Below are 55,355 nucleotides of genomic sequence, written 5' to 3'. Positions count from 1 at the left end.
GGAGGCCGTGCCGGTCGGCGCATCGCGCACGTTCCTGCACCTCACGTATTCGTACGGCTTCGGCACGGTCGGCCGCATGGCGATGAAGACCTACCTCGCGACGGTCGGAAGCGACAAGGTCGGGTTCACGGTCGCCAGCGGCGCATCGGCCGCGCAGCCGCAATATATCGGCGGCGTGCGCGGATTGCTGGAGCGCAACACGATGCGTTACTACCTCGCGATCGACACGTATCTCGCGACGCTCGACAAGCCGCTCGACCAGCGCCTCGCACGCTGGTTCGACGCGACCGAGCAGTATCCGCAGCAACTGCACGAAGTCGAGCGGGGGGCGTATCTGCAGATGAAAGCGCAGGAGGTGCAGCGGCAGCAGGCGGCGCGATGACGCCACCTGCTGCCGGCTGCTCGGCGTCGATCAGTTCGACGCGCCGCCGACCGTGCGAATGCTGTGCCACTGTCCCTGTTCGACGCGGAACAGCGTGTAGGGCGGTTTGATCAGGTCGCCGCGCTCGTCGAACGAGATCTTCCCGGTCACACCGGTGACCGACACGCCCGGCAGGCTCGCGACGATCTTGCCGCGGTCGACCGAATCGGCCTTGTGGATCGCCGCGATCATCGCGAGCGCCGCGTCGTACGCGAACGGCGCATACAGCTCGACGTCCTGGTTGAAGCGCGCCTTGTAGCGCTGCGCGAATGCGATGGCGGACGGCAGCTTGTCGAGCGCTGGCCCCGGCTCGAGATCCTGCGTGCCTTCGCCCGCGTTGCCGGCGATCTTCAGGAACGCATTGCTCTTCAGCGCACCGGCGCCGAACAGCTGCGCGCGGATGCCGAGCGAGCGCATCTGCTTGACGAGCATCGCGCCCTGTTCGTCGAGGCCGCCGAAGAACAGCAGGTCGACGTTGTTGCTCTTCATCGTCGTCAGGATGCCGCGGAAATCGACCGCCTTGTCGTTCGTGTATTCACGGCCGACGATGGTGCCGTGCGCATCCTTCACGCCTTTCTCGAATGCATCCGCGAGCCCCTGGCCGAATGCGGTGCGGTCGTCGATGATACCGATCCGCTTCGCCTTCAGCTGCTCGACCGCGAAGCGTCCGGCGACCACGCCGCCGACGCCGTCGTGCCCCATCGTGCGGAACACGTTCTTGAAGCCCTGCATCGTCAGTTGCGGATTGGTGGAGCCGGGCGTGATCATCGCGACGTTCGCCTGCCTGTAGACGGCCGACGCGGGGATGCTGCAGCCCGAGTTGTAGTGGCCGATCACGCCGACCACGCCGTCGTCGACGAGTTTCTGCCCGACCTGGATCGCGATGCGCGGATCGGCCTGGTCGTCCTGTACGTCGAGCACGAAGCGCACGGGCTTGCCGCCGATGGTCGGATGCTTCGCGTTCTCCTCGTCGAGCGCGAGCTGCGCGCCGTATTGCAGGTCCTTGCCGACGCGCGCGACCGGCCCCGTCAGTGGGCCGGCGAAGCCGATCTTGACGGTTTCCGGGTCCGCGCCGTACGCGGATGCGGCTGCGGCCGTGCCGAGCGAGCAGACGGCCAGCCATGCCAGCCAGTTACGACGTTTCATGATGCCTCCTTGCAGTGGTGGAAGTCGCGGCGCGCGTCAGAATCGCGCGGCCCGGTATGGAGTCAGATCCAGCGGCGGCGCGCGTTGCGCGACGAGATCGGCGACGATCCGCCCGGTGATGCCGGCGAGCGTGACGCCGAGATGCTGGTGGCCGAATGCGTGAATCACACGCTCGCTGCGCCGCGCGCGGCCGATCACGGGCACGCCGTCCGGCAGCGTGGGCCGAAAGCCGAGCCAGCTGCGCGTCGGCGCGCCGAGCGACGGCAGCGCCTCGCGCGCGGAACGCGTGAGCAGCGCGATCAGCGAACGGTTCATGCCGGCGTCGAAGCCACCGAGCTCGACGGTGCCGGCCGCGCGCAATCCTTCGTCGAGCGGCGTCATGTAGAACCCGCGCTCGGCCCAGCCGACCGGCCGCGTGACGATCTGCTCGTGCGCGGCGAACTGCACGTGGTAGCCGCGCTCGGTATCGAGCGGCACGGTGTCGCCGCACGCGGCGGCGAATGCGCGCGAGCGGGCGCCGGCGGCAATCACCACATGATCGAAGCGGCGCGCGGCGCCGCCCGCATGCAGGTTCACGCCGTCGCCGACGGGCTCGATCCGGTCGACCTGCGCACGTTCGAGCGTCGCGCCGCCGGTTGCCAGATGCGCGAACAGTTCGCCGAGAAACCCGCACGGATCGGAGAAATGCCAGCTCCCGTGGAACAGCACGCCGCGCGTGAAGATCGGCGCGAGCGCGGGCTCGAGCCGGCGGATCGCGTCCGCGTCGAGCGTATCGAACGGCACGCCGAGCCGGCGCCGCAACGCGAGCGACGGTTGCGCGGCGTCGAACGACGCCTGCCGTGCATACAGGTACAGGCATTCGCGCGGCCGCACGAATGCCGCGAGCCGCGACGGGGCGAGCAGCGGCGCATAGCCGTCGGCGGCGCGCGACAGCAGCGCGGCCAGCGCGCTCGCGCTGCGCGCGTGATGCGCCGGCGTCGACGCGACGAGGAACCGCGCGAGCCACGGCGCGCCGCGCAGCAGGTAGGGCCAGCGGATGCGCAGCGGGCTGTCGGCGGCGAACAGGAAGTGCGGCATGTCGCGGAACACGGACGGGCCGTTGACGGGCACGCAGCCATACGGCGCGAACGTCGCGGCGTTGCCGAACGACGCGCCATGGCCGACGCCGGCCGGGTCGAACAGCGTGACGCGATGCCCGTCGCGCTGCAGCCATGCCGCCGCGCCGAGCCCGATGAAGCCTGCACCCACGATGGCGATGTTCGCCATGACGCCTCTCCTTCGGCACACCTGGTTCACACAAAGATGGGATTAAGAATCACACAGTAATTTTTTGTGTGCAATCAAAAATCGATTGTGTGGTGCTAACGTTTACCCGATTGGAACTGGCTGATTCAACAGACTTTTCGGCAGACGTTTGACCGGACGGGGATGTCATATACAATCGCTGGACAGGTTTAGACGGCAGACAAACGCTTTTTGTGTGGGCACAGGCGATACATGGCAGCAGACAAACTTTCCGGAGAGCGCGACGACGGTGCGCCGACGCAGGCGAAGCGGCCGACTTATGTCGAGGTATCGAGCTCGATCGAGGCGGAAATCCGCAACGGCATGTACCCGCCGGGCAGCCGGCTGCCGCCGCAGCGCCAGCTCGCGACCGAGCTCGGCATCAACGTGTCGACCGTGTCGCGTGCATACAAGGAGCTGCAGCTGCGCGGCCTCGTGATCGGCAGCAAGCGGCGCGGGTCGCTCGTCACCGGCGGCGCGATGCCGAGCATTGAGCCGGCCCGTGCGTCGCTCGCGGCGGGCAACGGGGTGATTGACCTGACGGTGAACCGGCCGGCGACCGGCGAATTCCTGGCGAGCCTCGCGCAGACGTTCGGTACGCTGCCAGCCGATCCGCGTTTTGCATCGCTGCAGGAATACCAGCCGCCGCAGGGCCCCGACTGGGCGCGTGCGGCGGGCGCGCAATGGCTTGCCGCGCCCGGCTTCACGCCGTCCCCCGACCAGGTGGTCGTCACGAGCGGCGCGCAGCACGGGCTCTATGCGGTGCTCAACAGCCTGATCGGCACCGACGGCGTGATCGTCGCCGACCGGCTCACGTATTACGGCCTGAAGGCGCTCGCGCCGGTGTTCCAGTTCGAGATCGTCAGCGCGCCGGCGGACGACGACGGCTTGCTGCCCGACGAGATCGAGCGGATCTGCCAGCGCATGCCCGTCAAGGCGATCTTCGTCGTGCCGAACCTGCAGAACCCGACCGTGACGACGATGAGCCTCGCGCGCCGCATGGCGCTCGTCGACATCGCGCGCCGCCATCACGTGACGATCATCGAGGACGACGTGTACGGGCCGCTCGTGCGCGACCGGCTGCCGGCGATCGCGGGGTTGTGTCCCGAGCTCACGTTCCATATCGGCGCGACGTCGAAGATCCTCGCGCCCGGGCTGCGCCTCGGCTACCTGAGCTGTCCGCGCGACAGCGTCGCGCTGTGCGCGGAAGCGGTGCGGACCACCGCGTGGATGCCCGCGCCGATGTCGATGCTGATCGCGACGGTGTGGATCGAGAACGGCACCGCCGAGCGGATCACGAGCGCGCAGCTGGCGGAGATCCGCGCGCGCGTCGATCTTGCGCGCGAACTGCTGCCGGCCGGTCACCTGAAGTCGGATCCCGCGTGCATGTTCGTGTGGCTGCGCCTGCCGCCGCCGTGGCGGGCCGACGACTTCGCCGCGAACGCGAAGGCGCGCGGCGTGATCGTGATGCCGTCGTCGACGTTCGCGGTCGATCGCGCGGAAATCGAGCACGGCGTGCGCATCAACCTCGCTTGCCCGGCGACGCGCGACGAGCTCGTGAACGGGCTGCGGATTCTGGCCGGCACGCTGAAGGACCGACCGCGCGCGCTGTTCGGTTCGATCTGACGCGCGCCGCTCACGCCGGCAACCCCGCGATGGCGTCGACGATCCGCTGCAGCAGCGCCTCGTCGCAAGGCCACCACGGTGCCGCGTGCAACGGCTGCTGCTGCCGGTTTGCTGCCGGTATCGGGCAGGTCGACGTCGATCCTCACACCGGGCGCCGGCACGCAGCCTGAGCGCCTTGCGTCACGGGACGGAGCCGCATCTCGCCCCGGCCCCTTCATCCTCAAGACTCGCTGACCGCACGTGCGGCACGCCGCATCGTTCCGGTGCCATGTTCATGGCGGCACGGCATGGCCGGCCGGCGCCGACAGCGCTGCGCGTCGGATGGTTTTGCCTCCCGATCACCGTTCACCGCGCCAATTCCTAAGACGTACAGTTCGCTCGAAATCGCAAATTCGCGCCGAACTGTACTCTTGTGTGCGTATTCGATGTGTGTACCCCTCGCCAACTGTTCTGCTCTTAAGATTCCATCATCAAGTGCACAGTGCCGCAGGCCCAGACGTCACGGGCCTCCCGGCGCATTTTCAAAAGCGAGCCACTGCGATGGAAAAGGCAAAACCGGAGGGAGCAATCAGGCCGAACGACAGCCCGATCGGCGGGCAGCACACGCGCGGATCGGACGCGCACGGGACGGCGGCGCGCATGCGCAGGCCGGCGGGGAGCATGCGATGAAGCTCTACGAAAAACTCGCGGACGACATCGAGCGCCTGATCCGCCAGGGCGTGTACCGGCACGGCGACCGGATTCCGTCGGTGCGGCAGGCGAGCCAGCAGCACCGGATCAGCATCACGACCGTGCTGCATGCGTATCTGCTGCTCGAAAGCCGCGGGCTGCTGGAAAGCCGCCCGCAGTCGGGTTACTTCGTGAACCTGCGTCGCGACGACAATCACGCGCCGGTGCGCGAGCTGAGGCCGTCGAAGCCGATCGCGATCTCGTCGTCGGTCGACATGAGCCGGCTCGTGCTGTCGACGCTGCGCTCGATCGGCACGGACGATGCCGTGCCGCTCGGCTCGCCGTACCCGGACCCGAGCCTGTTTCCGTTCGAGAAGCTGAACCGGTATGCGTATGCGGCCGGCCGCGACAAGTCGCTGTGGGGCGTGACGGACGGGCTGCCGCCGGGCCATCCGCGCCTGATCCGGCAGATCGCGCGGCGCTACCTCGAGAACGGCATGTCGGTCGATCCGAACGAGATCATCGTGACGGTCGGCGCGACGGAGGCGATGAACCTGTGCCTGCAGGCGGTCGCGAAACCGGGCGACACGATCGCGGTGGAGTCGCCGACGTTCTACGCGATGCTGCACGCGATCGAGCGGATGGGGATGAAGGCGATCGAGGTCGCGACGCATCCGGAGTACGGAATCGACATCGCGGCGCTGGCGGCGATCGCGAAGTCGCAGCCGATCGCCGCATGCATGGTGATGCCGAACTTCCAGAATCCGCTCGGTTTCCAGATGCCCGACGAGCGCAAGCGCGAACTGGTTGAATTCGCAACGAAGGTCGACATGCCGATCATCGAGAACGGCGTGTACAACGAACTGTATTTCGGCGAATCGCATCCGAGCGCGCTGAAGTCCTACGATCGCAACGGGATCGTGCTGCATTGTGCGTCGTTCTCTAAGAGCCTCACGGCCGCCTACCGGATCGGCTGGGCATTGCCGGGCCGGTATCGCGATCAGGTCGAGAAGCTGAAGTTCCTGAACACGCTGGCGACGCCGTCGCTGCCGCAGCTTGCGATCGCCGAGTTTCTCGAACGCGACGGTTACGAGCATCACCTGCGGCGTTTGCGCAAGGCGTATGCGCAGCAGGCGAACCTGATGCGTGCGATGGTGTCGCGGTTCTTCCCGGAGGGCACGCGCATCTCGAGCCCGGCGGGTGGCTACGTGTTGTGGGTCGAGTTGCCGGCGCAGGTCGATGCGATGCGTTTGTACCAGCTCGCGCTGGAGCAGGGGATCACGATCGGCCCCGGCTACATGTTCTCGATCACCGACAACTACCGGAACTTCATCCGGCTGAACTACAGCAGCCCGTGGTCGCCGGAGATCGAGCAGGCGGTGATCGCGGTGGGGAAGCTGGCGGCGTCGTGCATGAAGTGAAGCGAAGGCCGGTGCGCGTCGCCTGCCCCGGCCTGTTCGATGCCGATATCCGGGCTGAACCGCGGGCCCGACCGTGGGCGCGTGGCGATCAACCGGCCTTCGTGCGCAGGAACGCCGACACGCGCGCGAGCCCTTGCTCGAGCACCGTCCGGCTGTCGGCGTAGCCGATCCGCACATAGCCTTCCATGTCGAGCGCGCTGCCCGGCGTGAACATCACGCCGGTTGCCTCGATCAGCGCCGTGTGACGCTGGACAGGAGCGCGTCGATCAGCGACTGCCGCGCGCAACGGCGAGCATCACCCCGAAGCCGACGAGCAGGACGCCAAAGGTGCGGTCGATCCAGTGACGTAAGGACAGCAAACGGTCACGGACCGCCTCGGCCGAGAAACAGACGGCCACCAGACTGAACCAGCCCGCGTGCGCCAGCGCGATGAACAGGCCGTAGCCGATCTGCACGAACAATGGCGTGTCGGGGCGGACGGCCTGCATGAACAGGCTGACGATGAACACGGTGGTTTTCGGATTCAGCGCGTTGGTCAGGAAACCGGTGCGCAGCGCCGCGCGATCCGACAGCGGCGCGGCCTGCGTCGCGGGCCGACCGTCAGCGGGTTTGGCCGCGAGCATCTTCGCGCCGAGGTAGATCAGGTAGATCGCGCCGACGAGCTTGACGGCATCGAAAAGCCACAGGGATTGACGGATCAGCAGGCCCACGCCGAGCAGCGTGTAGCTCACGTGTACCGTCACGCCCAGTCCGATCCCCCACGCGGTGAGCAAGCCCGACCGGCGCGACAGCATCAGGCTGTTGCGCGTGACCATCGCGAAATCCGGCCCGGGGCTGATGACGGCCAGCAGAGTAATGGTGACTATGACTATCCATTCCGTCATTGCATCGTCCTTTTGAAGTTCATCGTGATGCGTCAATATTATGGATCAACGTTCATCAGGAAAAACGATGATTTCTGACCAGAGTGGTGAGTCTGACTCACATGAAATTCGCGCCAATCTACCGTCGTTGATGGCCCTGCGCTGCTTCGAAGCGGCGGCGCGCCATGAGCATTTCAGCCGTGCCGCCGATGAACTGCATTTGACGCACGGCGCCGTCAGTCGCGCGGTGCGTCTGCTCGAAGACGATCTGGGGGTGGCGTTGTTCGAGCGGCGCAGTCGTCGTGTCTTTCTGACCGATGCGGGCCGCAAGCTGGCGCAGGCCGTCCACGACGGTCTGCATCTGATCAGACAGGCCGCGCATGAATTGCGGACCGAGGCGGCCCGTGCGCAGCGTTGGGTGCTGTCGTGCGAGCCCACGCTGCTGATGCGCTGGCTGATTCCGCGTTGGCCGGACTTCCAGGCGACTCATCCGGGCATCGATATCCATTTCGCCGCGGCGGGCGGCCCGTTCTCGTTCGACCACGGTATCGACATGGCGATCCGCCGCAACGACTTTGCGTGGCCCGACGGTTATCACGCCGAGAAGCTGTTCACGGAAAGCGTCGGTCCAGTGTGCCGGCCGGATAACGTAGAGACGTGGTTTTCCGGCAGTCGCGACGGTCGCGCGTTGAAGCGGGGCGCGCCACGACTGCATACCCGGACGCGGCCGGACGCATGGAAGGAATGGGCGGTGGCCGCGCATCAGCCGGCGGGTGGCGGACGCGGGCAGGTGTTCGACCATTTCTATTTCAGCCTTCAGGCGGCTGTTGCGGGGCTGGGTGTCGCGATCGGTCCGTGGCATCTCGTGCGCGACGACCTCGAAAGCGGTGTCCTGGTCGCGCCGATGGGTTTCGTCGAAGACGGCTCGCATTATTGTCTGCTGACGCCGGAGCCTGTGAAGGACGGCAGCGCGCAGTCGGATCTGCTCGACTGGTTGAGGACGATGGCCTGACGTGTGAGCCGGATCGTTGCGCGATGCCGGCGACACAAAAAAAGGTTCATCGCGGATTACCGGGGAACGCGGCGCGGATCTTGAGGAAGAAGTATTCCTCGTCGCGGTATCCGTAGACCCGACGCTTGATGACCTTGATGGTGTTGTTGATGCCTTCGACGACGCTGGTATTGAGCGGATGGCGGCAGCGAGTCACGATTCCGTGCCAGTAGCCCTGCAAGCGCTCGGCGAACTTTTGCAGGGCGGCGATCCCGCTTTGTTGAGCCTGCTCGAACCATTGTTCCCAAGCCTTTTGTGCCCAGGCTGGCTTTCGGTAGAACCAGAGCCGCTTGAGTTCGTCGCGTAACACGTAGACGCATAACAGCGACTGATTGGCCGCCAGCAATTCCTTCAGGTGCACGGCTTGATCCGGCTTGAGGTTGTGGCGATTACGCAGCAACAACCAGCGGCTGGACTTCAGAACCTTGCGGGCCGGCTTGTCATGTCGGAGTTGATTGGCCTGGTCCACTCGCACCCGATCGATCACTTCGCGGCCGTACTTGGCCACGACGTGGTACAGATCGAAGACGATTTCCGCCTGCGGACACTGTTCCCTGATTTCCACCTCATAGGCCGTGGTCATGTCGATCGCCACCGCTTCGATACGCTTGGCAACGCCTTCGGGAAGCTGCTCGAAGAAGGCACGGGCAGTCTCGCGTGAGCGTCCCTGTCCGATCCAGAGCACCTGCCGGCTCATCGGCTCGACCACTACCGTGGCGTAGCGATGCCCTTTATGCAGCGCGAATTCGTCCATCGCCAGATAGCGGATCGTTGACCAGTCGGGCTCGCTCACGCGCGCCCGCAGGCGCATCTTGTCGATCGATTTGACCGTGTGCCAGCCCAGGTCGTAGAAGGCCGCCACCGCCTGCACGCTGGCCGCTTGCAGCAGCTTCTCGCAGGCCTTGGCGAAGCGCTCCGTCACTCGCTGGTAGCGGCCCAGCCACGCCAGCTTCTCCAGTCGCGGGCCGCCGCAGCTCTCGCACCAGACCCGACGACGGGGAACGTGCAGCACCACCCGGTACTCGAACAGCGGCAGGTCACGCACCCGGCGAACCGTTGTTTCGTGGATCTGTTGGCAGCGTGCCCCACATTGCTCGCAGTACATGATCTTGCTGACCGGCTTTAAATACAGCGACAGCGTGCGGCCTTCGCCTTCCGGCCATTCCACACGCTCCAGCCGGTAACCCGTCCAGCAGCCCAGTGCCTGCAGTGCCTTGCGATCGAGCAATTGCTTCTCCTGACGTCCTTAAAGTCAGGCGTCAGGTTACGCAATCGCCTTCAAACCCTCCACGGTTTCCTACGATGAACCCAAAAAAAATGGTTCATCGCGGATTTCCGGGGGAACACCGGGGAGGAGCGTCGGCGTTCGGCCATGAAGCGCCGTTCGCCTGCATGCACATTCGGACACTCGAGCGACCGCTCCAGTCGGCAAACGGCCGTTCCGATGAGAATGATTCAGATTCCGTCATCTGCCAAAGCGCTCCTGACCTGCACTCAGGGTGTTCAGAACCCGGTGAATTCTCAACCCGACGGATTGGTGCTGCGGCGACATGCTACGATCAACGCGATCCGACTTTCATCCCGACGCACAATGACGACAATGTATGAATTGCTCGGTGTGTGCGAGAACGCGACCAACGAGGAAATCAAGCGAGGCTACCGAAAGGCGGCGATGAAAGCGCATCCCGACCGCAACGTCGGGTGCGAAGCGGACGCGCATGCGCGATTTCAGGAGATAAAGGAGGCATACGCGATTCTCTCGGACCCGGAGCTGCGCCGCGTCTATGACACCGCTTACGCAGAGGAAATGCTCCGTCACGCACGGCTTCGCGAAGAAGAGGAGCGCTTGAACGCGGAGCGCGAAGCGGAATATGCGCGGTTCGTGGCATGTGCGATGCGCTTCGCCGAGCAAGGGCACAACCGCGACGTCGTGTTCGGTGTTCTGCTCGGCCGTGATTGCGATGTTCAACTCGCCGAGCGCATTGCCGGCAGCGTGGTCGAGTTGCATGCGTCGCGCCAGCCGGGCGCCTCGCGGGACGGGGAGCGTGATGAGCAGATGCCGCAATGCGACGAGAGGGCGACACAGGCGGCATCGGCGCAGGCGCCAAAGAGCGACGCGCGAAGGAGTGGCGAACACGCGCATACGGACTTTTTCAGCGCTCTCTGGCACGGCGTGTTCGGGCTGCGCCGGTGAGCCTTGGTGTGTGACCAGTTCTGCGAACGCAGAACTCGACCGCGATCGGTGCCATCTTCGGGGGCGGTTTTTTGATCGACTGCTTCATGAATTGACGGCTAATTGGGCAGTATTCGGCCATCAAGCGCCCTTCACTTGGAACGCAGCCCAGTCATTCCGGCGTCGGCTGTGCCTTGGAAACGGCCAGTCAGTCCGCTGATCTGATAGAAATTTTGAGGGTGCGGTGTGCAGCTCCGTCTGTTCGATCCCGTCGCAGTAGGTGCGGTGCCTTCCTAAGCTTGTGCCTGCCCGCCACCTCCATCTAACCTGCGCGCCATGCCAGGCAAGGGTGCGCAACCAGGCAGGACGCATTGCTTCGTCTGCAGAACGGGCCGCCTAGTGGAACGGTTACAAGATAAGTATTGACGCTGGCACCACCCGGCGGGTACCGTTTCGTTCGAAGTTCAAGAAGTTCGATTGCTGTTCATCAATTGCTCGCTCCTCAGCGGTATTCGTTGTCCTCTCCCTCCTTGAAGCTTCACACACTCTTTAACAGAGTAAATCTTCGTATTTTTCCTCAAGGATTCTTCATGGATACCGGCACCGTTAAGTGGTTCAACGACAGCAAAGGCTTTGGCTTCATCACCCCGGACAAGGGCGGCGACGACCTGTTCGCTCACTTTTCCGAAATCAGGGGCGACGGCTTCAAGACGCTGGCTGAAAATCAGAAGGTGAGCTTCGAAACGAAGCAAGGCCCGAAGGGACTGCAAGCGGCTAACATCAAGCCGCTGTAAAGTTGAAGGGTCCGGCCTCCCGCGACGGATGCCGGGTTGCAGCGACACCCTCGCGGAGCTTTGCCTCCCTCAGTTGGCGCGATCGGTCCTGGTTGGCATCTGTTTATTGAGCAGCTTGCCGAGCGCCATACGCCTCGTCGCACCTCATTCTCCCCTCAGGTTTCAACGCCATTTTTCGCTTTTCGACTGCTTCAGAATTCGGCTCGAATGGCTTTGAATCGGCGCACCCGTGCACTTTTCGCACGGCATGCGCGCACTCAAATATCATTAAAATTAAAATGCAGAACAAACAAATTCAACAATACAACGGCTATGCCGTCCAACCTTCGGCGCATTGTTTGCCCGACGGTAGCTTTTCATCCAACCTGCTGCTCGAACGCATCGATAGTGCGCGAGCCGAAGGCCGCTACTGGTTCTATTCGCTCGATTACTTCAAGAGTGAAGATCAGGCGTTGCAGCACTCGACCCACTGGGCACGCAACTGGGTCGACACGCGCGGTTAAAGACGACGCCACGGCTCGAAACTCACAACGCATCTGAGGCACCCGGGTAGATGCAACAAGCGCGCCCAAACATCACGCGGGATCCCGAACTGCGCATCGCCGGCACGCATGGCTGACAACACCCCTTCCTTCTGGCCCCGCCGATAGTGGCGGGGCAGATGGCGGCCTTCGGTTACAATACGGGACTAGTTCGCTTCGCACAGCATCGAAAAGACGCGTGTTGGTTGGTCGCGTATCTTCCTTTGATTGGTAGTCCAGTGAGGCCAGCGGTAACAGTGCTCGCTGGACTGTACGCCCCAACTCGCATCAGACCGGTATTGCGAGCCGCTGTGTCTGACCAATCCCCTCGCGTACCTACCTGTGCCACGACGCTGCGTGCACATCCACATCACCATTGGCCATTGCTGCCGGATGTCAACAAAGGAAAAAATTGACTACCGTAATTCTGAAACCCGACGAGCCCGTGGAAGTTGCATTACGCCGTTTCCGTCGCGCTATCGAGCGCACCGGCTTAATTCCAGAGCTTCGTGCCCGGACAGCCTATGAAAAACCTACGGCAGAACGGAAACGCAAAAAGGCTGCTGCAGTGGCACGCGTGCGCAAGCAGATCAAACGGTCGTTGCCGCCGAAAAAGCGGTACTGACCGGGAACTGCCGGGCAGCCATGCTGAAGCGGCCGTCTAGTGCCCAGCCGAGCGTCTCGCGTAACCTCCGCATTGGGGGAACAGGCAACCAGGGCCCTTGCGACGTCACAGAGTAGTTAACAATCGCAGTTGGTGCTCGGTCTCATTTCCTTGAACCAGGGTGTAGAAACACGGGCACTGACGTTCGGTCATTGAGAAGCCTTCGATTTCGGCGAAGCTATCCCAAAGCACGTCCTCGATGGACGTCAGCTTGCCGCGCGCCTTGGCGAACGCGCACAATTGGCGACTCGCTTCGCGGCGAAGCAACCGGCGATCAGCATTCAAGACGTAGGGCGCGCAACCAGTTCGAATAACCAGATAATGAGGCACGGAATGTCGGTCGATTCTCATTTGCTGCTCCGGCTTCGTCCGGCCTTCATCGTATGAGCGGCTTGTTCTGACCGTTTCCGACTGCCGTTCGATCTGATTGAGCGTCCGCCCGAAACGAATTGTCGCGTGGGCGGGGGGGCAGCGCCGATATCGGGCCGTGCTTGCTGTATCCCCTACAGGCCGTATCGACACAGCGACGATCCGTGTCTTCTGTGCGTTACGTCATTGCCGACGTGGCCCCGGACCGCAGCCACTTCGCGCTGGCGTTGCCGCGCAACGGCAGTTGCCTTCTTACGCTTGCGTTCGGCCGTCGGTTTTTCATAAGCCATCCGCGCTCGCAGTTCCTTCACCAAACCGGTATTTTCAATGGCCGCTGCGGAAGCGGCGCAGCGCGACTTCGAGCGGTTCATTTAGCTTGGGAGTTGGTCGTCAAATCAATCCTTGCGCTCGCCTCGAACGACGTAGTCGGCCTCAGATACGAACGTGTGGAGGATTTTCGTCGCTGTTGGTGCGTGAGCTAGTTACAAGTCGGCAACGGATGCGCCATTCACTTTTCCGTCGATGATTTCTCTGCCTCGCTGATAGGCGGTCCTTCTGGCTACTCCGAAGTCGGAGACGGCGTCCTCCAACTGGAGCCGAAACACACGGCTACCGTGTGGCCCGACCCCGGCTCGACAAATGCGTACCGCAACGTCATAGCCTTCCGCGTACCTGGAATGCGCATCAAAACGGGTGAACGGGCGCGAAAATACCAACGGATAAAGTTCGAACCCCTTGTAGATGCTCGGTTGTAGAGTCGACATGACAATTTTCTCCGACAAGGGGATACCTGACTATACACGCCTTTTGTCGCGCGAAAAGACCGACGCATCGACGACGCTAGGACCCTTGTGCCCAGTCATTTGAACGGCTGATTGTCCCTAGAAGCTGCCCTTGAGCGGGCCGCTGAGCGAGTGGCAGAGATGGGTCGGCTCCGGCCAACCGAGTCGGTCGGTAGCCGGCCAATTGCGGACGCCGGCCGGTTCCCTCGCATAGGCATTCGAATGTCGCGCGCGCCGAGAAGGCGGACTTTCGCGCGAACGCCGTATCCGGATACTGTTGGCATTTCCAGATCGGTCCCAGGCAGAGTCAATGGCCGGCCCGAGTCGCCATAATGTCTGTGCGCCACGGTGCGGAATGATCACGCACTCACTGAACCTGAATGCGCGAACATGGCGGACGCATGTTCTGGATGAGCTGTCAATTCGTCACCGGCGTGGCGCCTGCCCAATTTCCGTCATTTCGGTCCCAAGGGGGCACGCCACCGAACGCATCGACCAGGTAATCGATCATGACGCGCACTCTGGCACTCAGATGCCGACGGCTCGGATACAGCGCGAGTATGTCGATATCCGGCAAGCGGTACTCAGGCAACACATGAACGAGCCGACCTTCGCGGAGATCGTTGCCGATCAGGAAAGTGGGCTGCCAGATCAAGCCGTGTCCGGCGAGGGCGGCTGTGCGTGCCGTATCGCCGTTGTTGGTATGCATGTGACAGTCGACCTTCACCGAGTGAAGCTTGCCGCGCGCGTCGATCAGTTGCCAGTCGTCGCCCGTGGCCGCATACGTATAGCCGATACAGCGGTGCCCGACCAGGTCCGCTGGACCTGCCGGAACGCCGAAACGAGCCAGATAGGCCGGCGACGCACACAGGATGTTTTGCGACGTCGCCAGTTTGCGGGCCGCATGACTGGTCGAACCGGCGCGTGAGATACGAATGGCGAGATCGTAGCCTTCATCCACGATATCGACGACGCGGTCGATCAGGCCAACGTCGAGCTCGATTCCCGGGTATTTCCGCATGAACTCAGGCCACAACGGCGCCAGATACAAAATGCCGAAGCTTACGGGGGCATTGATGCGTAGCCGTCCGCGCGGCTCGACTGACGCCGATGACACCAGACCCTCGGTCTCGGCAACGTCGTCGAGGATCGACTTGCAACGGGCGTAAAGCGTCTCGCCGCCCTCGGTAAGAGAAAGCGTGCGCGACGAGCGATTCAACAAGCGCGTGCCGAGATGTGCCTCCAGTTCATTCACATAACGGGTGACATTAGCGGGCGACTTGCCGAGCGCGTCCGCGGCGCGCGCGAAGCCGCCCCGGCTCACCACCGTCACGAAAACCTCGAAGGCGCGCAGGCGATCCATCAAACACCTCGGTTCATTCACAAAAGCTGAATGATAGAACCATATTTTCTACCTTTCTACTATCAGAACTGAAGCCTATATTGCTTTCCACGGGCCAACGCATAGGGCACTGGCCGATGAAGTCCATCAGGAGATTGACAATGCAACGCTTGACAGACAAGGTCGCGATCGTCACGGGTGCCAGCGCAGGAATTGGCCGTGCGACTGCAAAGCTGTTCGCGAAGGAAGGCGCCAAGGTGGTCCTCGCGGCGCGGCGCGCGGCGGAACTTGAAACGCTCGCTGCGGAGATCGTCAGCGAAGGCGGCGAAGCCGCATATCTGGCGGGTGACGTGCAATCGGAGGACTTCGCGAAGGCGCTGGTCGCGCTCGCGGTGAGCCGCTTCGGCCGCCTGGACATTGCCTACAACAACGCCGGTACGCTCGGCGAGATGGGGCCGAGCACCGGTATTTCCGAAGCAGGCTGGAATGCCGCGCTGTCGACCAACCTGACGAGCGCCTTCCTTGGCGCGAAACATCAGATTCCGGAAATGGTGAAGCAAGGCGGCGGATCGATCATCTTCACGTCGACGTTCGTCGGTTACTCGTTCGCGTTTCCCGGCACCGCGGCCTACGCGGCGAGCAAGGCCGGCCTGATCGGCTTGACGCAGGCACTGGCTGCCGAATATGGCGCGCAAGGCGTGCGCGTGAACGCGGTGTTGCCGGGCGCCGTCGACACGGACATGTATCGCGGTATGAACGACACCCACGAATCGCAGGCCTTCGTCACGGGCCTGCATGCGCTCAAGCGCGTTGCAAAGCCGGAGGAACTTGCCCGGTCGGTGCTCTATCTCGCGTCAAACGATTCGTCATTTGTGACCGGTACGGCATCACTCGTCGACGGTGGCGCGTCCATTACCCGGACGTGATCTCTCTCCGCAGTCGGCATCTGATTCATACGAGGCGATGCCGCCAGTTTTACTCCACTCATGCAAAAAGGAAACGACTCGTGAACCTGAATCTGCAAGGCAAACTCGCATTGGTAAGCGGCAGCACCGCAGGCATTGGCTTCGCTATCGCCAGCACGTTGGCGCGGGAGGGCGCGCGCGTGATCGTGAATGGCCGCTCGCAGTCATCGGTGAATGACGTGGTCGCACAGCTAAAAGCCGAGACGGGCAGCGATGTATCGGGTTTTGCAGGCGATCTTGGCACAGCTGCGGCGGCCGATGAACTCGCAACGCGCTATCCGGACGTCGAAATCCTCGTCAACAACCTCGGTATCTTCGAGCCTAAACCGTTCGAGGAGATCCCCGATGCCGACTGGTCGCGTTTCTTCGACGTCAACGTGTTGAGCGGTGTACGCCTCGCTCGCCTGTTTCTGCCCGCGATGAAGCGTGCCAACTGGGGGCGCATTATTTTCATTTCGAGCGAAAGCGGCGTGCAGATTCCAGCCGAAATGATCCACTATGGGATGACGAAAGCCGCGCAGATTGCCGTGTCGCGCGGGCTCGCCGAAGCCGTTGCCGGCACTGGCATTACAGTCAATAGCGTGCTGCCGGGGCCGACGAAATCGCGTGGCGTGGGCGAGTTCGTGGAGGCTCTTGCAAGCGCCGACGGCAAATCGTTTGAAGCGTTCGAACAGGAGTTCTTCGAGAGGGTCCGCCCCACATCGCTCATCAAGCGATTCGGTTCGCCGCAGGAGGTTGCGTCGCTCGTGGCCTATATCGCCAGTCCGCTTTCATCGGCCACAACGGGAGCCGCGTTGCGAGCCGATGGGGGCGTTATAAAGAGCGCCTTTTAAAACCCCGGCCGACAGCAGCACGGTCACATCGGGACATTGACCGAGACAACTTTGGAAACCTCGGCCCAATGCACCCGCGGGCCGCTATACCCCACGAAACGGCCATTGATGCCACGCGATCGTGAACGGCCGTTGCGGCAAGCGACGTCCACGGAAATTCACGAAGAACCAAAAAAAATGGCGCCGCAGGCATTCAGCCTGCGGCGCCATTGCGTGTCGCCACGACGGGTACGACCCGCCGCGGCTCGACCGCATGCTTAGATCTGCACGGTGTCGGCGACTGCCTTGAAGTCTTCGATCTGGTCGAAGTTCATGTACTTGTAGATCTTGTCGCCATTGGCATTGAGCACGCCCATGTCGGCCATGTACTCGTCCTTGGTCGGGATCTTGCCCAGACGCGAGCAGATCGCCGCCAGTTCCGCCGAGCCGAGGTACACGTTCGTGTTCTTGCCCAGGCGGTTCGGGAAGTTGCGGGTCGACGTCGACATCACCGTCGCGCCTTCGCGCACCTGTGCCTGGTTGCCCATGCACAGCGAGCAGCCCGGCATTTCGGTGCGGGCGCCGGCCGTGCCGAACACGCCGTAGTGACCTTCTTCCGTCAGCTGCTTCTGGTCCATCTTGGTCGGCGGCGCGACCCACAGCTTGACCGGAATGTCGCGCTTGCCTTCCAGCAGCTTCGACGCGGCACGGAAGTGACCGATGTTGGTCATGCACGAGCCGATGAACACTTCGTCGATCGTGGCGCCGGCGACGTCGGACAGCGTCTTCACGTCGTCCGGGTCGTTCGGGCACGCAACGATCGGCTCGTGGATGTCGGCCAGGTCGATCTCGATGACGGCCGCGTATTCGGCATCGGCATCCGGCGACAGCAGTTGCGGGTCGGCCAGCCACTGCTCCATCGCCGCGATACGGCGCTGCAGGCTGCGCGGATCCTGATAGCCCTGCGCGATCATCCACTTCAGCAGCGTGATGTTGCTGTTCAGGTACTCGATGATCGGTTCCTTGTTCAGGTGCACCGTGCAACCGGCTGCCGAACGCTCGGCCGACGCATCCGACAGTTCGAACGCTTGCTCGACCTTCAGGTCGGGCAGGCCTTCGATTTCGAGGATGCGGCCCGAGAAGATGTTCTTCTTGCCTTGCTTGGCGACCGTCAGCATGCCCTGCTTGATCGCGTACAGCGGAATCGCGTTGACCAGGTCACGCAGCGTGACGCCCGGCTGCATCGTGCCCTTGAAGCGGACCAGCACCGATTCCGGCATGTCCAGCGGCATCGTGCCGGTGGCGGCCGCGAACGCGACCAGGCCCGAGCCTGCCGGGAAGCTGATGCCGATCGGGAAGCGCGTGTGCGAGTCGCCGCCGGTGCCGACGGTGTCGGGCAGCAGCATGCGGTTCAGCCACGAGTGGATCACGCCGTCGCCCGGACGCAGCGCGATGCCGCCACGGGTGCTGATGAAGTTCGGCAGCGTCTGGTGCGTCTTCACGTCGACCGGCTTCGGATAGGCGGCGGTGTGGCAGAACGACTGCATCACGAGATCGGCCGAGAAGCCGAGGCACGCCAGATCCTTCAGTTCGTCGCGGGTCATCGGGCCCGTGGTGTCCTGCGAGCCGACCGAGGTCATCTTCGGTTCGCAGTACGTGCCCGGACGCACGCCCTGGCCTTCCGGCAGACCGCATGCGCGGCCGACCATCTTCTGCGCGAGCGAGAAGCCCTTGCCGCTGTCGGCTGGCTGGTGCGGAAGGCGGAACAGCGTCGACGGCGCGAGGCCCAGCGCTTCACGCGCCTTCGCGGTCAGGCCGCGGCCGATGATCAGCGGAATGCGGCCGCCGGCGCGCACTTCGTCGAACAGCACGTCGGACTTGACCTGGAATTCGGCGATCACGTTGCCGTCCTTCAGCGCCTTGCCGTCGTACGGGCGCAGTTCGACCACGTCGCCCATTTCCATTTGCGACACGTCGAGCTCGATCGGCAGCGCGCCGGCATCTTCCATCGTGTTGTAGAAGATCGGGGCGATCTTGCCGCCGAGGCACACGCCACCGAAGCGCTTGTTCGGAACGAACGGGATGTCTTCGCCGGTGAACCACAGCACCGAGTTGGTGGCCGACTTGCGCGAGGAGCCGGTGCCGACCACGTCGCCCACGTAGGCGACCAGGTGGCCCTTTTCCTTCAGCGATTCGATGAACTTGACCGGGCCGCGTTTGCCGTCTTCTTCCGGCGTGATGCCGGGGCGCGCGTTCTTCAGCATCGCGAGCGCGTGCATCGGGATGTCCGGGCGGGTGGTGGCGTCCGGCGCTGGCGACAGGTCGTCGGTGTTGGTTTCGCCCGTGACCTTGAACACGGTGATGGTCAGGCTTTCCGGCACTTCCGGACGGCTCGTGAACCATTCGGCGTCGGCCCAGCTCTGCAGCACGGCCTTCGCGTGCGCGTTGCCCTTGTCGGCGAGTTCCTTCACGTCATGGAACTGGTCGAACATCAGCAGGGTTTTCTTCAGCGCGTCGGCCGCGACGGCCGCGACGGCTTCGTCGGACAGCAGCTCGATCAGCGGCTGGATGTTGTAGCCGCCCAGCATCGTGCCGAGCAGTTCGGTCGCGCGTTCGCGCGAGATCAGCGGGCAGGCCGTCTCGCCCTTCGCGACGGCGGCCAGGAAGCCGGCCTTCACGCGGGCGGCTTCGTCGACGCCGGCGGGGACGCGGTAGGTGATCAGGTCGAGCAGCGTCTGCTCTTCGCCTGCGGGCGGGTTCGCCAGCAGTTCCACCAGTTCGGCGGTTTGCTGAGCCGTCAGCGGCAGGGGGGGAATACCGAGCGCGGCGCGGGCGGCCACGTGAGCACGAAAGTTTTCAAGCATGGGGGGACCTGCTGAGATTGCGTTTCAGGGGAAGGGCTTTCCAGGCACGCCGAGGCTGCTGTTCCGGACACTGCTTCACTGCTTGGACGGGATTCTAATCGCAATATAGTGAAGCGTCAAATGTCTTATGTCTTATATAAGAGTTGCCGATCCGGCATGGGATGGCCGGTTGCGCGGCGCGGCGCGATCGGCGGGCTGAACACGATGGCGTGTGCGGGAGCCTCGGCGCCGTGGGCTGCGCGGGCATGCTGGCAACTGCGGGTGGAGGCGGGAAGATGGCACGGCAAGCTGCCGGGCCCGGGACCCGCGGCGCCCGTCGACGTCGCGCGGGCCCCGCAGGGTACGGATTCCACCATGCGGAAAGGCGGGCGCGGGTCCTCGATGGCCTGCGCATCCTGTCCGGTGCGCTCGCGATCGCGAGCGGCGGGCGGTTCATGCGGTCAGGGGAGCGAACCGCGTGATCGATGGGCGCGGGCGTGTTCGGTGCCCGCGACGGGGGCGACGGAACGGTCTAATACCCCCGGAAAGCCCGTCACTCCGGAATGGACGGCGCATCGGTGCCGACTTTCATCTCCACGAGGCTGTGACGCAGCGCATCCACGTTTTCCGCACCGTTCAGTGTGCTGAACCGATGTTGCGCTTCACGCCACAGCGGTGCGGCACGTTCGAACAGGCTGGTTCCTTCCGGCGTGAGTTCGACGATGCGGATACGACCGTCTTCCGGGGACGGCCGCATCGTGACGAAGCCGTCCCGTTCCAGCACACCGATCATCTTTCCCATCGCCGTGCGCTCGATGTCGAGACGCTCGGCCAGCACGTTGACCGACGCGCTCTCACGCTCGTTCAACGTCGCGAGGATCAGGAACTGCGTGATGCGCAGGCCGGACGGCTGGAGATGCGCGTCGTAAAGACGCGAGATCTGACGGGCGGCCTTCCTCACCGTAAAGCAATTGCATTGATCCACACCGATGGGTTGGCTTTTCGCCCGCATTTCTCTTCTCCTTGACGTCGGCCGATTGCCGGGTTCAAGCGCATTGTCACGCAAAAGCGCCGCGGTACTTCTCGATGAAGGCCGGCACCGACAGCGCGGGGGTACCCGTGATCTTCTCGACGACGTCGTTGGTGCCCCGGAAGATGCCTTCCCGATAGTGCTGGGCGACTTCGACGAGGTGCTGCACGAGGAACGGAGGGAACTTGTACAGTTGCTCCATCTTTTCCTTGAATGCCTCGATCGAAGTCGGCGCATATTCGATCTCGACGCCGAGCACTTCGCTCATCAGCGCGGCGATCTCCGTGTGGTTCAGTTCCACCGGGCCGTGAAGCGTGTAGGTCTGGCCGCCGTGGCCGGCCGGGTTCGCCAGCAGGTGTGCGATGACCCGGCCCTGATCGTCCGCGCTGATCGGCGCGTGGCGTCCGTCCTCGAACGGAAACGTGATCTTCCTCGTGGCCCGGATTTCCTTTGCGAAGTGCGGATACACGAGCCAGTCCGCGAAGAAGGTGGGGCGCAGGTGCGTCGTCGGGACGCCCGACCAGTCGAACACGCGCTCGGACACCCAGTGGTCCTGCGCCGCGTGGCTGGTCGATTCCCGCCGTGCCGAAATCTGCGACATGTTGACGATCGCGCCGACGCCGGCTTCCTTCGCGGCCTGCGCGAAATAGGCCGCGGCGCCGAGAATGCCCGGTGCGATCGGATGCAGGAAGTAGGCGGCGCTGACGCTTTCCATCGCGGCGCGAATCGCGTCGATGTCGGTGAAATCGCCGACGGCGATGTCGACGCCGCGCGCGCGCAGGGCGGCTGCGCGGTCATCGTCCGTGCGCACGTAGGCGCGGACGCGCTTGCCCATCTGCAGCAGTTCGTCGATGGCTGCGCCGCCGGTGCGGCCGGTTGCGCCGCTGACAAGAATCGATGTGTCGTTCATGGCTGAATCCCTTTGTGAAATTGAGAGCATATGCTCCTGTCAATCAATATAGGAGCATATGCTCTCATGTGCAAGTTTTTAATTCGGGGCGGCACCAGTACGGCGATGGTCGAAACGTGTCGGCGCGTGGCGGCGCCCGGCGCCGTGCGCCGCTAGAACGCCGCCATGCCCCGGACGACGCCGGGCCGCGCACCGATCCTCGCGTACCACGCGTCGAGGAAGGGCAGCGCGGACCAGTCGAGATCCTGCGTCACGGCGAAGACGCTCGTGTATGCGGCGATGTCCGCGAGCGTGAACGTATCGCCGGCGATATACGGACTGTCGGTCAGGAATCGCTCGGCCTGAACGAGCGCGTCGAGCGAGCGACCGGCCAGCAACCGGGCGCCCGGTTCGTCGCCTTGCTGCGCAAGCGCGAAAGCGCTGCCGTTCGGTGCGATCACTTCCGTGACGAAATAGAACAGGCGATCGAGGAACACGGCCGACTGCCGGCCTTGCTCGGGCACCAGGCGTTCCCGGGATCGTCTCGCCGCATGGAACATGATCGCGTTCGATTGGGTGAGGACCAGGTCGGGGCCGGTATCGCCGTCTTCCACCATGACGGGCACGAGGCCACGCGGGTTGAGCGCCCGGAACGCGGCGGACTTGTGCGCGCCCGCCTTCAGGTCTACCTGGCTCACCGAATACGCAATGCCGGCCTCCGCCAGCGCAATGGCTGCCCTGCGGCAGTTGCCTGTTCGTGCTCCATAAAGACGGGTTGCCATGAGCAGGTCTCCGGTTGCTCGTCAGGGCCGGCCGTGGCGCCGTGCGAACCGCACGAATGTCGCGTGGTCCGGGCCTTCATGCGCCGGGCAGGAAAGGCCGTATCGCCGCGGCGGCGATGTCCTTCGGCGTCAGTCGACGATTCGTCGTCGAGCCGCCGATGTAGCGTTCGGCGATTCGCCAGCCGTCTTCGGTCTCGCGAAGCCGGTCGAGCATCGGCGAATACATCCAGATCATCGGCAGGTCGTCGCTTTCGGTCAATTCGCCGTCGCTCATCTTGGGCGCGTCTTCCGGCGCCGCGTAGCGCACGAGGAGGTTGTGATAACGCACCGCGACGAGACCGTTTTCCTCTTCGTCGACGATGTGGCCCGTGCCGCAGCGACTGACGCCCGGGACCAGATAAGGATAGACCTCGGTGAGGAAGTGGCGGATCGCGGTTTCCCCGCTGATCTCGCCTTTGAAATGAATGACCTTCGCGTCCTCGGTAAAGGACTGGATCATGTTCTCGAGATCCCACGTCTCGAACAGCCAGTTGACCCGGTTGACGAAATCCACCGCGCTGGCGCGCCTGTCGGGATCGATCCTGCGCGCCGCGACTATCCTGGGAAAGAAACGCATCTTGACCTCCTGTACTGAACGATTGGCAACGACACTGTGTCGCGCCGAAGGCGGCATTCGATTCAGCGGGCAACCACTCGGGATCTTCCTGGCGTCATTTCCGTATCTGCTCCATGAATTGCCGAATGGCCGCCGCGACGGCTGCCGGATCTTCGAGCGGCGACAGGTGTCCGGTGCCGCGCAGCACGCGCATCCGCGCGCCCGGGACGCGCGGCAGCAACTCGAGGAATTCGGCAAACCATCATGTCCGATGCACGTGGTGCATCATGGCCGTCGAATGTACTGGCTCGACGAGGGCAGCGGCACGGGCGGCAATCTCGATATCGGGAACACTCGATCCACCGACGATCAGCGGTTTGCTCGAGGCATGCCGCGGGGGCGTGCAAAGTGGCTGCGCAGTTCAGTCTAGGTGGTTCGGGGAGGGCGAAAGTGACAGTTTTCCGTCGATCTAAGCCACAATTTGATTCTCTCTCCACACATTGTGCGGATCCCCCTCCATGAGAAAGCGACCTGAGCCGATTGCACCGCCGGAAAATGCAAGGTTGCCAAAGCGGGTTGTAATCCTGGGTTTGCCTCCGGTCGATGCGCTCGATGTGATCGGCCCGGCGGAAGTATTTGCATGGGCGAATCAGTTGCACGGCGGCGGCGTTGCACCCTATGCGCTCGAACTCGTTTGCTCGGCTGCCGATGCGCATGTGGATAGCGAAACAGGTATCGGCCTCAGAGGCCACAGCACGCTCGAAGAGGAACGTGACGCAAACAAGCCGATCGACACCTTGCTCGTGACCACGGGATCCAGAACATTCGAACAAGTCGATCAAGCGGCCATCGACTGGCTTAGAGCACGGTCGGCGACCGTCCGTCGCGTGTGCTCCATATGTGTCGGCGCGTTCGCGCTGGCGGCCGCCGGGCTATTGGATGGCCGCAGGGCGACGACACACTGGGCGGTGGCGAGGCGTCTGGCCGAGCGCTATCCCAGGATACAGGTCGACCCTGCTCCGATCTGGGTGAAGGACGGCAACGTGTATACGTCTGCCGGTATATCGTCGGGAATCGATCTCGCGCTCTCGCTCGTCAGCGAGGATCTGGGCAATGAATTCGCACTGGAAATCGCGAGGAATCTGGTGCTGTTCCTGCATCGTCCAGGCGGACAAGCGCAGTTCAGCTTTGCACTTCAGTCTCAGCGTGCACGCGATCCGGATCTGAGCCAGTTGTGTCTCTGGATCGGCGAGCATCTGCACTGGGATCTCACGGTCGAGATTCTGGCAGCCAGAGTGCCGACCAGTGTCCGGACGTTGATCCGGATGTTTCAGCGCGAACTGCAAACGACGCCGGCGAGATATGTTGAAAACGCGCGACTCGAAGCGGTGTGTCGCTTGCTCGCATTGGGTGAGCGCTCGATGGACGAAATCTGTCGTCGAAGCGGTTATCGCAGCGCCGACGTATTGAGGAAGGCATTCGTCCGCCGTTTCGGAGCGAGTCCAAAGGAATATGCGCGGCAGTTCGAGACAGATGGTGAGGCGACTCGGACCGGGTAGCGTTGGACGGCTGTTCTGACGGCGCGTCGGTGTAACCGGCGCGTCGTCATGTGCTGCGTTCACGCAGCCGCCCGAAGCGCTCGAACCCCTCGGCCGAGCTTGCGTCGCAGCAGTGATCGCAGCGTGGCGCCGTCCGAGTAGCCGACCTGCTCGGCGACCCGGTCGATGCTGTCGTGACCGGTCTGCAGGAGATGAACGGCGTGCTCGATTCGAAGGTCCTGGAAGAAGCCGAGTGGCGACTTTCCGAGCGTGTGCTTCAGGCGCCGGGCAAGAGTGCGCTGGCTGGTTCCGATGGCGTGGGCGGCTTCGGAAAGCGAGAAGCCGTTCGCCAGATTGCGGCGCGCCCATCCCTCGAATTTTTCGACCAGCGGATCCGCGTGAGCCAAATGGTCCGGGATGGCATAGACGGCTTGTGACGAACGCGAGTCCACGAGGAGGTAGCGAGCCGTCAGCGCTGCCAGGGCGGGACTGCGGCGCCGCACGAGGCCAAGTGCAAGATCGACGTGCGCGAGCGCCGCACCAGCCGTGACGTAAGGAGCGGAAAGAACGACCATCCGGGAGTCGTCGAGCGCGACGCGTGGGTAGCGCTTGCGGAAGAGCGGCGCCAGCCACCACGACGTCGTGGCCGTGTGCCCGTCCAGCAGCCCGGTCTCGGCGAGTAGAAACGTCGCCGTACATGCCGCGCCGACCCAAACACCCTCTCGAGCCTTGGCGACGACAGCCGCCTTGATCGCACGCAGTTCCGGGCGTTCCAGCGAGGCCTCGACCTGCTCGGGCGTCAATGCGCCAAGCGCGGGAATGACGATGGCATCCGGCTGAAGCGATGGATCGAAACGCGCGACTGGAACCTCGAAGCCATTGGCCGTGCGCACGCGCTTTCGGGTGCCGACGAGCGTGATCTCCAAAGGCGCAGGCCGCGGGTCAAGTTTGGCCGCGAGCTGGTTCGCGTAGTTCAGTGTGTCGAGCACGGCGGACAGGCCGAAATCCGCGACGCCGTTGACGACGAGCACATGGATGTTCATGGCAAGAATGCTATCAAAAATGACGAACTTGCTACTTCGGAATCGCGGGCTGCCTCCCTAAAGTGTGGGCTTCTCAAACACGTTCCCCATAGCGGGGAGGAAGGGTGAATCATGATCAAGTATGCAATTCTGGCGACCATCGAAGCCAGGCCGGGCAAGGAAGAAGCCGTGGCCGAATTCCTGAAGGGTGCCCGGACCATCGTCCAGGACGAGAGCCATACCATCAACTGGTACGCGTTCCGCACCGGCAAGTCGACCTTCGCCATCTTCGACACGTTCAACGACGAGGCCGGCCGCGACGGGCACCTGAACGGTGCGGCTGCCCAACGCCTGATGGCTGCGACGGAGGAACTGTTCGTGCGCCCGCCGATCATCGAGAAGGCGGATCTTGTCGCGTACACGACCCCGAAATGAGAGCGTGGGCTCGGCTCGCTCCGAGCCCGACGGAGCGTCTCGCATGTAACCGGGTTGCTGGCGCGAATCCGGGTGTTCGGGCCAGCAGGGCGGCCATCATGTTTGGCATGAATCGAGGGGTCTCTGTCATTGCTGCCAGAGTCGGCCGGCCCTATTGTTGATAACGACGCGGCCACTGGGGCCGCACCGTTATCCAGGAAGACTGACATGGCTTATTCGAGCGACCCCGACTATCGGCCGACGATAGGGATTCTGCTGTACCCGGGCTACACGCTGCTGGACCTTGCCGGGCCGCAGATCGCGATCGGCAACCAGGGCAACACCCTCCTGTTCTGGAAAGACAAGAATCCAGTCCGCGGAGACAACGGCCCCGAACTTGTTCCGACCACGACCTTCGCGGAGTACGACGGGCACCTCGACGTTCTGCTCGTTCCGGGCGGCTTTGGTGTCGAGGACGCGATGGGCGACCCGGAGATCATTTCCTTTCTTCGGCGCGCGGCCAAGACCGCACGCATCGTATCGTCCGCATGCACCGGAACCCTTCTCCTCGCTGCGGCGGGGCTGCTCGACGGCCGCAGGGTGACGACGCACTGGTTTGTGTACGAGACGATCGAGAAGAACTTCCCGGAGATCGAACTCGTGCGTGACGCTCGTGTGGTGATCGACGGCAATGTGTACACCAGCGGCGGCGTGACTGCCGGCATCGAACTGGGCATCAGGCTCCTCGAGGAAGCGAAGGGAGCGCGAGTGGCCGCGACGACGGAACTTGCCATGTGCTACGACCCTCAGCCGCCCTTTGGGGTGGGTAGCCCGAGCAAGGCCGGTCCCGATCTGCTTCAGGCAGCGATCAAGTACGCGGAAAAGATCGGCACGGAGAAACTGTGGCAGACCGCACCGTGATCGCCGCCGCGAGGTGGCTGAACCGGCTTTGACCCGGCTCGGCATGCGAGTTCGAGCCATACCCGACAGAACCTGTTGCCGAGGCCGCGCTGCCTCGGCCCGGATACTTGTGAGGAAAATGTGAGCACACCCGTCATCATCGGCGGTATTACCGCTCCCGATTCGGACCTGTCGCGCAAGGCTGCGGCACTTGCGAAGCAAGCCCATGCTCCGGCGATTCTGAATCACGTTCACCGAACCTACTGGTTCGCCGAATTTCTGGCCAGAAAGCGCGAGATGAAATTCGATCGCGAGCTCGTGTACGTGGCGTCTCTTCTCCATGACCTTGGTCTTTCGCACGATCACGCCGCCGACAAGCGCTTCGAGGTGGATGGAGCGGATGCGGCGAGCAGGTTCCTGCATGCTCACGACTATCCGCCGGAGAAGACCCGTATCGTTTGGGATGCCATTGCACTTCACTCATCGGCCGATATCGCGGATCGCAGGGAACCCGAGGTCGCCCTGGTTCATTTCGGTGCGCACGTCGACGTCATGGGCCTGCGCATGGACGAGATTTCTCCGCAACTGATCGAGGATACGCTTGCCTTGTACCCGCGCGTCGGATTCAAGCGGGCGTTCACCACGGCGTTGGCCGAGGTGGCGAGGAAAAAGCCGCATACGGCCATTGGAACGGGCCTCGCCGATATCGGCCGCCGCCTTGTTCCAGGCCTGGAGGTGCCGGACGTCTGCGATCTATTGCTGTTCGCGCCTTTCGAGAGTTGAGGCGTGGCGTGCCGTTCGCGAGCGCGTTGCGGCACGCCGGTAACGGGAGGCCTTGACTGCCGGTTGACGGCGTGCCGAGGCCACGTGTCGTTTCTGATCGCCGGAACGCCGGCGTAGAGCGTGCCATGTCTTCCAAGTCCGCCATCACGCCGGCGCAAACGCCGCGTAAAGTCGTCCTGGTGATTTTTACCGGAGCGAAGCTCCTCGATATCACCGGTCCCATTCAGGTCTTTACCGACGCACGTCTCGAGAACGGTGCACCGGCTTATCGGATCGAGATTGCATCGGAGGCCGGCGGGCTCGTCACCACCGATTCCGGTGTCGTTCTGCAATCGGTACGGCTGGAGGATGTCTTCGTCGATCCCGTGGATACGCTGCTGATCGCGGGTGGAGACCTTGCCGCGCCGCCCGACGCGTCGGATGCGTTGCGGGCCTGTCTGGCACGGAACCTGAAGCGGCCGCGCCGGATCGGCTCCGTCTGTCTCGGTGCATTCATGCTTGCACGGCTTGGCGTGCTGGACGGTCGGGAGGCGACGACGCATTGGGCCGTGTGCGAGCGGCTGCAGCGCGAGCATCCGTCCGTCGTTGTGAAGCCCGATGCGATATTCGTGGTTTCCGACGGGATATGGACATCTGCTGGCGTGTCGGCCGGCATCGACATGGCGCTTGCCATGGTCGAGGCTGACCTCGGCCATGAAGCGGCCCTGAAGCTTGCGCGGCTATTGGTGCTGTATCTGAAACGGCATGGCGGCCAATCGCAGTTCAGCTTCGAACTTCGGCGGCAGATCCGTGACGTGCAAGGGCGGTTTGACGAGCTGCATCTGTGGATCAACGACAATCTTGGAACGGATCTGTCGGTCTCGGTGCTTGCAGCCGTCGCGCATATGAGCCCGCGCAATTTCGCACGCGTCTACCAGCGCGAAACCGGCAAAAGCCCGGCGCGCGCGGTCGAGCAGATCCGGCTGGAAGCCGCGCGCCGACTCCTCGAGGAGGCGCCCGATTCCATCAAGCAGATCGCGCACCATACCGGTTTCGGCGACGATGAGCGGATGCGCCGGGTCTTCGTCAAGACGCTGGGCGTGTCCCCGCAGGACTATCGCAGTCGATTCGGCAGGTCGGCGCGCCTGAAGACAGTGTCAATCTCCTGAGCGGCCGTTCGCAAGCGATGCGGGAGATCGGTCGGGACACTCGACGTCAGCCCGCCTCGCTGAAATGCTTCGTCCGTTGACTGGCCACCCGTTCAACCCGAGTGCGGTTTGCCGCCATGCGCCCGGCACGCTCGGCAAGCACGGCAGACAAGACCGCCGGAGGCGCAAGCTCGGGGCGTCCGGCGTTGAATGGCGGCGCTGGCGCATATTCGAGTGCCAGCTGGATCGCTTGAGCTTGGTGCTCGCCGCGCAGCTCGGCGATCAGCGCGAGCGCGAAATCGATTCCTGCCGTCACGCCTCCCCCGGTGATTACGTTGCCGTCCCGTGCGATCCGTGCCTCGTCCGGAATGGCGCCGAACAGGGGCAACATGTCGCGCCACGACCAGTGACAGGCCGAGCGTTTACCGACAAGCAATCCCGCCGCACCGAGAATGAGCGAGCCCGAGCAGACCGATGTCACGTAACGCGCGCCGCTTCCAAGCCGACCGATCAGGTCGATGAAGCAATCGTCCTCAAGCGCCTGACAGACGCCGGCCCCGCCAGGTACGCACAAGACGTCGCAGTGCTCGATTTCTTGCAGGTCGGACAGTTGCTCGAACACAAGTCCGTCAGCCTTGACGGCCCGACCACCCATCGATGCCGCGATCACGCGGGCATTGGAGAGTCGAGTGAGAAACTGATGCGGTCCGGTGAAATCAAGCATGTGTCATGCCATCGAATACCGGCATGAGAATGGTTGTAGGCGCAGCCATATGCTCTCTCCTTGCGAGCGATTATGGGACGTGGGCCGTGTGATACGAATGCCATTCGCACCTCGTTTCCTGCCAGTTTGGCTGTCGGGCGTTCTCGGCCCCAGCTTCGAGGTGGCTATCGATTCGCCGGATACTTCCGCTATTCCTTGTTCATCACATGTCTTCCACGCGGCGACACAGACCTCGCGTCGACCGATCATCCTGCTCCGGACTTGCCTGGCGGGCTTGGCTGACCGCCTGCCATGCATCGAACGACTGAACGCTGCCGATCGCCGTCCAATGCGAACGAATCACCCGCCCGTCACCGGCGGAAAGAACGCCACCTCGCTATCCTCCCGCACGACGAACCCGCCGGTCACCATCTCGAGGTTCACGGCCGCCCGCACGGGCCGGTCCGTCCGCAGTGCTTCGCCACTGCGCGCGTCGCGCGCGGCGAGCATGCCGCGCAGCGCGTCGACGGTGACCTCATGCGCATCGATCTCGACGATTTCCTCGTCGGTATGCAACTGTTCGCGAATGCTCGCAAAGTATTTGATCGTCAGTTTCATTGGCGTGTCCCGAGCGAAATCAGCGGAATCGGCAACGCATGGGCCGGCACGTTCATCCCCATCGCCGCATCGCCTGATCGTCATGCGCCTTCGGCTCGACCCAGCCGGCCACGCCGTCGTGCCGGATCTCCTTCTTCCAGAACGGTGCGTGCGTCTTCAGGAAGTCCATGATGAATTCGCACGCATCGAACGCCGATGCGCGATGCGCGGCGGCCACCACGACGATCACCACCGCATGGCCGAGCGGAATGCGCCCGACGCGATGGACGATCCTGACCGCCTCGAGCCGCCAGCGCGCGCCGGCTTCCTCGACGATGCTCCATAGCGCCTGCTCGGTCATCGTCGGATAGTGCTCGACTTCGAGCGCGATCACGTCGTCGACGTCGCCTTCGTTGCGCACGACGCCGAGGAAATTCACGACTGCGCCGACATTCGGATTGCGAACGATCGGTGCGATTTCGGCACCGGCGTCGATCGCCGCGTATTGCACACGCACCTCGAAGCCGGCGGCAATCGCCGGCGGCGGCTCGGCGTGCGGGGTGGCGGGTTCGGAATGGGTGCCGTCACGCGACGGATCGTCGGGCGACGTGGCACGGGATTCGGTGAAAGTCATGACGGTTCTCCATTAAGCGGTGCGCGCCGCTTCGCGCGGCAGCCGTCAGCCGCCGACGAGCGACATGCGCACGGTCGGATAGGTCTTGCCCGACGGCCGGGCCGCGCGCGTGGCCCGGCGCTCGGAATAGCGGTCGTCGCGCCGCGTCCAGCGCGCTCGCACGGCGTCGGCGAGGTGCTCGATCGATGCGCGATCGTCGAGCCACGGCCGCAGGTCGGTACCCTGCGTCGCGAACAGGCACGTATAGAGCTGGCCGTCGGCCGACACGCGGGCGCGCGAGCATGTGCCGCAAAACGGATGCGACACGCTCGCGATGAAGCCGACCTCGCCCGCGCCGTCGATATGCCGGCAGCGGATCGCGGTGGCGTCGTGTCCCGGTTCGCCGACGAGCACGAGCGGATAGCTCGCTTCGATCAACTCGCGCATCCGTGCGGCCGGCACGACCTTGTCGCCGGACCACGCGCTCGCGCCGCCGACGTCCATGTATTCGATGAAGCGCACGGCCACGCCGCCATGCCGGAAGTGGCGCACGAGCGGCAGGATCTGGTCGTCGTTCGCGCCGCGCTCGATCACCGCATTGACCTTTACCGGCGCGAGCCCGGCCGCCTGCGCGGCCTCGATGCCGGCCAGCACGCGCGCGACCGGCACGTCGGTGTCGGTCATCCGGCGGAACACGGCATCGTCGATCGCGTCGAGGCTCACGGTCACGCGCGACAGGCCCGCATCGCGCAGCGCGCGCGCCTTGGCGGCGAGCAGCGAACCGTTGGTCGTCAGCGCGATTTCGACGGGCTTGCCGTCGACGGTCGTCAGCGTCGCGAGCCGTTCGATCAGCGCTTCGAGGTTGCGGCGCAGCAGCGGCTCGCCGCCGGTGAGACGGATCTTTTCGACACCGAGCGAGACGAACGCGCGCGCGATTTTCTCGAGTTGCGCGAACGACAACCGCTCGGACGACGGCATGAACGCATAGTCGGGGCCGAAGCTGTCGCGTGGCATGCAGTAGCCGCAGCGGAAGTTGCACTGGTCGATGACGGACAGCCGCAGATCGCGCAGCGGCCGCGCGAGCGTGTCGAGCGGGCGGGAGAGGGCGCCGGGCGATGCGCCGCCGGATAGGGCGGCGGCCGGCGCGGAAGCGAGGGCATTCACGATCGATTCGTCGGCCTGCATGAAGTGAGCGGAGCGGCATCGCCGATCGGCCGCCTGTGCGCCCACGTGTCGGCGCACAGGTCGTGACGAGCCTCATCGTGAGGATAAGCCGCCGAACTTTTCCGGCAGAGACACAATCCCGCCCGAAATGCAGGAATACAGTTCGCGATCCTGCATGCACGAAAGGCGGGCAATACGAGCATGCGCATGCTCACGCGAGCCGGTGCGCGAAATCGTAATACGGCACCGCGTCGCCGCGCGCGATGCGTCGGCCGGCCGGCAGCCGCGCGAGCCCGCTCGCCTGTATGAGCGATTGCAGCGTGCCGGCGCCTTGCTGCCGCAGCGTATCGAGGACGGGCGCGCCGTTTGCGTCGATGGTGCGGCGCACGCGCACGAAGCGTTCGCGCTGCGCATCCGGTTCGACGTCGATGTCGATCGGCAGCGACGGTACGGGCGGCAGGCAGTCGTCGCGCCCTTGCAGGCAGCGGATCAGCGGCGCGACGAACAGCGCGAACGCGATCATCGCGGCGCCCGGATTGCCGGGCAGCAGTACCACGGGCCGCTCGTCGAGCCGCGCGAGCGCGACGGGCTTGCCGGGTTTCATCCGCACGCCCGACACCTCGAACGACGCGCCGAGCGCGGTCAGCGCGGGACGCAGCAGGTCCTTGTCGCCGACGGATGCGCCGCCGACGCAGACGACCAGATCGCAGCGCGCGGCCATGCCGCGCAGCGCCTGATCGACGGCGGCCGGCGTGTCGGCGGCGTGCTCGCTCGCCGCGACGCCGGCACCGGTTCCCGACACCAGTGCGGCGAGCATCGGCGCGTTGCTGTTGAAGATCTGCTGCGGCGCACGCGGCTGGCCGCACGGGACGAGCTCGTCGCCGGTCGTCAGGATGCCGACCCGCAGCGGCGGCCGTACGTCGATGCGCGCGCAACCCTGCGCGGCGGCGACGCCGACGTGCATCGCGCCGAGCCGCACACCGGCCGGCATCAGCAAATCACCCGCGCGCACTTCCTCGCCGCGGCGGCGGATATGCGATCCGCTGCGCTGCGGTGCGTCGAACCCGACCCAGCCGTCCTGTTCGTGCGCGTGCTCCTGCATCACGACGGTATCGGCGCCGGGCGGAATCAGACTGCCGGTGAAGATTCGTGCGGCGGTGCGCGGTGCCAGCGGCGACGGCGCATCGCCCGCATAGCAGTGTTGCGCGACGCGCAGTGGCTCGCGGTGTTCGAGGTCCGCGTGACGGACCGCGTAGCCGTCCATCGCGCTCTGGTCGGCGGGCGGCTGGTCGAGCACGGCGGCGAGCGGCGTGGCGAGCACGTGGCCGGCCGCCTGCGCGACCGGCATGGAGACGGCCGTCTGCGGCGGCGCGAACGTGGCGGCGAACTGCCGTTGAGCGGTGTCGAAATCGGTCAGGGGTTTCATCAGGCGGTGAGCGCATGCGGTTGCGCACGCGTCGGTTCGGGTAACGGGAGCGCGTCGGGCGACACGTATTCGACGAAGCCGTCGTCGCGGCAGAAGCCGAGCAGCCGCACGCCGGCTTCGCGGGCGACGTCGATCGCGAGCGACGTTGGCGCGGAGATCGTCGCGATCATCGGGATGCCGACGCGTGCCGCCTTGCGCACGAGCTCGTAGCTCGCGCGGCTCGACAGGAACACGAAGCCCGCGCGCAGGTCGGCGCGACGCCGCGCGAGCCGGCCGATCAGCTTGTCGAGCGCATTGTGGCGGCCGACGTCCTCGAAGACTTCCAGCACGGTGCCGTCGCGGTCGCACCACGCGGCCGCATGGATGCCGCCGGTCGCGCGCATCAGCGTCTGCCGCGCCGGCAACGCGCGGGCGGCGCGCGCGACGGCGTCGATGCCGGCCGCCGCGTCGCCGGCCGCGATGCGCGGCGGATGCAGGTCGAGCTGCGCGATGCTTTCGATCCCGCAGACACCGCAGCCGGTGCGGCCGGCCAGCGCGCGCCGGTGCGCCTTCAGCGCCATGAACACCTGCTGCGACACGGTCAGCCGCACTTCGGCGCTGCCGGACCGGCATTCGCTCTCGATATCGAAGACGTCCGACGCGCGTTCGACGATGCCCTCGCTCAGCGCGAAGCCGAGGCCGAACACGTCGAGGTCGATCGGCGTCGCCATCATCACCGTGTGCGCGATGCCGTTGAACACGAGTGCAACCGGCGTCTCGTCGACCACACGATCGACGGTGTCCCGCGCGTCGCCGGCACGATGACGCGTCACGTGACACGTGCGGGTGCCGGCCGGATCGTCGGGTCGGTCGCTGGGGTCCATGCGGGTTTCTCCAGGAAGATCGGCCGGCGCGGGCGCCGGGCGACGGGAACGGGTTCCGCGGGGGCGGTGCGCGGTGTCGCGCCGGCTCGCCACGGGCAGGCTACGAGCCGATGATACGGGCGTTCGGCCGTGCCGCGGATGCACAGCGTCGCAGTGCGGAAAGCAGTACAGCTGTAGGCCTCCGGGCGCCGCAACGGCTTTTCCGTACACACATCTTCGGCCCCCGGGAAAGCACAGTTTCAGCGCACGTCCGCGCGATTGCGAGTATCGTCGGAAACGCGATATCGTCATTCACGCTTCGTTGCCGTGCACTGCGATCCGTCGATGTTTGCACGTGCCGTCGCGAAGCCGTCGCGCGATTTCCCGCTTCGAGCTGACGTCCTCACAACCACGAGCAAATTACGGTCATGGAAATCTTCGATGCATTCCATCTCGCCCGATTGCAGTTCGCGTTCACGGTGTCGTTCCACATCGTGTTTCCGGCGATCAGCATCGGCATGGCGAGCTTCCTGGCGGTGCTGGAATGGCGTTATCTCGTCACCGGCGACGCCGCCTACAAATCCATGTTCCAGTTCTGGTCGAAGGTCTTCGCGATCGGCTTCGGGATGGGTGTCGTCTCCGGCGTCGTGATGGCCTACGAGTTCGGCACGAACTGGGCGGGCTTCTCGCGCGTCGCGGGCAACATCACCGGCCCGCTGCTCACTTACGAAGTCCTGACGGCCTTCTTCCTCGAAGCCGGCTTTCTCGGCGTGATGCTGTTCGGCTGGCAGCGCGTGAGCCCGCGTGCGCATTTCTTCGCGACGCTGATGGTCGCGGTCGGCACGCTGATCTCGACGTTCTGGATCCTCGCGTCGAACAGCTTCATGCAGACGCCGCAGGGCTACCGGATCGAGAACGGCCTCGTCGTGCCGGTCGACTGGTTCAAGATCATCTTCAATCCGTCGTTTCCGTATCGCCTCGTGCACATGACGATCGCGGCGTTCATCGTCGCTGGCTTCATCGTCGCCGCGTGCGGCGCATGGCATTTGCTGAAGGGGCGCCGCGACGAGCCGGTGAAGCGCAGCTTCTCGATGGCGCTGTGGATGCTGCTGCTGCTCGCACCGGTCCAGATCGTCGTCGGCGATGCGCACGGGCTGAACACGCGCGAATACCAGCCGGCGAAGATCGCGGCGATCGAGGGGCTGTGGGAAACCGAGAAGGGCGGCACCGCGCTGAACCTCTTCGGCCTGCCCGACATGCAGGCCGAGACGACGCGCTATGCGATCCAGGTGCCGCATCTCGGCAGCCTGATCCTCACGCACAGCTGGGACGGCGAGATTCGCGGGCTGAAGGAATTCCCGGCGCAGGACCGTCCGTATTCGCCGATCGTGTTCTGGACCTTCCGGATCATGGCCGGCCTCGGGATGCTGATGCTGCTCACCGCGTTGCTCGGCCTGCTGCTGCGAAAGGGCGGACGCCTGTATGAAACGCGCTGGTTCCAGTGGTTCGTCGTGTGCATGGGGCCGTCGGGCATCGTCGCGCTGCTGGCCGGCTGGATCACGACCGAGGTCGGGCGGCAGCCGTGGACCGTGTACGGCGTGCTGCGCACCGTCGATTCGGTCGCGCCGGTCAGCGCGCAGCAGGTCGGCGTGTCGCTGCTGATCTTCGTGGTCGTGTATTTCCTGGTGTTCGGGACGGGTATCTACTACATGATGAATCTGATGAAGCGCGGGCCGGCTGCCCAGGCCGGGTACATCGAGCTGCACCGGCATCCGGGGCTGCGCAAGAGCGCGCTGTCCACGCCGCTGAACGTCACCGAAGCGGAGTAAGCCATGCAGATCGATCTTCCTGTCGTGTGGGCCGCGATCATCGGCCTCGGCGTGTTCATCTACGTGATGCTGGACGGCTTCGACCTCGGCATCGGCCTGCTGTTTCCGTTCTTCGATGCAAAGGTCGAGCGCGAAGTCATGCTGAACACCGTCGCGCCGGTGTGGGACGGCAACGAGACCTTTCTCGTGCTCGGCGGCGCGGGCCTGTACGGCGCATTCCCGGTCGTCTACTCGACGCTGTTGCCGGCGAACTACCTGCCGCTGATCCTGATGGTGGTCGGGCTGATCTTCCGCGGCGCGGCGTTCGAGTTGCGCGCGAAGGCGAACCGCACGCAACACCTGTGGGATCTCGCGTTCATCGGCGGCTCCGCGCTGGCCGCGTTCTGCCAGGGGATCACGCTCGGCTCGCTGCTGCAGGGCATCCGGATCGTGAACAACCAGTTCGCGGGCGGGCCGTTCGACTGGCTGTCGCCGTTCAGCCTGTTCTGCGGGATCGGCGTGCTCGTCACCTATGCGACGCTCGGCTGCGGCTGGCTGATCCTGAAAGTCGACGGCGAGCTGCAGCGCAAGATGCGCGTGCTGATGAAGCCGCTCGCGGGCGTGCTGCTCGCCGTGATGGGCGTGGTCAGCCTGTGGACCGTGGTCGGGCTGCCGGCCGTCGCGCACCGCTGGTTCGGCAGCGGCAACCTCGGCTGGTTCCTGCCGGTGCCGGTCCTCGTCGTCGCGTGCGTGTGGGGCATCTTCCGCACGGTGAAGCGCCAGCACGAGGCGACGCCGTTCCTGCTGACGCTCGCGCTCGTGTTCCTCGGCTACACGGGGCTCGTGATCAGCATCTGGCCGAACATCGTGCCGCCGTCGCTGACGATCTGGGACGCATCGTCGAGCCATTCGAGCCAGCTGTTCGCGCTCGTCGGCACCGTGATCGTGCTGCCGATCATCCTCGTGTACAACGCGATGCAGTACCGCGTGTTCCGCGGCAAGGTGCGCGAGGGCGACGCCGGCTATCACTGACCGGCGCGGCAGGTGACGGGGCGCGGCGAGCGCGGGCGTATCATCACGCGCAAACGCCGTGCATCTCGTCACCCGGCCCGGTGTCGATCGGACAGCGGCCCGCCACGCGCGGGCCGTCGCACATCGGGCGGCGGCGATCCGCATTGCGTATTTCCTTGGCAGTCGAGACCACACCATGATCGTCAGACCACGACAAAACTGGCTCAGGATGCTGTTCGTATGGAACGGCTCCGTGCTGCAGTCGATCATTCCGCAACTCGTGTTCATGGCGATCGTCAGCACGCTGGCGGTCTTCACGAACGGGCGCATCTTCGGCGAGAAGATTCCGCTGAACACCGCGCCGTTCACGCTGTTCGGGCTCGCGCTCGCGATCTTCCTCGCGTTTCGCAACAACGCGAGCTTCGAGCGTTTCAAGGAGGCGCGGCTTCTGTGGGGCAACCTGCTGATCGCCGCGCGCACCATCACGTCGCAACTGCGGCGCTATCTGCCCGACAGCGTCGGCGACGCGGAGCGCAACCGGCTCGCCGATCTGCTGATCGCGTTCACGTATGCGCTGAAGCATGAGTTGCGTCATACCGATCCTGCACAAGACCTGCAACGCATCCTCGGCGCCGAGCGCGCGGCTGCGTTCGCGCACAAGTGCTACCAGCCCGTCGCGATTCTCGACGAACTGCGCGGCGGGATCGTCCGCGCGCTGGGCCGTGCGCCCGGCAGCGACGCGACGTGCTGGATGTTCGATGCGCAACTGGTCGAGCTGGGCAAGGCGGTGGGCGGCTGCGAGCGGATCCTGACGACGCCGATTCCGTTCTCGTACAGCGTGCTGCTGCATCGCACCGTCTATGCTTATTGCGTGCTGCTGCCGTTCGGTCTCGTCGATTCGACGGAATTTTTCACGCCGCTGATTTGCGTGTTCATCTCGTACACGCTGATCGCGCTCGAAGCGATCGCGAACGAGGTCGCGGAGCCGTTCGGCCTCGCGCCGAACGCGCTGGCGCTCGATGCGATGGCGCGCACGATCGAACGGTCGGTGCTGGAGCTGGGCGATCGCGCGATGCCGGAGGAATTCGTGCCGGTGTCGACGTATCAGATTACGTGAGCGGCACGCACGTTCAGGAGAACCTCACATGCGTATCTACGTGACGAGTATCTTTGTCGACGATCAGGACAAGGCACTCGCGTTTTATACCGACACGCTCGGCTTCCGGCTGAAGAACAACGTGCCGGTGGGCGAGTACCGCTGGCTGACGGTGGTGTCGAAGGATCAGCCTGACGGCACCGAGCTGATGCTCGAACCGTGTCATCATTGTGCGGTCGGGCCTTTCCGTCAGGCGCTCTACGAGGATGGCATCCCGGCGGCGTCGTTCCAGGTCGACGATCTCGACGCGGAGTTCGCGCGGCTCGACGCGCTCGGCGTGCGCTTCACGCTGGCGCCGATGGACGCGGGGCCCGTGCGGATCGCGGTGCTCGACGATACGTGCGGGAACCTCGTGCAGTTGATGCAGATGAAGGCGTGAACCGAGCGTGTGGGTGCTGAGATCGCCCAGGCAGTTGCGTGCGATCAGTTTTTGATCGCCTCGGCGTCCCACACGCCCAGCGATACTGCTTTGTACAGCATGCCGACGGTCAATGCGTCACGTCTGAACGTATGGGGTTTCCTGAGGATGAACTGACGGACCACGTGATACAGGAACCCTTCGCCTTCCATCAGGAAGTAACGCCCGAAATCGTAGTCGCCGCGATCGACCTCGAAACGGGCGAAGAATCTTTCCATGAAGATGTCTGCGTCGTCTCCGGTTTGTCCGAGATCGTCGGTCAGCGAGGTGTCCACCGTAATCCGGTGCTTGCTCGATACCGCGGCTTCCTGGCGCACGAATGCTTCCAGCGCCTCCCAAATGTGGCGGTCGTCCATTACAGAATTCTGTCCTCCGGTTTTGCAATCTGGTTGTACCGGGAAACGGTGTTCCGGACAATATGGAACGCGTCTTTTGCGAGCAGTACCCAGCCGACGCCTGGCACCGACCGGCCGACGAACACCGCAAGTCGATGCGTCAGGATCACGCGCAGACGTTTGACGCTCTGCAGCGTGACGGTCGGTAGTATCTTGCGCCGGAATTCATACCGGAATATCGACCGCGCCATGACTGATGCAACGGAGGTGCCTTGGGTCGCGCCGAGCGGTTTTGCACGGGTGGGAAGAATCGGCAGGCCGGACAGAATCAGAATAACGGCTTCCACATCGTCAATACCTGCTTGTTTGCAGGTTTCCTCTGCGGCAATCAGAAAGAATAGTTCGGTTGGACTCAGGTTTTGCTGGTTCTGGTAGCGATAGGTATTCACTCGGCCCCTCGGGATGCAGGCGAATGAGGTGCATGAACCGTGCGTCTCGTTCGCCGTCGTCGTTATGGATGGGCCACGTTAGGGAGACTGTTGTTGCGGGTCAATTGCGTGGTGAGGCAGTGATGCCGGCTCGCGATGGCCTGATCGTTCGGGCGACGGCGGCAGGATTATCCGCATTTGCCATGGTGTCACCGGTGAGCGTCACGGAAGCGATCACGCCATGGGCCGCTCCGTAGCGGGGGAATGGCTCGCATGAAAGGTTTTCGAAGTGTTGCCGGCAGTGTTCGACGCCGCTGGCGATACGAGTCGCGCTGTGTGCCGACTTTTGCTGGTGCTGATTCGATGAAGCCGGTCGATCGGATCGGTCATGTTTGTGTAGACTCATGCTCGTTCAATGGAGCAACCTCATGCAACTTCTTGACCACGTGTCCATCGGTGTTCCGGATATCGACCAGGTACGCCCTTTCTACGATGGCGTCATGGCTGCCCTGGGCGCGGCCAAGGTCTATGACCGGCCTGCCGCGCTCGGTTATGGCGAACGTTGCAATGCGAGCGACACCACATCGACGTGTGTGGCGGTTTATCAGGATCCCGCCGAAGTCGGGACGAGCAAGCGGCACTGGTGCTTCAAGGCCGCTTCCCGCGAGCAGGTGCATGCGTTCTTCGAGGCAGGGCTATCCGCGGGCGGGCGGCCTGATGGCGACCCCGGATTGAGGCCGCATTATCACGGTGACTACTACGCGGCCTTTCTCGTCGACCCCGTCGGCAACCGGATCGAGGCCGTGTGTCATGCCGCTGCGCCGAAGCGCGAGCGGGCATGACGGCGCGGACCGGTGACTGACCGCCTGCGGCATGGCATCGCGCGGCGCCGACATCCCGCCGCGCATCGTCGTCCGGTCGCGTTTGTCGCGCGCGCCGCTCAATCGAAATACGTGAGCCCCATCGCGCCTTTCACCTCGGCCAGCGTCACGCCGGCCACTTCGCGTGCATGCAGCGTGCCGCGCTTCAGGATCGCCATCACCTCCGCCTTGTCCGCCTCGAATTCGCGGCGGCGCACGCGGATCGGCTCGATCAGCGCCTGCAGGCGCTCGTTGAGAACGCGCTTCACGACGCTGTCGCCGAGGCCGCCGCGGCGGTAGTGCGCCTTCAGTTCGTCGACCATCCGCACGTCGGGCTCGAACGCATCGAGGAACGTGAACACGACGTTGCCTTCGACCTGGCCGGGGGCGTTCACGCGCAGGTGGTTCGGGTCCGTGTACATGTCCTTCACCGCCTGCGCGATCTCGTCGGGCGTGGAACCGAGCGTGATCGCGTTGCCGAGCGACTTGCTCATTTTCGCCTTGCCGTCGATGCCCGGCAGCCGCGTGACCGCCGACAGCACGGCCTCGCATTCCACCAGCACCGGCTTGTCGACCGTCGCGTTGAAGCGGCGCACGAGTTCGTTGGTCTGCTCGATCATCGGCAACTGGTCGTCGCCGACCGGCACGTGCGTCGCCTTGAACGCGGTGATGTCGGCCGCCTGGCTGACGGGATAGGTCAGGAAGCCGGCCGGGATGTCGCGCTCGAAGCCGCGCAGGCGGATCTCTTCCTTGATGGTCGGGTTGCGCTCGAGGCGGGCGACCGTGACGAGGTTGAGCAGGTATTGCGACAGCTCGGCGAGCTCGGGTACCTGCGACTGGACGACGATCGTCGAGATCGCCGGGTCGATGCCGACGGCCAGGTAGTCGAGCGCGACCTCGATCACGTTCTCGGTGACGCGCTGGCGGCGGCCCATGTTGTCGGTCAGCGCCTGCGTGTCGGCGAGCAGCAGGAACTGCGTCGCCTCGTGCTGCATCTGCACGCGCGCGCGCAGCGAGCCGATGTAGTGGCCGAGATGGAGCGGGCCGGTCGTGCGGTCGCCGGTGAGGATGGTCGGTCGGGTCGGGTGCGTCATGGTGCGGATTGGCTCCGGGTTATCGAAGCCGCCAGCCATGACGTGGGCGCAGAAACGACAATGCCGCCATGGCTGGCGGCATCACGTTCGGGACATGCAAAAGGAAACGGGCCGCCTGGGTCAGGCGCGCCACCAGCGATGCACGTTCGGCGAGGCAGGTCGGGTTTCCATCACGCAAGTATAGCGCAGCGGCGGGTGGGCGGCGCGTCAGTGCACCATCGATTCCAGCGCGAGGCGCGCGACTTCAGCGGACGGCCAGAGCAGGTACAGCAGGCCGGCCATCAACAGCAGCGCGCAGGCGCGCACCACCGGCGTACGGTCCTTCTCGCTCAGGGTGCGGATGTGCTGCTTCAGTTTGTTCATGCTTGCAGGCACGATTTGCGCCACTCCAACGGTTGCTGCAACGGGGCCGGGTGGGGCGGCGCCGGGGTGTTGCGGGTTTGACGGGGCTGGGGTGCCGTTCGGCGCGCCGTATCGCTCGGGGCGACAGCGGGGCCGGCTGGTCATGAGGCGCCAAAAAGGGGGACGATCGAAGGTCCGGTGCCTGCGATCGAGGCCGAGGCAACGCGCATCCTATCAGGTCCGCGGGGCCGGCACAGTCAAGAATTGTGCGGCGCGGTGCGCGACCGTTAATCGTCCCGGTTGCCTTCTCTCATTCGACAATTTTTTCCCGGTCGCATTTGGTCGTCGCTGCCGGAGGGCTTCCACGAAGCATTCGCGGACACCGTAAGCCCGGCGACATCTTCCTCGAGGTATCCGTGCGTGGGGCATGTCCACCCGCGCAGGACTGTCTCGGACCAGCATGGAAAACCCTGTCTCGAAGATAATTTTGAGCCGTTGACATATGACGTCTCACCTAATACCTTGACGCCTGAGCTGCCTATGCGGCTTGATGTCGATGTTCCGATCAACGCGATTTTTGCCGCCCGTCAGGGCGCTGCAACGCCGTCTGGACCAGCTCGCGCCGCTCGGCAGGTTTTGTATGACGAACGGCGATGTCGCGGCAGCGTTGGCCTATTTACATTCACTGAGGTGTCAAATGAAGATCTCGTTTTCCGTCAAGCAGGCTTCAATGGCGACGACGCTCGTCGTCACGGGCCTGACATTCGGCGGCCTTGCACATGCCGCTGACGTTACGATCGGGTTTGCCGCGCCGTTGACCGGGGCATCGGCACACTACGGAGCGGATCTGAAGCGAGGTGTCGAACTCGCTATCGACGACGCGAACGCGAAGAAACTCGTGATCGGTGGTCAGCCCGTTCGCTTTGCAGTGGACGCCGAGGACGATCAGGGTGACCCGCGGACAGGATCGCAAGTCGCGCAGAAGCTCGTCGACGCCAAAGTCGCCGGTATCGTCGGGCACTTCAACTCGGGAACCAGCGTGCCGGCTTCGCGCATCTACTACAACGCCGGGATACCGATGGTTTCGCCGACGGCGACCAATCCGACGCTGACCTCGCAGGGCTTCAGCACCGTGTTTCGCGTGACGAACTCGGATGCGCAAATGGGGCAGCTTGCGGGGCATTCGGCCGTCGAAGCCCTCAAGGGCAAGAGCATTGCGGTGATGGACGACCGCACCTCGTTTGGCCAGGGTATGGCGGATGAGTTCGTCAAGGGCGTGAAGGCTGCGGGCGGCACCGTCGTCGACCGCGAGTTCACGACCGATAAGGCGGTGGATTTCCGCGCGCAGCTGACACGAATCAAGTCCTTCAATCCCGACGTGATCTTCTGGGCCGGTCTCGATCAGCAGGCTGGCATGGTGATGAAGCAGATGCGCCAGCTCGGTATCCGGGCGACGCTGCTGGGCGGCGGCAGTTTCGAGAACGACACGTTCCTGAAGGTGGCCGGCAGCAGCGCGGAGGGCGCGGTGTCGTGGGATTACGGCGTGCCGCTGACCAAGTTGAAGTCCGGCAAGGCGTTCGACCAGAAGATGAAAGCCAAGTACAACGAAGGCGTCGTTGCCTATTCGCCTTCCGCCTACGACGCAACGTGGGTGCTGATCAATGCGATGCAGAAGGCAAATTCGACCGATCCGAAGGTCTATGCGCCGTTCATCAAGTCGGTCTCGTTCGAGGGCGTGTCGGGGAACATCGCATTCATGCCGAACGGAGACATGAAGGATCCTGCCGCGACCTTTTACAAGGTGATCGGCGGAAAGTGGGTGCCTCAGGCAATCGCCTACGGCGACAAGGTCGAGCCGATCAAGAACTGACGGGAACGGTATCGTGAGGCGCGCTTCGCAACGGTGGCGCGGCATGAGCCGAGCCACCGTCGTCGGCGCGAATCACCGGCACACAATACAGAATGAACAGGGTCTGGAGGAGAAAATGAGGAATCCATATTTCAAGGTCGCGGTAATTTCCGCGGGCATGATGGCGGCGCATGCCCATGCGCAAAGCACGGTCACGTTATACGGTGTCGTCGACACGGGCCTGATGTACGTCCATAACAGCGGTGGGAAGTCGACGCAGCTGATGATGGCAAGCGGAACGGAATCGGGCTCGCGGTGGGGGCTGAAGGGCAGTGAAGAACTCGGCGGTGGACTCAAGGCGATCTATCAGGTCGAAAACGGCTTCAGTTCGACGTCGGGCCGCCTCGGCCAGGGCGGCCGGATGTTTGGTCGCCAGGCCTACGTCGGCCTGTCCGATGCGGGCAGCTGGGGTTCGATCACCCTTGGACGCCAGTACGATCCGCTGATCGATCTCGTACAACCGGTGCAGGGCGACAACTACCTTGGCGGATTCTTCTCGTCGCCGGGCGATATCGACAACGCCGATAACAGCGTGCGCGTCAACAACGCGATCAAATGGTCGAGCCCGAGCTGGTCAGGGCTGCAATTCTCCGCGATGTATTCGTTTGGCGGCGTAGCCGGTGCGACCGGGTCCGGTCAGACGTACAGCGGCGCGGCTGCATATACCAACGGGCCGCTCGCGGTCGCGGCCGGCTTCCTGCATGTCGACAATGGCAATGGCTCGGTCGCGCAGCGAGCGAATACATCCGCCGATTCGCTGTTCAACAGCAGCGTCAACGCGGCGTATGCTTCCGCGCGTTCGGTCAATATTGCACGAGCAGGTGGCCGATATACGCTGGGAGCATTCACGCTGGGCGGCTATTACAGCTACTCGCAGTACAACCCCGATGCCTCGTCGGCGTTCGGCCGTTCCGAGAAATACCACAACGGCTCGGTATACGGCGTATGGCAAGTCAGCCCGGCGCTGCTGGCCGAGGTCGGCTACAACTACCTGCGTTCGCTGGGCGATTCGTCAGCCAAGTATCACCAGTTCAGTGTGGGTGCCGACTACAACATCAGCAAGCGTACGGACATCTATACCGTCGCGTCCTACGGGCGCGCGACAGGCCAGAATGGCGCCGGTGCGGCCCAGGCAGTGATCGGGTCCATGGATATCGATGCCGGAAAGCGCTCTCAGGCCATCGTGACGGCGGGCTTGCGCCACCGGTTCTGACCTGTTTCGAGCAACTTTCTCCAGGAGCAATTGAACGGCCCCCGAACGACTGAAGAGGGGGCCGCTTTTTTGGTGGTTCATCGAGGATTACCCGGGAACGCGGCGTGGAGCTTGAGGAAGACGTGCGCCTCGTCGCGGTACCGGTAAGCCCGGCGATTGATGATCTTGATGGTGTCGTCAATACCTTCGACGCGACTGGTATGGCGTGGATGCCGGCAACGGGCCAGGATTCCGCGGCAATACCGTTGTAGACGCGGAGCAAACCCTTGGACTTGAAGGATGCGGCCACGCACTGAGCCACTTCATCGACCGTGATTGCGGCGGCAGGCCGGCGACACCTGCATGTCGTCGGCCTGTCGCCGGGGCCGGTCGATTCGATCCAGCGGAAGTGCCGCCGGACGGGTCACTCCGAACGCGCGCTCGTCAGGTGATGGTAGCGCTCGAGGCTCTCGTTGAGATGGCGCCGCATCGCGCGGCGCGCGCCGCTTTCGTCCTGGCGCTCGATGGCGTCCAGGATATCGCCGTGTTCGCGCTGAATCCGCTTGATATACGTCTTGCGCTCTTTCAGATTCGCCTTGGCGTGCTTCAGGCGCAGATCGCCGATGATCTCCTGCCCGAGGGAGCGCAGGATCGAAACGAAGTGAGGGTTCTCGGAACACGTGGCGACGGCCAGATGGAATTCGAAGTCCGCCCGCGCGCATTCGGCGTCGTTGTCGATCGCGACGATCTCCATCCGCGCATACACTTCCTTGAGTGCCTTCAAATGCGGTTCCGAGCGGCGCCGTGCAGCATAAGCGGCACCTTCGGTTTCGATTCCGCTGCGCAATTCGAGCACGTGCATCGAATTGTTCAGCGTCGTCGAGTCGATGAAATTCAGTTCCGATGCCTGATCGGTTTCATCGGTGACGAACACGCCGACTCCATGGCGGGCGATCAGGCGGCGTCCGAGCTTGAGCGACGCGACGGCTTCGCGAATGACGGTACGACTCACGCCGAATTCCGAACACAGCTCCGGCTCGGTCGGCATTTTGGAACCCTTCGGATATTCACCGCGATCGATCTTGTCGGTCAGCGCCTGGATGACGAGTTCGGTCAGGCTGCGGCGCCGCCCGGAACTGGCGGCATTCTTGAGGAGAGTTTCAGCGTCCAGAGACATTCCGTGTGCTCCACACAGGATAGGATGGCTCTGCAATTGTCGGATGCAGGCGTACCGCGCCGGCGCCCGGTAATCTGTGTGACCTGCGCCGTATGACATATTACGACTTTAGCATACTCGCGGGTACGCCCGCGCTCGCCTCGCGGACAGGCGGGAGGCGAGCGCAGGTTCGTTGATCTACGTCACGCGTAGATATAGCCGCCACTGACGATCACGTTCTCGCCGGTCGCGTAGGTATTGCGGCTGCTTGCCATCATCACGACCCATTGCGCGATTTCCTCGGGTTCGGCCGCGCGGCCGAGCGGGTTGGCCGCAGCCAGCTCACCGAGGAAACCGAGCTTTTTCGCGCGGTCGGTAGCAAAGCCCGCCGGCGCGACCGAGTTGACCAGGATGCCGTCCTTCGCGACCTCCTGGGCGAACGATTTGGTGAGGCTGACGACAGCCGCCTTCGTGGCCGCATAGTGTCCGTTTTGCGGATGCGCCTTGAACGCGTCGACCGACGTGATGTTCACGATGCGGCCTGCCACGTGCGCTTCGACCTTCGGCCGTGCACGCATATGCTCGATCGCGGCGACCATCATGTGATAGGTGCCTTTGATGTTGACCGCGTTTTCCAGATCCCATTCGTCATCCGAAATTTCGAGCAGCGGGCGGCGCGGATAGATCGCCGCGCTGTTGACGAGGCAATCCACACGTCCCAACGCTTCCAGCGCCTGGCCGAACACGGCATGCGCCGAGTCTTTGCGCGTGATGTCGCCTTCCGCGCCGAATACCTGATGACCGTCCGCCCTCAGGGTACGGACGGTTTCATCGAGCAGCGGGCCGTTCTTGTCGACGAGTGCGATGCGCTCCACGCCGTCGGCGAGCATCAATTTGGCGATCGACAGGCCAAGGCCCGATGCGCCTCCGACGATGACAACGCGTTGATTTTTCATGATTCGTGATTCTCCATTCCTAAAGACGGTGACTAGCTGACCGACACGATTTGCGAACCGCCCGCGGCCTGGTCGGTCGGGAACACTTCCATCCTCGATACGTCGACATAGTCGGGAAGGGCGATGGCGGTCGCGATCAGTTCGGCGATGTGTTCCGGCTGAATCGAGCGGTACGCGTCGTAGAGCTTTTCGTTGGCGCCGGCCTCGCCGAGCGCGGTGCGATACAGGCTCGTCTGGACCCGGCCCGGCGCGATTTCGGTCACGCGAACCTTGCTGCCGAGCAGGTCGCAGCGCAGCGAGTCGCAGAACATGCTGATCGCGGCTTTCGTTGCGCCATACACGGCGGTGTTCGGATGCGGAAAGCGGCCGGCGCTGGAGCCGATGAAGAAAAGGTGGCCGCGCTTTCGCTCGAGCATGCCGTCAAGAGCCATCTGCGCGATGCGCAGCGGCGCACGCAGATTGACGTCGATCATGCGGTCGATATCGTCAGGCGCGCATTCGCCGAACTTGGCGATGGCCGGCAACAACCCGGCGTTGTTGACGACGACGTCGATTTCCACGCGCTCGAACAGTGCCTGCAGCGGCGACGTATCCTGCAAGTCGACGGTGATCGGTATCGCGCCGAATTCCTGCGCCAGCGCATCGAGTGCGGTGGCGTCCCGTCCGAGCGCATAGACTTTCAGACCGTCCGCGGCAAGCCGGCGGGCGATTGCGCGTCCGATGCCGCTCGATGCACCGGTGACGAGCGCGGTTTGATACGGCTGAGCATTCATGGTGTTGCCTTTCGTTGTGCGGGGTATCGGAGGCCTCAGATCACGCCTTCCTCGAGGAACGGTCGATTCTCGACGACGCGGTCGTAACCGAGCGGCGAGAGATCGAGCGAGCGGTACTCGCCATATGTGATCAGCTCACCGAGACCGCGACCGATTGCCGGCGACTGCTGCAGTCCGTGGCCGCTGAAGCCGTTGGCGAACAGGAAATTCGTGACTTCCGGATGCGGTCCGACGATTGCGTTGTGGTCGAGCATGCAGAAATCGTAGTGTCCCGCCCACGAATTCACGACCTTGATCGCTTCAAACGCCGGGATGCGTTCAGCGAGCGCCGGCCAGATGATCTCGTCGAACTCCGAATGCACGACGTCGAAGTCGTTGACGTCGGCAAGCGGGTCGGGATCGGGATAGCAGCCCGTCAGATAGTACTTGCCCTCGGGGCGGAAGAAGATCCCCGTCGTGTCGATCGTGAGCGGCACGGTGCCCGTGAGCGGCGTGCGGCAGTCGAACACGAACAGGCACCGCTTGCGCGGCTCGACCGGAATCTCCAGGCCAGCGAGGCGGGCCATCGCCGGCCCGCGCGTGCCGGCGGCGTTCACCATCAGGCCGCATCCGATCGTCTCGCCGCTCTTCAGCTTGATGCCGGTGACGCGCGAGCCTTCGCGAACGAGATCGACCACCTCGTTTTCGATGTATTCGATGCCGAGCGAGCGGGCCTTGCGGCGCATGCCCTGCAGCAGGCCGTAGCTGTCGAACCAGCCTTCGCCGCTTTGCCCGTACACGCCGTTGACGAGCTGGTCCGTGTTGAGCCACGGGAAGCGTGCCTTGAGCTGTTCCGGATCGAGCAGCACGACGTCCGCGCCATGCTCGCGCTGCGTCTTGTAGTTGCGCTCGAACATCGGTGCACCTGCTGCATCGCCGAGATACAGATAGCCGTTTTCCTTGAAGCCGAGTTCCGGTGCATCGCCGTCGACTTCGACGAGCTCGTGGAAGTGGCGGATGAACTCGGTGCCGAACTGCGAGATCTTGATGTTCAGCGGATTCGAGAACTGCTGACGAATCGACGCGCTCGACAAGGCCGTCGCGGACTGCGCATACGTCCAGTCGCGTTCGACGACGAGCACCGAGCCCTTGAAGTCGGGATTCTTCGCGAGGAAATACGCCGTGGCGCTCCCGACGACCGCGCCGCCCACGATGACGACGTCGTAGTGCGTCTTTGCTGCTTGCTGTGCCATCTCTTTGCCTTTCAAAAGTATCGTGCCGGGTCGACGTGCTCAGTCGACCTTGGGATCCTCGAAGTGCCCGTCGGCGGCGAACTGGCCGCCCTGGAAGCGCACCGCCGGATGGCGCGGGTCGGGCGCGCCCGTATTCGCATAGACTTCCGCGCGGTAGACGTCGGCCGTGTCCTTCGGGCGATAGCCGAGATAGGCGGCCTGCGTGTTGTCCCAGAAGTTCGCGCTGTTGTTCGAGTTGCCGTACACGATCATGTGGCCGACGCTCGGCGTCATCAGCGACTGGACGCAGAGATGCGAGAAGTCGTCGTAAGAAAGCCAGGTGGCGAGCATGCGGCGATCGACGGGCTTCGGGAAACAGGAGCCGATCCGCAAGCACACGGACTCGATGCCGAACTTGTCGAAGTAGTAGCGCGACAGATTCTCGACGAAGGTCTTGCTGACACCGTACAGGCTGTCCGGTCGCTGCGGCGAGTTTGCATCGATCGTCTGCGTGCATTCGTAGAAGCCGATCGCGTGCACGGAGCTCGCGTAGATCACGCGCTTCACACCCGCCTGGCGCGCGCCTTCGTAGATGTTGTAGCTGCCGACGATGTTCGAGTCGAGGATGACCTGGAACGTGTTCTCGCGCGGTGCGCCGCCCATGTGGATGACCATGTCGACGCCTTTCAGCATCTCGAACACGGCGTCGCGATCGGCGAGGTCGCAGATGAAATGCTTTTCGTTTTCACGCGCTTCGCCCAGCGACTGGCGGCCGTTCAGGCTGAGCGTTTCCGCATAGGGGCGCAGCGAGTCGCGCAGCACGGAGCCGAGCGCACCGCCGGCGCCCGTGATCAGGATGTTCTTGAAGGGCGGCTTGATGATGTCGGTCATGGTGCTGTTCCTTATCGGGTGGCCGACGCGTTCAGCGCGTCGAGCGTGATGCCGTAGTCGTCGCGCAGTTGCGCTTCGGAGATATATTCGTTGCGGATGTCGCGCAGCAGTTCTTCCTTGCTGCGTTGTTCCGGCGCGCCGACGCCGCCGCCACCGGGCAGCGACAGCACGACACGCTGGTATTCGCCGACCGCCTGCGTGCCTTTGCCTTTCATTTTCGTGCCGTCGGAAAGCGTCACCTGTCCGGCTGCGCCGGATTTGCCGCCGGCGTGACCGCGCGCGGGATGGTCGATGCGGTCGAACATCGCGTTGAAGCGGAATTCGTAACCGGTCCGCGGCCCGATTTCCACGATCTGACCGAGGCCGCCGCGATGTTTGCCTGCGCCGCCCGATCCCGAGCGCATTTCCTTGCGCCACACGACGATCGGGCCGACCTGTTCGGTCGCCTCGACCGACATCGCGTGGACGCCGCTCGGAAATGCCGTTGCCGACAGGCCATCGAGTTCGGCGCGCGCGCCGGTTCCACCGCTGTTGAACATCAGGATTTCGGCGCCCTTGAGCCCGGACGCCTCGCTCACGGGGCGGGCGCTGACGTGGAGGTTCCACAGTGCGCCGGCGCCTTCGGTCGGCACGCGATTCGGCAGGATCTTGTCGAGTGCGCCGAGCACCAGATCCGGAACGAAGTGACCGAGCACGTGCCGGACGGCCACCGGGCTCGGCCGCTGGGCATTCAGGATGCAGCCGGCGGGCGCCTGCACGCGGAACGGTTCGAGCGACGCCGCATTGTTGGGGACTTCGGGCGCGATGATGCATTTCAGCCCGTAGCACGCATAGGCCTTCGCGTACAGCAGCGGGACGTTGATGCCGAAAGGGCTTGCGGGCGACGATCCGGCGAAGTCGGCGAGCAGGTGATCGTCGGCGACCGTCAGCGTGACGTTCAGCTTGACGGGCGCGTCATAGCCGTCGAGCGTCATCTCGTTGGTCTGCGTGCCGTTCGGCAGGGCGGCGATCCGTTCGAGCGTCGCTTCGCGGCTGCGCGCGAGAATGAACTCGCCGATACCCTCGACGTCGGCGAGGTTGAATTCCCGCAGCATCTCGAGCAGGCGCTTGTGTCCGGTCTCGTTGCAGGAGGCGAGCGCATACAGATCGCCGACGACCTTGTCGGCTTCACGAACGTTGTTGCGAATGATGTTGACGAGGTCCCGGTTGACTTCGCCGCGTTCGATCAGCTTCATGATCGGCACGAACAGGCCTTCTTCGTAGACTTCGCGCGAATCGGGGCCGAACCCGCGGCCGCCGATGTCCACCACGTGCGCGGTGCTCGCGAAATAGCCGATCAGTTCGCCGTCGAGAAACGACGGGGACACGACCGTGAAGTCGTGCAGGTGCCCGGTGCCCCGCCACGGGTCGTTGGTCAGGTAGACGTCGCCTTCATACATGCGCTCGACGCCGATCTCGTTCATGAAGTGTTCGACGGCCTCCGCCATCGTGTTGACGTGACCCGGCGTGCCGGTGACCGCCTGCGCGAGCATGCGGCCGCGCTTGTCGAAGATGCCTGCCGACAGGTCGCCCGCCTCGCGCACGCTGGTGCTGAATGCGGTGCGGATCAGGGCCATCGCCTGTTCCTCGACGACGGAGATCAGGCGGTTCCACATGACCTGCATGTGGATCGTATCGATATTGTTGAGAGACATGGTTACTCCTGATTCGCGGTTGCGGCGGTCAATTCTTTCGAGGTCACGAGCAGGCAACCGTCGGGCTGCACGGTCGCGTTGAACGAGGACGTGACGAGCGTGGAGGTCTCCGGTTCGACGATGATGGCCGGCCCGACGACGGTTTCGCCCACGCCCAGCGCGCTGCGCTCGACGATCGCGGCCTCGACGGATCGATGCAGTGCCGCGTCGAAGATCTGGCGGGTCTTCGGCGTGCTGACCGGATCGAGGCCTTCGACCAGTTTCAGTCGTTCGACCGGGGGGAGCGGCGAGCTTGCCTTCACGGCCCAACTGACGATCTCGATATCCAGCCCGTCGATCGGACGGCCGAAGAATTGCGTATAGGCTTTCGTGAACAGCTCGGCAAACGTGGCGCGGTCTTCCGGGCCGAATCGGCGATAGGGAATGGCGATGGGGATTTCCCAGCCTTGGCCGACGTACCGCATGAACGCCTTCAGCTCGACCACCGGCTCCATGTCGCCCGATCCCTGGCGCGCGAAATGGTTCGCCTCGGTGCCGAGTTGCTCGACGATCTCGTTGAGTACGTTCGCATCGAAATCGTTGAAGCGCATGCTTGCGCTTCGGACGCTTTCATAGCCGAACGGAGCACGCAGGAAGCCGATCGCCGAGCCCACGCCGGCGCCGGGCGGCACGACGAACTTCTTGATGCCGCTCTTCTCGCACAGCCGTGCAGCGTGCAGCGGGCCGGCTCCGCCGAACGTGATCATCGTGTAGTCGCCGATGTCCTTGCCGCTTTCGACCGCGTGCACGCGCGCGGCGTTGCTCATGTTTTCGTCGACGACTTCCGCCACGCCGTATGCGGCTTCCTCGGGGTTGAGCGACAGCGCGGCACCGACGTCGTCGAGCATGGCGCGAGACGCGTTGTCGACCGACAACGGGATGGAGCCGCCGGCGAAGTTGTTCGGATCGAGCCGGCCGAGCAGAAGATCGGCGTCGGTGACGGTCGGTTGCATGCCGCCGCGCTGGTAACACGCGGGGCCGGGCTCCGATGCGGCGCTGTGCGGGCCGACGCGGATCTGGCGCATCACGTCGAGCGACGCGATCGACCCGCCGCCCGCGCCGATCTCGACCATCTCGACGACCGGGATCGAGATCGGCATGCCGCTGCCTTTCTTGAAGCGGTAGGTGCGCGCGACTTCGAACGTGTTGGCGGTCTTGGGCGTGAAGTCGTCGATCAGGCAGATCTTGGCGGTCGTGCCGCCCATGTCGAACGACAGTACGGTGTCGAGCCCGTATTGCGCGGCGATATGCGCGGCGAAGATCGCGCCGCCGGCCGGGCCGGATTCGACGAGGCGTACCGGAAACTCCGATGCGCTTTCGACCGACACGATGCCGCCGCCGGAATGGATGATGAAGATCGGGCACACGGCGCCGGCCGCGCGGACCTGGTCGAGCAGGCGGTCCAGATACGACTTCATGATCGGGCGCACGTATGCGTTCGCGCAAACCGTGTTGAAGCGCTCGAATTCGCGAATCTGCGGCGACACCTCGCTCGAGATCGACACCGACACGTTCGGCAGCCGCGTCTCGATCGCGTTGCGCATCATGCGCTCGTGAACGCCGTTGACGTAGGCATGAATGAAGCCGATCGCGATGCTTTCGTATCCGCCTTGCTCGATGCGATCCACGACGCGGTCGATCTGCGCTTCGGTCGGGGCCAGCAGGACGCCGCCCTGTGCATCGACGCGCTCGCTCAGCGTGAAGCGGTCGCAGCGCTCGATGAGCGGCGGCGGAAGCTTGATGTTCAGGTCGTATTGCTCGAACCGGTTTTCGGTCCGCATTTCGATGGTGTCACGGAAGCCTTCCGTCGTGATGAAGGCCGTTTTCGCGCCGCGCCGCTCGATGAGCGCGTTCGTGGCGAGCGTCGTGCCGTGAATGATGACGCCGATGTCCTTCAGCTCGATGCCCGCCTTGCTTGCGACGATGCCGACGCCCTTGATGATCGCGCGTTCGGGCGCTGTGTAATCCGTAAGGACCTTGGTGGAAAAGAGCTTCCCACCGAGTTCGAGCGCGACATCGGTAAAGGTCCCGCCGATATCCACACCGACTCGTGCCTTGTCGTGACTGGCCACCATGACTCTCCTGTTTAAACCATTGCATGCGCCCTGCATGTGCGGGGCGGATTCGCGATTCACGAACACCGGATTGTGGGGAGGGCGCGAAGGATGCCCGTCACGATCCTTGCCGGCTCGGCACCTGATCTCAAGTGGGTACGAAACCGATGTTTTTTGCTCGTTGACATATGATGAGTGACGTCTTACAGTGCTGTCAACAGAGACAAATTAATTTTCGTGTCTCTCATCCCTGTGTACTCCGGGATTGTTGTTTAAGTTATTGTTTTTAAACGGTATTTGTTGGGTGTTTCGTGCTGGGTGATGTCCGGCTCCAACGTCTGCATGTAACTATACGCGACGCGCAAAATTTGCAAAAACTATTTTTTTCGGAGATTTTTGAGGGCGGCGCGGAAGGTGTCGCGGTTCGGCGGAAGCGGGCGTTTCGGCCGTTCCGGAGGCGTGCTTCCAGGAAGAGGCTCGCATTGCGTCGTCATGCCAGCGATGGGTGCTGGTCGGTTCATTCAACTTGCCTCAGCGAGTGGGGCGTTATGGAGTGTCGGTGGATATTTTCATACAGCAGATTCTCAACGGGCTGGTGCTCGGCAGCGTGTACGCCATCATCGCGTTGGGCTACACGATGGTGTACGGCATTCTCGGGATCATCAACTTCGCGCATGCGGACGTGATGATGGTCGGTGCGATGGTGGCGCTGTCGGCAATCACCGTGTTGCAGAACCACTTTCCGGAACTCGGTAACGTCGCCACGCTGACGATCGGCCTCGCGATCGCCGCGGCCGTCTGCGCATTCCTCGGCTTCACGATCGAGCGGATCGCGTACCGGCCGCTGCGCCGCGCACCCAAGCTCGCGCCGCTGATCACCGCGATCGGCGTGTCGATCCTGCTGCAGACCGCCGCGATGATCATCTGGTCACGCAACCCGCTGCCGTTCCCGCAGTTGATATCGACCGATCCGATCAACGTGATCAAGCCGACCGACACGGCGCCGGGTGCCGTGATCTCGCTGACTGAAATCATGATCATGGCCGTCGCCTTCGTCGTGATGGGAAGCCTGCTGCTGCTCGTGCACAAGACCAGGCTGGGCCGCGCGATGCGTGCGATCGCCGAGAACCCGAACAACGCGAGCCTGATGGGCGTGAACCCGAACTTCGTGATCTCCGCGACCTTCGTGATCGGGTCGATGCTTGCCGCGGTGGCCGGTGTGATGATCGCGTCCGAATACGGCAACGTCCACTTCTACATGGGCTTCATCCCCGGCCTCAAGGCGTTCACTGCCGCGGTGTTGGGCGGGATCGGCAACCTCGGGGGCGCGATGGTCGGCGGGCTGGTACTCGGTCTGATCGAGCAGTTGGGGGCCGGCTACATCGGCGATATCACCGGCGGCGTATTCGGCAGCAACTACCAGGACGTGTTCGCCTTCATCGTGCTGATCATCGTGCTGGTGTTCCGCCCGTCCGGCCTGCTGGGCGAACGTGTGGCCGATCGCGCATAAGGAAACGACATGAACTCCACCCGACAAATTGAACCTGCGCTGACCCTCGTCGAAGAGCGCAACACGACGAAGACTGTCATCATCGGCCTCCTGACCGCGGCCTTCGTGATCGCGGCGCCGATCATCATCGGCTCGGCCGGCGGCAACTACTGGGTCCGCGTGCTCGACTTCGCGATGCTGTACGTGATGCTCGCGCTGGGCCTGAACGTGGTGGTCGGCTTCGCCGGCCTGCTCGACCTCGGCTATATCGCGTTCTACGCGGTGGGCGCGTACACGGCGGCCTTGCTGAGCTCGCCGCACCTGGCCTCGCAGTTCGAGTGGATCGCGGCGCTCGCGCCGAACGGGCT

56 protein-coding genes and 2 pseudogenes (1 of these 58 running past the window's edge) are annotated in these 55,355 nt (G+C 64.0%); 25 read left to right on the top strand and 33 right to left on the bottom strand.

The window, feature by feature from the left end; all coding sequences use genetic code 11:
* Nucleotides 1–382 carry the 3' end of a hypothetical protein gene (locus tag DIE23_RS16345; RefSeq protein ID WP_124613084.1) on the top strand. Its footprint begins 530 nt before the window's first position, so the window shows 382 of its 912 coding nt (coding positions 531–912); the start codon falls outside the window, past its left edge; it ends in the stop codon at nt 380–382.
* Nucleotides 383–412: 30 nt separating this feature from the next.
* On the opposite strand, the gene DIE23_RS16340 is transcribed toward DIE23_RS16345, so the two are convergent.
* Together DIE23_RS16340 and DIE23_RS16335 are read right to left on the bottom strand one after the other, a co-directional pair.
* Entirely contained in the window at nt 413–1,567 is a 1,155-nt protein-coding gene (locus DIE23_RS16340; protein WP_124613083.1) for a branched-chain amino acid ABC transporter substrate-binding protein, read from the bottom strand.
* Between the two features lie 36 nt (nt 1,568–1,603).
* Nucleotides 1,604–2,833, bottom strand: a complete 1,230-nt coding sequence (locus DIE23_RS16335) for an FAD-binding oxidoreductase (RefSeq protein ID WP_124613082.1) — start codon at nt 2,831–2,833, stop codon at nt 1,604–1,606.
* Between the two features lie 231 nt (nt 2,834–3,064).
* On the opposite strand from DIE23_RS16335, the gene DIE23_RS16330 reads away from it, so the two are divergent.
* Both DIE23_RS16330 and DIE23_RS16325 read left to right on the top strand, forming a co-directional pair.
* Nucleotides 3,065–4,477 carry a PLP-dependent aminotransferase family protein gene (locus DIE23_RS16330; protein ID WP_124613081.1) on the top strand — a complete coding sequence of 471 codons (1,413 nt, stop codon included), beginning with the start codon at nt 3,065–3,067 and terminating at the stop codon, nt 4,475–4,477.
* A gap of 665 nt (nt 4,478–5,142) precedes the next feature.
* A complete protein-coding gene (locus tag DIE23_RS16325; protein ID WP_124613080.1) occupies nt 5,143–6,567 on the top strand; it encodes a PLP-dependent aminotransferase family protein in 1,425 nt (474 codons plus the stop codon).
* Between the two features lie 88 nt (nt 6,568–6,655).
* On the opposite strand, the gene DIE23_RS16320 is transcribed toward DIE23_RS16325, so the two are convergent.
* Together DIE23_RS16320 and DIE23_RS16315 are read right to left on the bottom strand one after the other, a co-directional pair.
* The gene (locus DIE23_RS16320; protein ID WP_260436083.1) at nt 6,656–6,784 is read right to left on the bottom strand and encodes a hypothetical protein; all 129 of its coding nucleotides are present in this window, start codon (nt 6,782–6,784) and stop codon (nt 6,656–6,658) included.
* Nucleotides 6,785–6,833: 49 nt separating this feature from the next.
* Nucleotides 6,834–7,451 carry a LysE family translocator gene (locus tag DIE23_RS16315; protein WP_124613145.1) on the bottom strand — a complete coding sequence of 206 codons (618 nt, stop codon included), beginning with the start codon at nt 7,449–7,451 and terminating at the stop codon, nt 6,834–6,836.
* A gap of 67 nt (nt 7,452–7,518) precedes the next feature.
* On the opposite strand from DIE23_RS16315, the gene DIE23_RS16310 reads away from it, so the two are divergent.
* Nucleotides 7,519–8,442, top strand: a complete 924-nt coding sequence (locus DIE23_RS16310) for a LysR family transcriptional regulator (protein ID WP_124613079.1) — start codon at nt 7,519–7,521, stop codon at nt 8,440–8,442.
* 46 nt (nt 8,443–8,488) lie between these two features.
* Here the strand turns inward: DIE23_RS16310 and DIE23_RS16305 are convergent, their stop codons facing one another.
* Nucleotides 8,489–9,709 carry an ISL3 family transposase gene (locus DIE23_RS16305; RefSeq protein ID WP_124613078.1) on the bottom strand — a complete coding sequence of 407 codons (1,221 nt, stop codon included), beginning with the start codon at nt 9,707–9,709 and terminating at the stop codon, nt 8,489–8,491.
* A 363-nt stretch (nt 9,710–10,072) separates the two neighbouring features.
* Between DIE23_RS16305 and DIE23_RS16295 the strand changes: the two genes are divergently transcribed.
* The 4 genes from DIE23_RS16295 (at nt 10,073) to rpsU (DIE23_RS16280) (ending at nt 12,594) form a co-directional block, all read left to right on the top strand.
* Nucleotides 10,073–10,675 (top strand): J domain-containing protein, encoded by a 603-nt coding sequence (locus DIE23_RS16295; protein ID WP_124613144.1) that lies wholly within the window; start codon nt 10,073–10,075, stop codon nt 10,673–10,675.
* A 569-nt stretch (nt 10,676–11,244) separates the two neighbouring features.
* On the top strand, nt 11,245–11,448 hold the full coding sequence (locus DIE23_RS16290) for a cold-shock protein (protein WP_008919208.1): 204 nt from the start codon (nt 11,245–11,247) through the stop codon (nt 11,446–11,448).
* A gap of 278 nt (nt 11,449–11,726) precedes the next feature.
* Nucleotides 11,727–11,951: a hypothetical protein gene (locus DIE23_RS16285; protein WP_124613077.1), complete on the top strand. Its 225-nt coding sequence runs from the start codon at nt 11,727–11,729 to the stop codon at nt 11,949–11,951.
* 430 nt (nt 11,952–12,381) lie between these two features.
* The gene (gene rpsU / locus DIE23_RS16280) at nt 12,382–12,594 is read left to right on the top strand and encodes a 30S ribosomal protein S21 (protein WP_124613076.1); all 213 of its coding nucleotides are present in this window, start codon (nt 12,382–12,384) and stop codon (nt 12,592–12,594) included.
* A gap of 105 nt (nt 12,595–12,699) precedes the next feature.
* Here rpsU (DIE23_RS16280) and DIE23_RS16275 read toward each other — a convergent pair whose 3' ends face one another.
* The 4 genes and pseudogenes from DIE23_RS16275 to DIE23_RS16260 form a co-directional block, all read right to left on the bottom strand.
* Nucleotides 12,700–12,984 (bottom strand): hypothetical protein, encoded by a 285-nt coding sequence (locus DIE23_RS16275; RefSeq protein ID WP_124613075.1) that lies wholly within the window; start codon nt 12,982–12,984, stop codon nt 12,700–12,702.
* A gap of 152 nt (nt 12,985–13,136) precedes the next feature.
* Nucleotides 13,137–13,353: pseudogene (gene rpsU, locus DIE23_RS16270) on the bottom strand (30S ribosomal protein S21).
* 131 nt (nt 13,354–13,484) lie between these two features.
* Nucleotides 13,485–13,766 (bottom strand): hypothetical protein, encoded by a 282-nt coding sequence (locus DIE23_RS40190; RefSeq protein WP_124613074.1) that lies wholly within the window; start codon nt 13,764–13,766, stop codon nt 13,485–13,487.
* Between the two features lie 436 nt (nt 13,767–14,202).
* The gene (locus tag DIE23_RS16260; protein ID WP_124613073.1) at nt 14,203–15,147 is read right to left on the bottom strand and encodes a LysR family transcriptional regulator; all 945 of its coding nucleotides are present in this window, start codon (nt 15,145–15,147) and stop codon (nt 14,203–14,205) included.
* Nucleotides 15,148–15,287: 140 nt separating this feature from the next.
* On the opposite strand from DIE23_RS16260, the gene DIE23_RS16255 reads away from it, so the two are divergent.
* Nucleotides 15,288–16,052: an SDR family oxidoreductase gene (locus tag DIE23_RS16255; protein WP_124613072.1), complete on the top strand. Its 765-nt coding sequence runs from the start codon at nt 15,288–15,290 to the stop codon at nt 16,050–16,052.
* Between the two features lie 80 nt (nt 16,053–16,132).
* The gene (locus DIE23_RS16250) at nt 16,133–16,924 is read left to right on the top strand and encodes an SDR family NAD(P)-dependent oxidoreductase (RefSeq protein ID WP_124599868.1); all 792 of its coding nucleotides are present in this window, start codon (nt 16,133–16,135) and stop codon (nt 16,922–16,924) included.
* 257 nt (nt 16,925–17,181) lie between these two features.
* On the opposite strand, the gene acnB is transcribed toward DIE23_RS16250, so the two are convergent.
* The 5 genes from acnB to DIE23_RS16225 all read right to left on the bottom strand — a co-directional run bounded on the left by acnB (nt 17,182) and on the right by DIE23_RS16225 (nt 23,120).
* On the bottom strand, nt 17,182–19,767 hold the full coding sequence (acnB, locus tag DIE23_RS16245) for a bifunctional aconitate hydratase 2/2-methylisocitrate dehydratase (protein WP_124613071.1): 2,586 nt from the start codon (nt 19,765–19,767) through the stop codon (nt 17,182–17,184).
* 532 nt (nt 19,768–20,299) lie between these two features.
* Nucleotides 20,300–20,758: a MarR family winged helix-turn-helix transcriptional regulator gene (locus tag DIE23_RS16240; RefSeq protein ID WP_124613143.1), complete on the bottom strand. Its 459-nt coding sequence runs from the start codon at nt 20,756–20,758 to the stop codon at nt 20,300–20,302.
* 46 nt (nt 20,759–20,804) lie between these two features.
* Nucleotides 20,805–21,686, bottom strand: coding sequence for an NmrA family NAD(P)-binding protein (locus DIE23_RS16235; protein WP_124613070.1), 882 nt, complete (start codon nt 21,684–21,686; stop codon nt 20,805–20,807).
* Nucleotides 21,687–21,838: 152 nt separating this feature from the next.
* Nucleotides 21,839–22,447 carry a glutathione S-transferase family protein gene (locus DIE23_RS16230; protein ID WP_124613069.1) on the bottom strand — a complete coding sequence of 203 codons (609 nt, stop codon included), beginning with the start codon at nt 22,445–22,447 and terminating at the stop codon, nt 21,839–21,841.
* A gap of 76 nt (nt 22,448–22,523) precedes the next feature.
* Nucleotides 22,524–23,120 carry a nuclear transport factor 2 family protein gene (locus DIE23_RS16225; RefSeq protein WP_260436082.1) on the bottom strand — a complete coding sequence of 199 codons (597 nt, stop codon included), beginning with the start codon at nt 23,118–23,120 and terminating at the stop codon, nt 22,524–22,526.
* On the opposite strand from DIE23_RS16225, the gene DIE23_RS39560 reads away from it, so the two are divergent.
* Nucleotides 23,086–23,472, top strand: a complete 387-nt coding sequence (locus tag DIE23_RS39560; protein WP_185646469.1) for a hypothetical protein — start codon at nt 23,086–23,088, stop codon at nt 23,470–23,472. The two genes, DIE23_RS16225 and DIE23_RS39560, sit on opposite strands and share 35 nt — an antisense overlap.
* An 88-nt stretch (nt 23,473–23,560) precedes the next feature.
* A complete protein-coding gene (locus DIE23_RS16210) occupies nt 23,561–24,601 on the top strand; it encodes a GlxA family transcriptional regulator (protein ID WP_124613068.1) in 1,041 nt (346 codons plus the stop codon).
* Between the two features lie 59 nt (nt 24,602–24,660).
* Here DIE23_RS16210 and DIE23_RS16205 read toward each other — a convergent pair whose 3' ends face one another.
* The gene (locus DIE23_RS16205) at nt 24,661–25,623 is read right to left on the bottom strand and encodes a GlxA family transcriptional regulator (protein WP_124613067.1); all 963 of its coding nucleotides are present in this window, start codon (nt 25,621–25,623) and stop codon (nt 24,661–24,663) included.
* A gap of 111 nt (nt 25,624–25,734) precedes the next feature.
* Here DIE23_RS16205 and DIE23_RS16200 point away from each other — a divergent pair, with 111 nt between their 5' ends.
* The 4 genes from DIE23_RS16200 to DIE23_RS16185 all read left to right on the top strand — a co-directional run bounded on the left by DIE23_RS16200 (nt 25,735) and on the right by DIE23_RS16185 (nt 28,847).
* Nucleotides 25,735–26,037 carry a putative quinol monooxygenase gene (locus DIE23_RS16200; RefSeq protein ID WP_124613066.1) on the top strand — a complete coding sequence of 101 codons (303 nt, stop codon included), beginning with the start codon at nt 25,735–25,737 and terminating at the stop codon, nt 26,035–26,037.
* Nucleotides 26,038–26,244: 207 nt separating this feature from the next.
* Complete coding sequence (locus DIE23_RS16195; RefSeq protein WP_124613065.1) at nt 26,245–26,937, top strand: DJ-1/PfpI family protein; 693 nt, start codon at nt 26,245–26,247, stop codon at nt 26,935–26,937.
* A 120-nt stretch (nt 26,938–27,057) separates the two neighbouring features.
* Nucleotides 27,058–27,699: an HD domain-containing protein gene (locus DIE23_RS16190; RefSeq protein ID WP_124613064.1), complete on the top strand. Its 642-nt coding sequence runs from the start codon at nt 27,058–27,060 to the stop codon at nt 27,697–27,699.
* A 125-nt stretch (nt 27,700–27,824) separates the two neighbouring features.
* Complete coding sequence (locus DIE23_RS16185; protein WP_124613063.1) at nt 27,825–28,847, top strand: GlxA family transcriptional regulator; 1,023 nt, start codon at nt 27,825–27,827, stop codon at nt 28,845–28,847.
* Between the two features lie 46 nt (nt 28,848–28,893).
* Here the strand turns inward: DIE23_RS16185 and DIE23_RS16180 are convergent, their stop codons facing one another.
* From DIE23_RS16180 to fdhD, 6 genes are all read right to left on the bottom strand, one after another.
* Nucleotides 28,894–29,550, bottom strand: a complete 657-nt coding sequence (locus tag DIE23_RS16180; protein ID WP_221623347.1) for a DJ-1/PfpI family protein — start codon at nt 29,548–29,550, stop codon at nt 28,894–28,896.
* 339 nt (nt 29,551–29,889) lie between these two features.
* Nucleotides 29,890–30,147 carry a molybdopterin converting factor subunit 1 gene (gene moaD / locus DIE23_RS16175; RefSeq protein ID WP_124613062.1) on the bottom strand — a complete coding sequence of 86 codons (258 nt, stop codon included), beginning with the start codon at nt 30,145–30,147 and terminating at the stop codon, nt 29,890–29,892.
* Between the two features lie 52 nt (nt 30,148–30,199).
* On the bottom strand, nt 30,200–30,760 hold the full coding sequence (locus DIE23_RS16170) for a molybdenum cofactor biosynthesis protein MoaE (RefSeq protein ID WP_124613061.1): 561 nt from the start codon (nt 30,758–30,760) through the stop codon (nt 30,200–30,202).
* A gap of 45 nt (nt 30,761–30,805) precedes the next feature.
* Nucleotides 30,806–31,924 (bottom strand): GTP 3',8-cyclase MoaA, encoded by a 1,119-nt coding sequence (gene moaA / locus DIE23_RS16165; protein WP_124613060.1) that lies wholly within the window; start codon nt 31,922–31,924, stop codon nt 30,806–30,808.
* Between the two features lie 190 nt (nt 31,925–32,114).
* Nucleotides 32,115–33,329, bottom strand: coding sequence for a gephyrin-like molybdotransferase Glp (gene glp / locus DIE23_RS16155; RefSeq protein WP_124613059.1), 1,215 nt, complete (start codon nt 33,327–33,329; stop codon nt 32,115–32,117).
* On the bottom strand, nt 33,329–34,192 hold the full coding sequence (gene fdhD / locus DIE23_RS16150) for a formate dehydrogenase accessory sulfurtransferase FdhD (RefSeq protein ID WP_124613058.1): 864 nt from the start codon (nt 34,190–34,192) through the stop codon (nt 33,329–33,331). Before fdhD ends, glp begins: the two co-directional genes overlap by 1 nt.
* A gap of 407 nt (nt 34,193–34,599) precedes the next feature.
* On the opposite strand from fdhD, the gene DIE23_RS16140 reads away from it, so the two are divergent.
* The 4 genes from DIE23_RS16140 to DIE23_RS16125 all read left to right on the top strand — a co-directional run bounded on the left by DIE23_RS16140 (nt 34,600) and on the right by DIE23_RS16125 (nt 38,525).
* Nucleotides 34,600–36,000, top strand: a complete 1,401-nt coding sequence (locus DIE23_RS16140) for a cytochrome ubiquinol oxidase subunit I (protein WP_124613057.1) — start codon at nt 34,600–34,602, stop codon at nt 35,998–36,000.
* Between the two features lie 3 nt (nt 36,001–36,003).
* A complete protein-coding gene (gene cydB, locus DIE23_RS16135; RefSeq protein WP_124613056.1) occupies nt 36,004–37,011 on the top strand; it encodes a cytochrome d ubiquinol oxidase subunit II in 1,008 nt (335 codons plus the stop codon).
* 175 nt (nt 37,012–37,186) lie between these two features.
* A complete protein-coding gene (locus tag DIE23_RS16130) occupies nt 37,187–38,107 on the top strand; it encodes a bestrophin family protein (RefSeq protein WP_124613055.1) in 921 nt (306 codons plus the stop codon).
* 28 nt (nt 38,108–38,135) lie between these two features.
* A complete protein-coding gene (locus DIE23_RS16125) occupies nt 38,136–38,525 on the top strand; it encodes a VOC family protein (RefSeq protein WP_124613054.1) in 390 nt (129 codons plus the stop codon).
* Between the two features lie 44 nt (nt 38,526–38,569).
* Here DIE23_RS16125 and DIE23_RS16120 read toward each other — a convergent pair whose 3' ends face one another.
* Complete coding sequence (locus DIE23_RS16120) at nt 38,570–38,920, bottom strand: DUF1493 family protein (RefSeq protein ID WP_124613053.1); 351 nt, start codon at nt 38,918–38,920, stop codon at nt 38,570–38,572.
* Complete coding sequence (locus DIE23_RS16115) at nt 38,920–39,348, bottom strand: STM2901 family protein (RefSeq protein WP_124613052.1); 429 nt, start codon at nt 39,346–39,348, stop codon at nt 38,920–38,922. The genes DIE23_RS16120 and DIE23_RS16115 overlap by 1 nt, the downstream gene beginning before the upstream one ends.
* A 407-nt stretch (nt 39,349–39,755) precedes the next feature.
* Here DIE23_RS16115 and DIE23_RS16110 point away from each other — a divergent pair, with 407 nt between their 5' ends.
* Nucleotides 39,756–40,169, top strand: coding sequence for a VOC family protein (locus tag DIE23_RS16110; RefSeq protein WP_124613051.1), 414 nt, complete (start codon nt 39,756–39,758; stop codon nt 40,167–40,169).
* A gap of 98 nt (nt 40,170–40,267) precedes the next feature.
* Here DIE23_RS16110 and trpS read toward each other — a convergent pair whose 3' ends face one another.
* Entirely contained in the window at nt 40,268–41,281 is a 1,014-nt protein-coding gene (gene trpS / locus DIE23_RS16105; RefSeq protein ID WP_124613050.1) for a tryptophan--tRNA ligase, read from the bottom strand.
* A 207-nt stretch (nt 41,282–41,488) separates the two neighbouring features.
* Nucleotides 41,489–41,644, bottom strand: a complete 156-nt coding sequence (locus DIE23_RS39555) for a hypothetical protein (RefSeq protein ID WP_185646468.1) — start codon at nt 41,642–41,644, stop codon at nt 41,489–41,491.
* A 709-nt stretch (nt 41,645–42,353) separates the two neighbouring features.
* On the opposite strand from DIE23_RS39555, the gene DIE23_RS16100 reads away from it, so the two are divergent.
* Nucleotides 42,354–43,493, top strand: coding sequence for a branched-chain amino acid ABC transporter substrate-binding protein (locus tag DIE23_RS16100; RefSeq protein WP_311767818.1), 1,140 nt, complete (start codon nt 42,354–42,356; stop codon nt 43,491–43,493).
* Between the two features lie 115 nt (nt 43,494–43,608).
* Nucleotides 43,609–44,745 (top strand): porin, encoded by a 1,137-nt coding sequence (locus tag DIE23_RS16095; protein ID WP_124613139.1) that lies wholly within the window; start codon nt 43,609–43,611, stop codon nt 44,743–44,745.
* 77 nt (nt 44,746–44,822) lie between these two features.
* Here the strand turns inward: DIE23_RS16095 and DIE23_RS16090 are convergent.
* From DIE23_RS16090 to DIE23_RS16055, 8 genes and pseudogenes are all read right to left on the bottom strand, one after another.
* Nucleotides 44,823–45,008: pseudogene (locus tag DIE23_RS16090) on the bottom strand (transposase); the annotation flags it as partial.
* A 140-nt stretch (nt 45,009–45,148) separates the two neighbouring features.
* Complete coding sequence (locus DIE23_RS16085) at nt 45,149–46,000, bottom strand: FadR/GntR family transcriptional regulator (protein WP_260436080.1); 852 nt, start codon at nt 45,998–46,000, stop codon at nt 45,149–45,151.
* An 83-nt stretch (nt 46,001–46,083) separates the two neighbouring features.
* Nucleotides 46,084–46,836 carry an SDR family NAD(P)-dependent oxidoreductase gene (locus tag DIE23_RS16080; protein ID WP_124613048.1) on the bottom strand — a complete coding sequence of 251 codons (753 nt, stop codon included), beginning with the start codon at nt 46,834–46,836 and terminating at the stop codon, nt 46,084–46,086.
* Nucleotides 46,837–46,868: 32 nt separating this feature from the next.
* The gene (locus tag DIE23_RS16075; RefSeq protein WP_124613047.1) at nt 46,869–47,609 is read right to left on the bottom strand and encodes an SDR family oxidoreductase; all 741 of its coding nucleotides are present in this window, start codon (nt 47,607–47,609) and stop codon (nt 46,869–46,871) included.
* 35 nt (nt 47,610–47,644) lie between these two features.
* Nucleotides 47,645–48,841: an FAD-binding oxidoreductase gene (locus DIE23_RS16070; RefSeq protein ID WP_124613046.1), complete on the bottom strand. Its 1,197-nt coding sequence runs from the start codon at nt 48,839–48,841 to the stop codon at nt 47,645–47,647.
* A gap of 39 nt (nt 48,842–48,880) precedes the next feature.
* A complete protein-coding gene (locus DIE23_RS16065; protein WP_124613045.1) occupies nt 48,881–49,711 on the bottom strand; it encodes an NAD(P)-dependent oxidoreductase in 831 nt (276 codons plus the stop codon).
* A gap of 11 nt (nt 49,712–49,722) precedes the next feature.
* Nucleotides 49,723–51,405, bottom strand: a complete 1,683-nt coding sequence (locus DIE23_RS16060) for a hydantoinase B/oxoprolinase family protein (protein ID WP_124613044.1) — start codon at nt 51,403–51,405, stop codon at nt 49,723–49,725.
* 2 nt (nt 51,406–51,407) lie between these two features.
* On the bottom strand, nt 51,408–53,519 hold the full coding sequence (locus tag DIE23_RS16055) for a hydantoinase/oxoprolinase family protein (RefSeq protein ID WP_124613043.1): 2,112 nt from the start codon (nt 53,517–53,519) through the stop codon (nt 51,408–51,410).
* Between the two features lie 538 nt (nt 53,520–54,057).
* Here DIE23_RS16055 and DIE23_RS16050 point away from each other — a divergent pair.
* Together DIE23_RS16050 and DIE23_RS16045 are read left to right on the top strand one after the other, a co-directional pair.
* Nucleotides 54,058–55,008, top strand: coding sequence for a branched-chain amino acid ABC transporter permease (locus DIE23_RS16050; RefSeq protein WP_124613042.1), 951 nt, complete (start codon nt 54,058–54,060; stop codon nt 55,006–55,008).
* A 9-nt stretch (nt 55,009–55,017) separates the two neighbouring features.
* A partial coding sequence (locus DIE23_RS16045) for an ABC transporter permease subunit (protein WP_409364236.1) occupies nt 55,018–55,355 on the top strand: 338 nt, incomplete at its 3' end.

The sequence above is a fragment of the Burkholderia sp. Bp9143 genome, assembly GCF_003853645.1.
Taxonomy (GTDB): Bacteria; Pseudomonadota; Gammaproteobacteria; order Burkholderiales; family Burkholderiaceae; genus Burkholderia.
This window is presented reverse-complemented; position numbering and strand designations above follow the sequence as displayed.

Excerpts from the sequence above, each read along its gene's own strand:
- DIE23_RS16070 (WP_124613046.1), bottom strand. The coding sequence starts at position 48,841 with ATGGCACAGCAAGCAGCAAAGACGCACTACGACGTCGTCATCGTGGGC.
- DIE23_RS16255 (WP_124613072.1), top strand. The coding sequence starts at position 15,288 with ATGCAACGCTTGACAGACAAGGTCGCGATCGTCACGGGTGCCAGCGCA.
- DIE23_RS16275 (WP_124613075.1), bottom strand. The coding sequence starts at position 12,984 with ATGAGAATCGACCGACATTCCGTGCCTCATTATCTGGTTATTCGAACT.
- DIE23_RS16110 (WP_124613051.1), top strand. The coding sequence starts at position 39,756 with ATGCAACTTCTTGACCACGTGTCCATCGGTGTTCCGGATATCGACCAG.
- trpS (WP_124613050.1), bottom strand. The coding sequence starts at position 41,281 with ATGACGCACCCGACCCGACCGACCATCCTCACCGGCGACCGCACGACC.
- moaD (WP_124613062.1), bottom strand. The coding sequence starts at position 30,147 with ATGAAACTGACGATCAAATACTTTGCGAGCATTCGCGAACAGTTGCAT.
- DIE23_RS16060 (WP_124613044.1), bottom strand. The coding sequence starts at position 51,405 with ATGTCTCTCAACAATATCGATACGATCCACATGCAGGTCATGTGGAAC.
- DIE23_RS16285 (WP_124613077.1), top strand. The coding sequence starts at position 11,727 with ATGCAGAACAAACAAATTCAACAATACAACGGCTATGCCGTCCAACCT.
- DIE23_RS16125 (WP_124613054.1), top strand. The coding sequence starts at position 38,136 with ATGCGTATCTACGTGACGAGTATCTTTGTCGACGATCAGGACAAGGCA.
- DIE23_RS16225 (WP_260436082.1), bottom strand. The coding sequence starts at position 23,120 with ATGCCGCCTTCGGCGCGACACAGTGTCGTTGCCAATCGTTCAGTACAG.
- acnB (WP_124613071.1), bottom strand. The coding sequence starts at position 19,767 with ATGCTTGAAAACTTTCGTGCTCACGTGGCCGCCCGCGCCGCGCTCGGT.
- DIE23_RS40190 (WP_124613074.1), bottom strand. The coding sequence starts at position 13,766 with ATGTCGACTCTACAACCGAGCATCTACAAGGGGTTCGAACTTTATCCG.
- DIE23_RS16185 (WP_124613063.1), top strand. The coding sequence starts at position 27,825 with ATGTCTTCCAAGTCCGCCATCACGCCGGCGCAAACGCCGCGTAAAGTC.
- moaA (WP_124613060.1), bottom strand. The coding sequence starts at position 31,924 with ATGCAGGCCGACGAATCGATCGTGAATGCCCTCGCTTCCGCGCCGGCC.
- DIE23_RS39555 (WP_185646468.1), bottom strand. The coding sequence starts at position 41,644 with ATGAACAAACTGAAGCAGCACATCCGCACCCTGAGCGAGAAGGACCGT.
- DIE23_RS16205 (WP_124613067.1), bottom strand. The coding sequence starts at position 25,623 with ATGAACATCCATGTGCTCGTCGTCAACGGCGTCGCGGATTTCGGCCTG.
- DIE23_RS16085 (WP_260436080.1), bottom strand. The coding sequence starts at position 46,000 with ATGTCATACGGCGCAGGTCACACAGATTACCGGGCGCCGGCGCGGTAC.
- DIE23_RS16130 (WP_124613055.1), top strand. The coding sequence starts at position 37,187 with ATGATCGTCAGACCACGACAAAACTGGCTCAGGATGCTGTTCGTATGG.
- DIE23_RS16095 (WP_124613139.1), top strand. The coding sequence starts at position 43,609 with ATGAGGAATCCATATTTCAAGGTCGCGGTAATTTCCGCGGGCATGATG.
- DIE23_RS16325 (WP_124613080.1), top strand. The coding sequence starts at position 5,143 with ATGAAGCTCTACGAAAAACTCGCGGACGACATCGAGCGCCTGATCCGC.
- DIE23_RS16210 (WP_124613068.1), top strand. The coding sequence starts at position 23,561 with ATGAGAAAGCGACCTGAGCCGATTGCACCGCCGGAAAATGCAAGGTTG.
- DIE23_RS16065 (WP_124613045.1), bottom strand. The coding sequence starts at position 49,711 with ATGACCGACATCATCAAGCCGCCCTTCAAGAACATCCTGATCACGGGC.
- DIE23_RS16310 (WP_124613079.1), top strand. The coding sequence starts at position 7,519 with ATGATTTCTGACCAGAGTGGTGAGTCTGACTCACATGAAATTCGCGCC.
- DIE23_RS16200 (WP_124613066.1), top strand. The coding sequence starts at position 25,735 with ATGATCAAGTATGCAATTCTGGCGACCATCGAAGCCAGGCCGGGCAAG.
- DIE23_RS16195 (WP_124613065.1), top strand. The coding sequence starts at position 26,245 with ATGGCTTATTCGAGCGACCCCGACTATCGGCCGACGATAGGGATTCTG.
- DIE23_RS16315 (WP_124613145.1), bottom strand. The coding sequence starts at position 7,451 with ATGACGGAATGGATAGTCATAGTCACCATTACTCTGCTGGCCGTCATC.
- DIE23_RS16235 (WP_124613070.1), bottom strand. The coding sequence starts at position 21,686 with ATGAACGACACATCGATTCTTGTCAGCGGCGCAACCGGCCGCACCGGC.
- DIE23_RS16100 (WP_311767818.1), top strand. The coding sequence starts at position 42,354 with ATGGCGACGACGCTCGTCGTCACGGGCCTGACATTCGGCGGCCTTGCA.
- DIE23_RS16240 (WP_124613143.1), bottom strand. The coding sequence starts at position 20,758 with ATGCGGGCGAAAAGCCAACCCATCGGTGTGGATCAATGCAATTGCTTT.
- DIE23_RS16120 (WP_124613053.1), bottom strand. The coding sequence starts at position 38,920 with ATGGACGACCGCCACATTTGGGAGGCGCTGGAAGCATTCGTGCGCCAG.
- DIE23_RS16140 (WP_124613057.1), top strand. The coding sequence starts at position 34,600 with ATGGAAATCTTCGATGCATTCCATCTCGCCCGATTGCAGTTCGCGTTC.
- DIE23_RS16055 (WP_124613043.1), bottom strand. The coding sequence starts at position 53,519 with ATGGTGGCCAGTCACGACAAGGCACGAGTCGGTGTGGATATCGGCGGG.
- DIE23_RS16260 (WP_124613073.1), bottom strand. The coding sequence starts at position 15,147 with ATGGATCGCCTGCGCGCCTTCGAGGTTTTCGTGACGGTGGTGAGCCGG.
- DIE23_RS16330 (WP_124613081.1), top strand. The coding sequence starts at position 3,065 with ATGGCAGCAGACAAACTTTCCGGAGAGCGCGACGACGGTGCGCCGACG.
- DIE23_RS16290 (WP_008919208.1), top strand. The coding sequence starts at position 11,245 with ATGGATACCGGCACCGTTAAGTGGTTCAACGACAGCAAAGGCTTTGGC.
- DIE23_RS16230 (WP_124613069.1), bottom strand. The coding sequence starts at position 22,447 with ATGGCAACCCGTCTTTATGGAGCACGAACAGGCAACTGCCGCAGGGCA.
- glp (WP_124613059.1), bottom strand. The coding sequence starts at position 33,329 with ATGAAACCCCTGACCGATTTCGACACCGCTCAACGGCAGTTCGCCGCC.
- DIE23_RS16295 (WP_124613144.1), top strand. The coding sequence starts at position 10,073 with ATGACGACAATGTATGAATTGCTCGGTGTGTGCGAGAACGCGACCAAC.
- DIE23_RS16075 (WP_124613047.1), bottom strand. The coding sequence starts at position 47,609 with ATGAATGCTCAGCCGTATCAAACCGCGCTCGTCACCGGTGCATCGAGC.
- DIE23_RS16080 (WP_124613048.1), bottom strand. The coding sequence starts at position 46,836 with ATGAAAAATCAACGCGTTGTCATCGTCGGAGGCGCATCGGGCCTTGGC.
- DIE23_RS16170 (WP_124613061.1), bottom strand. The coding sequence starts at position 30,760 with ATGACTTTCACCGAATCCCGTGCCACGTCGCCCGACGATCCGTCGCGT.
- DIE23_RS16340 (WP_124613083.1), bottom strand. The coding sequence starts at position 1,567 with ATGAAACGTCGTAACTGGCTGGCATGGCTGGCCGTCTGCTCGCTCGGC.
- DIE23_RS16180 (WP_221623347.1), bottom strand. The coding sequence starts at position 29,550 with ATGCTTGATTTCACCGGACCGCATCAGTTTCTCACTCGACTCTCCAAT.
- DIE23_RS16335 (WP_124613082.1), bottom strand. The coding sequence starts at position 2,833 with ATGGCGAACATCGCCATCGTGGGTGCAGGCTTCATCGGGCTCGGCGCG.
- fdhD (WP_124613058.1), bottom strand. The coding sequence starts at position 34,192 with ATGGACCCCAGCGACCGACCCGACGATCCGGCCGGCACCCGCACGTGT.
- cydB (WP_124613056.1), top strand. The coding sequence starts at position 36,004 with ATGCAGATCGATCTTCCTGTCGTGTGGGCCGCGATCATCGGCCTCGGC.